Consider the following 57,671-nt stretch of genomic DNA (forward strand, 5'->3'; position numbering starts at 1 on the left):
GTTCGGCAATACGCCGATTGTGCGGTTGCGAAAGCTGCCGGAGCAACATGGAGTCAAGGCGACCATCCTCGCCAAGCTGGAATACTTCAATCCCGCCGCGAGCGTGAAGGATCGGATCGGCGTCGGCATGATCCTGGCGATGGAGCAGGCCGGCGTGATCAAGCCCGACACCGTGCTGATCGAGCCGACCTCGGGCAATACCGGCATCGCGCTGGCCTTCGTCGCGGCGGCGCGTGGCTACAAGCTCAAACTGGTGATGCCGGAATCGATGTCGGTGGAGCGGCGCAAGATGCTCGCCTTTCTCGGTGCTGAGATCGTGCTGACGCCGGCGTCGCAGGGCATGAAAGGCGCCATCGCCACCGCCGAGGAGCTGTTGCAGACGACGCCGAACTCGGTGATGCCCCAGCAGTTCAAGAACCTCGCAAACCCGGACATCCATCGCCGCACCACGGCCGAGGAGATCTGGAACGACACGGCTGGCAATATCGACGTGTTCGTCGCCGGCGTCGGCACCGGCGGCACAATCACCGGCGTGGGCCAGGTGCTGAAGTCGCGCAAGCCCGGCCTCAAGGTCGTCGCGGTCGAGCCGGAGGAGAGCCCGGTGCTGTCGGGTGGGCAGCACTCGCCGCACAAGATCCAGGGCATCGGCGCCGGCTTCGTGCCGGACATTCTCGACCGCTCGGTGATCGACGAGATCGTCAAGATCAATAGCACCACCGCCATCGAGACCTCGCGCGCGCTGGCCCGCACCGAGGGCATTCCCGGCGGGATCTCCTCGGGCGCGGCGATTGCAGCCGCGATCGAGATCGGCAAGCGGCCGGACAGCGCGGGCAAGACGATCCTGGCGATCGTGCCGTCGTTCTCGGAGCGCTATCTGTCCACCGCACTGTTCGAGGGGATATGATCATGGCCGACCAGCCGCGGCGTCCGCGCACGCTCGCTGACGCCCGTACCGAGGCCGAGGCCGCGTTCAAGAAGGTGACCACCAAGCCGGTGGAGGCGCCGCCGAAGAAGGCGGCGGTTCCTGGTGTGCGCGAGCAGGTGACGTTGCGGATCGACCAGGACGTTCTCGAGCACTTTCAGTCTCAAGGGCCGGGCTGGCAGGACCGCATCAACGCGGCGCTGCGCAAGGCGGCAGGGCTCTGAGGGGCGGCTGCATTCTAACGAACAAGCCCGGAGCTCGTGCTCCGGGCTTTTTTACGGGGGAAAGACGAAGTCGCTTACCGGCGCAGCGCGCTGCCGAGCACACCGCCCATCATGCCACCGATGAAGGCGGCGCCGGCGGCGTTGCCCGAATTGTCCTGCGGCGGCGGATTGCGATAGACCGGCGCACCCTGAGGCGGCGGGCCGCCGGCAGCCACGTTGCCGGCCGGCTTGGCACGGCGCGGCCTGGCCTCGTCGCCGACTGCGGCGGTCGCCGGCGCGGGCTGCGGCTCTGCCAGCAGCGCCTTGTGCTGCAGCTTGGTCAGGAATCCAGTCGACGGATAGCCTCGGGCCGCCTGCCAGCGCTTCATGACACCGCGGGTCTGGTCGTCGAACACGCCGGTCATCCTGGTGTCGAAGCCAAGACCGGTCAGCCTCCGCTGCACGTCGCGGCGCTTGGTCTTGTCGAGGCCGATCTGATCCTCGCTGACCTGAGTGCCTTCCTCGGTGTAGGTGGCGGGATCGACGCCCTTGGCGACGTTGCGAGTGGCGGTGTTGATGGCGCCGCTCTCGATCGCGGCGATGCGCGCCATCGCCAGCGACTTGAACTGCCCGTTCGGGTAGGTCGAGAGATAGGCGTTCAGCTCTTCCGGCTTGTTGGAGTCCTTCACCGAGCGCCAGAATTCGAGCTCGGCTTCGCCTGCGGTCACGGTGGCCGTCGCGACGGCCGGCGTCGTCCCGGCCGTGGCGGCCGTTGCAGCAGGGGCCGCCGCCGGGTTGAGGTAGACGGCGCCGATCAGGTTGGTATGCCCCCAGGGCAATTGGCCCTTGCTGGTCTCCTCATTGACCTGGGCGCGCACGGCGGTCATGGCCTGCTGGATCTCGATGCCGGGCTGGGCGATGTGCGAGATCAGCGCGCGGGTGAACGGGCTGTTGGCGCCGGCCTCGCCGTCGAGGGCGGTCTGGCCCGGGCCGGTGGCGAACGCGATCAGCGTACCCTCGCCGGACTTCATCTCGGCCAGGCCGGTCTGCACCGACACGCTGCGGGTCGGCGAGTTCGACTTGATCTTGGCGGCGAACGGATTGTCGCGGCAGGCATCGAGGAAGACGAGCTTGACCTTGGCGTCGCCCATCGTCTGGTCGAGCGTCACGTCGATGTTGATGGCCGAGCCCAGCTTGACGTCCATCTCCGATTTCAGGTCGGCGTCGACCGGCAGCAGGTAGTTGGTGCCGGCGATCGCAATGCCGTGTCCGGCGTAATAGAACACCGCGATATCGGCGCCCTGCGCCTTGCGACCGAAATCGAGCAGCTTCTCGGTCATCTTGTCGCGGGTGAGATTGGTGCCCTCGACGACGTCGAAGCCGACGTTGCGCAGGGTGGCCGCCATGGCCTTGGCATCGACCGGCGGGTTCGGCAGTTGGGCCACGCTCTTATAGGCGCCGTTTCCAACGACAAAGGCGACCCGGCGGTCGGCCTTGGCGGCTTCAGCGGTCAGCACCACGCAGAGCAGGGACAGGGCGACGGTGAGATAGCGCATCAGGAGATCCCCCAACGATCAAGCGAAGCGTTCACTGCAGCATTTGTCGCGGATCGGCGCCAAAAGTCTTGTTCCCGGTCAAAAAATCACGCTTCCGCCATAAACCAGTTCGCGGGTGTTGCGCCAGATCCACGACGATCGCGTGTAGCGCGGCGGTTCCGTGATCCGGGTCACGCCGCTTGAGGGGATGCTCGGCGCCTCAGGTCCCTGCCGAACTGCCCATCGGCACCGGCCGAGGCTGCGGCGGACGCAGGTTCAGCAGGTTTCCGGCGAGAATCAACGCCGCGCCGACCACGGTCAATCCGTCGAGACGCTCCGCATAGACCAGCCAGCCGACGGTGGCGGTCAGCGGAACGCGGAGAAAATCCATGGGCACCACGATGGTGGCGTCGGCGTAGAGCAGCGCCCGCGCCATGCAGAAATGCGAGAAGGTGCCGCAGAGGGCGACGAGCAGGATCCAGCCCCAGGCGGTGGCCGATGGCGGCGTCCAGAATACGAGCGAAGGGATGAGGCCGGCGACGGATTGCACCACCAGCATCCAGAAGATGATCGACACGGTGGGCTCGGTGCGCGTCAGCAGCTTGACCAGAGCGATCGAGATACCGAAGCCGACCGCGGCGGCCAGCGCGATGAGCTGTCCCGGATTGATCGCCCCGGTATCCGGGCGGACGATCACGACGACGCCGACGAGGCCGAGCCCGATCGCCGCCAGCTTGAACAGGGTGATGCGCTCGCCGAGGAAGGCCGCGGCCAGCAGCGCCGTCCAGATCGGCATCGTGAACTCGATCGCCACCACCTGGCCGATCGGGATCAAGGTGAGCGCGAAGAACCAGCCGAGCTGCGCGCCGTAATGGACGAGGTTGCGCGCCGCGTGCTGCTTGAGCCGCGAGGTGCGCAAGGTGGCAAAGCCTCCGCTGAGGGCGATGACCGGCGAGAGCATCACCAGGCCGATCAGGCAGCGCAGCTCCATCAGCTCGAACACGTTGAGCTCGCGCATCGCTTCGCGTCCGGCCACCGCCATCACCAGCATCAGGCTGAGCCAGCCCGTCATCCACAGTGCGGCAATCAGTTTCGAAGCGGGACGATTCATGCGGTGGCGGGGAGAGCGAGGACGGCGGCGAAGGCGGGCTGTATCACCTCGCGCGCAGAGCAATGCAAACGAAATCAACGGTGCAGCGCACCAACGCCGCTGCAGGCTTTGCTCGCGACGGACGCGCGTCATCGAGAAAAACGTGGAGTGTGGCTGTGTTTCGTCCTAAAGCGACCGCCGCGATACAGCCCGCGAACAGCACAACACAGTCTAAGGCAGCCAGAGACAAGACATGACCGAACGCGCCGCTTCAGCCGACTTCGTGACCGCCTTTGCCACTGGCTGGCCGGAGCGGGAGCCTCATCTCATGGTGCTGTCGCTGACCACCCATAAAGGTGTGCAGGACTTCGCCATGACGCGGGAGCAGGCACTGCTGGTCGCCAAGACCATCAAGCGCACCGCCGCGCAGCTTGCTCCGCCGCCGTCCGCAGGTGCGGTCCCCGGCGCCAGGCGCGGCAGTTGATCGGGATCACCGCGACAGTGAAATGTTGGCTGCGCGGAACTGGCTGTCGGCCCGGATCGACACGGACTGCCTCTTGCCGCGGGTGGCGAGCGCGATGTTGGCGTTGAAGCCGGCGGTGGTCGCGAGCAGCTGGAAGTTGCCGCCGCCGCCACGGCCCTGCAGCACGCCATTGATGCCGCGGCTGGTCTCACTCCAGGTTCCCGAGATGGCCGAGCCCTCAGCGATCACCTCGGCCTGCAGCCCGAACTTGTAGGCATCGCTGGCGCAGGTCAGGACGAGCGTCATCCGCGGTCCCGAGACGCCGTAATTGGCCCGGCACCGGATGCGCTCGGTTGAGCCGTCCTCAAGGGCAACCGTGCCGCTGCCGCCCCATGTTCCGGCCATGCCCGTGAAGGGACCAGGGTCGGCATGCCCCGGCGAGGTGGTCACGCCCGCCGTCAAAACAACGGCGGTGGCCGCGACCCGCCGCACCATCTTCAGGAGCGTGTGCGCGCCGTTACAGGCGCGAAGCCTGCCAGCGGCCGCTGCAGGGGATGCCTGCCGAGGCGCCGTTCCACTTGCCCGAGCCAGAATTGCCGTTGAGCTGCCCATTCGCATATGCGCCATTGATGGAGACCTTGACGAGGCCTTCGCGTCCAATCGAACCCGACACATTGGCGCCAGCCGCAGAAATCTTACCGTCTGCGACGATCAAGGTCGAGCTGGCCGTGGGCTCGCAGCTGCCACTGTTGGTGACGATCGTCACCTGCCACTGCCCGTCATAGGGCGACTGGGCGAATGCGGGGGCGGCCGAGCTACCCACCAGGATCGACGCGGCGAAAGCCATTCCAATGCGGTCGAGACGCATGAATCGTTGTCCCTCAAATGTCGTTGATCACGACCTTATTTGGAAGAATTGTGACGAAAATTTGCCGCAGCGCCACAACGGATTTTTATCGAGCAATTTCAGTCCATTAACGATTAATGCGGAACCCGGCTTGGAGGCATTCGGGCGGCATTGTGCGCAAACTGCGCCTTCGCCCACGGCATGAGCGGGCGAACGCCCACATCTTTCCGCTGACCGCCCATGCTGCCGTTCGCAGGGCACCGCGAGGGCGCCAGCGGGGAGGATGTCCACAACTTATCAGGGCGATGCGATCAGATGCTCAGTGCGGGGTGAGGCTGGGCGCCTTGGTCGCGAACTGCTCGTCCTGCGGCTTGGCCGGAATCGCGCCGGTCGCCTTGGCCGATTCGACGACATCGCCGAGCAGCTTGAGCCCGAGCGGTGCGAGAGCGCGCTCCCACAGCTCGCGCGCGGTCTCTCCCTTCTTGACGAAGCACCATTCCTGGGCGGCGATGGCGCCCGCATCCATGCGGTCGGCGAGGTGATAGATGGTGCCGCCGGCGATCGGATCGCCTTCCTTGATGGTCCACTCCACCGCAGCGATGCCCCGGTGACGCGGCAGCAGCGACGGATGGTAGCCGATGCCGCCGAGCCGGGCGGCTGCGACCGCCTCGTGAGTGACGCGGGCGTGGCTATGCGCCGTGACGATCAGGTCCGTGCCGGGGGCGATCTCGCCGGCGGGCACGACCTTCGGATTGGCCTGGACCACGACCTCGATCCCGGCCGCCCGCGCCGCGGCTGCAAGCCGGTCCTCGCCATCATGAACGACGACCCGCGCGATCTCGATTCCTCTCTCGCGCAGCATGTTCAGTGTGGCGACACCGAAATGGCGGGAGCCGACGAGAGTGATGCGCATGGCCAGGGATCTTCCACGGTTGGGGGCTGGATCCGGTCGGAGGCTCTGACCGGGCGAAACGGGTCAAACCAAGCCTTGGCCTCCAGGTCAAGCGCCTGCTGGGCCGTCGTCACAGTCTGGCTTCGTCCGGCCGCCGGAGGCGCTGTGGGACCCAAACGGGAAAGGGGAAGGCCGCTCCGAGCCGGAGTTGGCGGGGCCCCTCACGCCTATTGGCGCGCCGATCGCCATGGTCGCCATCAACCTGGCCGCCATCAAGATGCAGGCCGAGACGACCGTGGCGGATGACACGCCCTCGTCGGTACCGGCGGCGGCCTCAGATGAACCGGGACGTCAGGACAGGTGCCGGAAATTCGCCTATAGGTTGTGTATAGACCGGTGCTGCATCACGGCATATTGCTCGACACAGCTCAACTAAAGGCGCCGAGCTATCAACTGTACTGATGAGGACAACCGAAGATGCCGCTCCTGCCGGCTCAACGGGCGCGATCTGGTCGGTCTTCGAACGCAATTTCCTGGACCCATGGCTGAAGAGGTCAGCGAACTTATGGTTGTGTTATCAGTTGGCGCGTCTGCGTAGTAAAACTGACGCTTCTGCGTATGACGAAGATAATTTCTTAAAGGCCCTGGAGCACAATGCTCGAGCCGCTCCGCCGCGCGGCCGGATAGCCGGGTGCCGCGCCTGTCACCGATCCCTGGGCAACAGCACCCGGTTATTTGCCGGCGGTCATGTGGTTTCCGGCGGCGGAAGGTCGATGCCGAGGGCTTCGCACAGCGGCCCGAGATGCTTCTCGTAGCGGCGCCAGCTTCCGATCGAGCGGCGGTAGATCGGCTCGCGCACCTGCATCAGGCTCGCCGTACGCACCATGCGCTCGGTGCGATGAAAGTCGAGGCAGGCATCCTCCCAGTCGAGCCCGCAATGGGCCAGCACGCGGCGCGACACGCCCTCGAGGTCGTCGACCAGATCCTCGTATCGAACGTCCATCAGGACGCCGGGCGGCAGCACCTTGTGCCAGTGTTCCATCACGCCCTCATAGCCCCGGTAGTAGTGGCCGAGCTCTGTCAGGTCGTAGGCAAAGGGCTGTGAGCCGGTGAACAGGAGCGAATAGCAGGAGACGCAGTTGTCGAGCGGGTCGCGCCGTGTGTTGATGATCCTGGCGCGTGGGAACGCCGCATGGATCATCCCGACGAACAGGAAGTTCAGCGGCATCTTGTCGACGATGCGGTCGGCTTCGGGCGCCAAGGTCCGAACGCGGGCCGTGTATTCCTGACCGATCTTCGTCATTTCCTCAGGTGGCAGCAGCGTGATCAGATCGGGATACGCCGGAACGACCTTCTGGCGGTTGGCGCATTCGCCGACGAGATCCTTGAAGGTCTCGAGCTCGCCCGCGCCGAAGACCTTGGAATGGCTGGCCAGCACCTGCTCCATCAGGGTGGTTCCGGAGCGCGGCATGCCGACGATGAAGATTGGGGCCCAGGAATCGTCGCCGTGCCCTGCAACCATGCGAAAGAACTCGGGCGTGAAGCGCGTCGCGACGTTTTTCATCATGCCGAGCCGCTGCTCGGAGTCGTAGTCGAAGGTCTTGCGCTTGAGGGTGTTGGCCTTCTGCAGATGCGCGAAGGCCAGGTCGTAGTCCTTCAGGTCGGACAACGCCTTGCCAAACGCGAAATGGGCTGCGATCTGCTTCTCCTGGTCGAGCTGGTCGACGCGTTCGATCAGCTGCCGCAGACCAGGAAGCCGGCTGTCGTCCGGCTTGAACTTCGACATGTTCGCGAGATTGAGGTGGATCGGCGCGTCGTCCGGCGCCAGTTCCAAGGCCTTCTGGAACGCCGCCGTTGCCTCCTCGAAACGGCCGAGCGCCTGATAGGCGACGCCGAGATTGTTGTAGGAGCCGAAGCGTTCCGGCTTGATCTTGATGGCCAGCAGGTTCTGCTCGATCGATTCTTCGAGCCGGTTGAGCTCGAGGAAGGCGTTGCCGAGATTGCCATAGGCGTCGGCATAGTCGGGACGGCTCGCGATCGCTCGCTTGTAGTGCTCGATGGCGCGCTCGCGATGACCCTGGCGCAGCAGCACGTTGGCGATGTTGTTGTGGGTCTCGGCATGCTCCGGGCTGAAGTCGAGGACCTTGAGGTAGTGTTTCGCTGCCTCGATGTCTTTTCCTGCGGTGTAGAGCAGGTTGCCGAGTGCGAAATGCGCATCGAGGTGCTGCGGCTTGTTGTCGATCGCCCGCCGGAGCAGGGCCATCGCCTCGTCGATCAGCCCCTGGTTCTGGCGAACCATGGCGAAGGCGTAGAGGATGCCAGGGTGGCTCGGCGCCAGCGCAAGCGCCGTCTCGTAATGCTGTACGGCCGTCTCATAGTGGCCGGCGGAGGCCTCGACGGCTCCGATGCTGCCATGGGCCTCGGCGGACTTGTCGTTCACCGCGACCGCGCGCACGAAGAAATCCTTGGCCTCGTCGAGCCGGTTGGCGGTGGTGCAGATCATGCCGAGCCCGACCAACGCATCGAACTGGTTCGGCCGCCCCGCAAGGATCAGGTTGTAGATCGTCTCGGCATCCTTGTAGTCGCCGCGGCCTTGCAGCCTCTTTGCCACGGCGGCGGCGTCTTCGACCAGAGTCTGCAACGATCCGGCCTGCTGCGAAGCGAAGGAAAGCGATGCTGTCGTCGGCGTAACCACGGGCGGGGCCACGTTCACGGGCTGGGGCGGCTTGGCGCCCGCGATCGCCTCGGCAATGGTCGGCCGCACGGCTTCGCTGCCGAGCGCATCGAGCAGCGGCTTCAGCCGGTCGCCATACATCCGCCAGCGGCCGACCGATCCGGAGAACAGCGGCTTGCGGACCTGGACCAGGCTGGCCGTGTTCACCGGACGCGCGTTCTCGTGGAACGACAGGCAGGCGTCATCCCAGTCGAGCCCGCAATGCGCAACGATCTTGCGCGCATGCGCATCGAAGTCGCGCACCACGTCCTCATACGCCACCTCCAGCATGACGCCGTCCGGCAGCACCTTGCGCCAATGACCCATCAGGGCATCGTAGGCGCGGTAGTAGCGGCCGAGCTCGGCGAGGTCGTAGGCGAAGGGCTGCGGCTCGGCGAACAGCTGCGTGTAGCAAGACAGGCAGGTGTCGATCGGATTGCGCCGGACGTGAATGATGCGCGCATTCGGTAGCGCGAGATGGATCAGCCCGGCGAACAGGAAGTTCGACGGCATCTTGTCGACGATGCGCTTGGTGTCCGCCGGCAGGTCGGTGAACCGCTCGAGATAGGCGCGCGCGAGGGCCTCAATGTCGGCGTCGGACAGCTTGGCGAGCATCTCCGGATAGTCGCCGCGGGCACGGTCGGTGAACAGTCCCGCGGCGGCCGCGAAATAGTTGACCTCGCCGGCGCCGTGCACGGCGGAATGGCTGGCGAGGAGCTGCTCGACCAGGCTGGTGCCGGACCGGGGCATGCCGATGACGAACACCGGCGCCGGCGATGGATCGCCATGGCCGGCGCGCGCCTGCAGCATGTCCTTGGAGAACACCGCGCGGATGCGCTCGATCTGGCGCAGCGTCTGGTTCTCGTCATAGTTGATGCGGCGGCGCTCGAGAGCATTGCCGGCGTTGAGGTGGACCAGCGACCGCTCGCCGTCCTTGATGTCGGCATAAGCCCGCCCGAGGGTGAAGTGCAGGGCGATGCGCGCATCCTCGGTGAGCGTCTCCGAGTTCGCGGCCAGATCCTGCAGGGGCGCCCAGCGCGCGTCGTCGACCGCGAACGGCTTGACCACGCCGTAGTTGAGGTGCGTGCCGATACTGCGCGGGTTGACAGCCAGGGCGGATTCATACGCGAGCGCCGCCTCGTCGAGCCGTCCCAGGATCATCAGCACGCCGGCGAGATGGTTCATCGTCGTCGCGTCGCGGGGATCGTGGGCGAGGGCCGTTCGATAGCTTGCGACGGCGTCCTCGTAGCGCTTGACGTCGCGCAGCGCATCGCCGCGGTTGCGGTGGGCGACGGCATAGTCGGGGCGCCGGCGCACCGCCTCGTCGTAATGCGCGAGCGCCAGGTCGTGCTTGCCGCGCGATTGCAGGGCATTGGCGAGATTGTTATGGGCCTCCGGGAAGTCCGGCCGTTCGGCGATGGCGCGCTCATAATGGAAGATGGCGGCAGGGACGCTCTTCATCTCCAGGTGCAGATTGCCGAGATTGTAGTGCGCCTCGGCGAGATGCGGGCTCAGGGCAAGGGCCTGCTGATAGGTGCGGATCGCGGCATCGAGCTCGCCGGCGGCCTGCTGGCAGCCGCCGATGTTGAGCAGCACGACCGGCGCATTGGGCTGGATCGCGAGCGCGCGCGTGTAGTGGGCAATGGCTTCCGAATGCCGCCCGAGCATGCGGCAGGCGTCGCCGAGGCTGGCGGCGGCTGCGGCGAAATCGGGCCGCGCGTCGAGCGCGGCCTCGTGGTGCGCGAGCGCGCGCTCGTACTGGTCGAGGCGCTGCAAGGCAAAGCCGAGCGCCTGGTGTGCATCGGCGCTGCCTGCGTCCGCGGCCAGCACCAGCTCCAGATGCCGAACCGCCCCGGCGGGATCGCCAAGGCTGGTGAGCACGCTGCCGAGCAGCAGCCGGGCCTCGGCCGAGCGTTCGTCGAGCGCGACGGCACGCTGCAGATGCGTGCTCGCTCTGGCGAGGTCGCCGAGACCTGCGAAGGTCTTGCCGAGCGACAGCTGCAGATCCGCGGCGTCGCCGGCTTCCTCTGCGGCCTGGTCGAGCAGGGCGCGTGCCTCATGCGTGTCGCCCAGCTGCAGGCGGACCATGGCGAGGCTGCACAAAGTGCGGAAATGACGGGGCTGAAGCGAAAGAACTTTCCGGTAGGCCTGCTCGGCGATGCGCAAGGCTTGATCGCTGAGCGCGGCCGCCGACGGCTGTCCGCCGTCGGACGCTGCGGGGACGAGGCGGGGGCGGAAGGCGACGGCGAGCTCGTTCATGATGACAACTTGCTGAATGTTCGACGAATGCCGTTGTCGAGGCGGATTGAAGCGAAACGGAGGCTTAGACGAGGCCGATCGCAAGCGGTCGGCTAGAACCCTTCGAGCAGTGCATGGAATTTGTCCGGCCACGTGCAGCGTCGATGGCCGGTGCTGCCACAACGCAACGAGCCGGCGTAGACCCAAGGGTCTGCGCCGGCCAATGTTGGTCAGGTTGCCGAGGGCGTCAGCCCCACATGTGATGCATCGCGTGGTGGTGGGACATGTCCGGACCGCTCGATGCGGCTGCAGCGGTTGCGGCTGGCGCCGCCGCGGCCGCCGCCGTGTGGTGGCTGCTGTGATGGCTGTGGTGGCCGCCGCAGTGATGGGTCGTGGTGGTGTTGTTGTTGCCGCCGGTGGTTCCTCCGCCGGCCGTTCCACCGCCCGTCGTGCCGCCTCCGGTCGTCCCGCCACCCGTGGTGCCTCCGCCGGCAGTGCCGCCTCCGGTGGTGCCGCCACCTGTCGTGCCACCTCCGCCCATGCCGCCGCCGGGCGTGGTCGTGCTCGCAGGCGTTCCGCCCGTGCCGTTGGCGATGTTCGGCGTGGCGCCCGCCGGCATACCGGTGCCCTGGGCAATGCCATTGACCGCCGTCGCCGTCACGAAGCTCGTCGCGGACGTGACGTAGGCCGATCCGCCGATCGCGATGTTGTTGCCCGCGATGTCTCCGGCATTGCCGATGTAGTTCGCGGCGGCAGCCTTCAACATCGCCTGATCGGTCGCCAGGGCCGCACCCGTGTCGCCGTTCATGATGCCCATCAGCGCCTTCGTGGCCATGATGGTGTCGGACTGCAGAGCACCGGCGGCGAGCTCGTCGTCGAAGCGTCCCTTGAACACCGCGCCCTGCGCCGCATCGAATGCCGCACCGAAGTTCTGGTAGTTGGTGATCTGGTCGATCAGGGCCTGCGACGCCGTCCCCGTTCCATTGGCCACCGCAACCAGCTTCGCACCCAGCGTGTTGCCCTCGGCGAGGAAATTGGCCCAGAAATTGGTCTGCGCCTGATTGTCCTGGAACTTCGTGACCGTGCCGGTCAGGCCGCCGGGCATCTCCGAGAAGCCGCCGCCGTGTCCCGGCATGCCGGTGCCGCCCGCCGCCGCGTTGAGGGCCGCGTCGTTCTGAAACACGTCGATCATGTCGACGATGTTGTCGGCGGAGCCGCGCAGCGCCGTCGGATTGGCCATCGTCTCGGCGACGTTGTAGTTGTTGATCTGAAGGTTTGCTTGGCTGAGCAGCGTCATCAGATGCAGCGTCGTCGTTTGGGCATCGACAGCGGTTTGACCTGCTTCAATCGCAGCGAGCTTCGCTGGATCGTTCAGGATCGCTTGGAGACCCTGCGCCACGGCCGTGAAGTCGGCTTGGACCTGGTTGATATTGTTGGCGCTCATGCCGCCCAGCGAAAGGTCAGCGACGGCATTGAACACCGTTCCGATGGCGGTCAGGTCGCCCGCGGCCGCTGCAGCGAGATTGGTGGCGCTGTCGTTGCCGGCGGGAAGGCTCTGGAATGCCACATCCATGGCACCCGTGTTGGCCAGGAAGGGAACGTTGTTGAGCGCGGCCGAGAGATGCGCGTCACCCTGGATCTGCGCCAGGATCTGCATCTGCACGTTGTGGATGGTCTGGTCGGCTTCGGCGAGGGTCGCCGGATTGGTCGTGTTCGGCGCCGCGTTAATCAGCGTCGTGATCTCGTTCGAGACCTGGGTGAGCACCGCGGTGTCGGTCGCGTTGAGCGTAAAGGCCTTGCCGCCGATCGTGACGTCTCCGGGATTGGCCAGCATCGCGTTGATGTCGTTCTGCACGGCATGCAGGTCGGTGGTGTAGCTGCCGAGGAACGGGTTCGAGTTGCCGCTGTTCTGCGGCGTCGACCACAGGCCGGTCGAGATGCGAACGGCGTCGTTGAAAACGACGCCGGCCTGCACGAGGTCGGTCGACAGGTTGAGCGCCGAGGCGCGAACCAGCAGATTGGACGTGCCATTCGCCAGCGCCGTCGGGTTGAAGGTATTGGCTGCCATTGATCATCTCCCCAAGTTTCAACCCGGCGTCTGCTGCTTGGCGGTTCGGCAGCACGCGGGCGTTGATCGGGCTGAGACATCTCGTTCACCTCCTCGCGGAGCGGGCGAAATGTCGCAGCCTCAGAGCACCTGGGAATTATTTGCTCCAATGGGGCCAAAAGAAGCGCCGCGGAGTCCTCAAATATGATGTTGTTCGGGCAAACGACGATTGTCGCAGCCGGGTCACGGCCGCGCTCGGAAGCGTACTAACTCCTTGAATTCCGTCGTTGCATCCTTGCAACATCACCGCTCAGCGAAGCTTCGATGCACGGTCCAGACAAGAAGTTGCCCCGATCTTGCGGCTGGTCGCCGATCTCTCCTTAGAAAAGTTCCAGCGTAACGAGGCTTCACAGTGCGGAACGGAACATGCATCTTTGCTGATCTTCAGAGGCTTCCTTTCTTCAACGCGTGTCGTCTCGCCCGGCTCATCGTCCTTCTCATTTCCCCCGGGAGCACTGCGTGAGTTGACCTCATCTGCGCTCCCGGGTATCCGATCCGCAGCAGCTGCTGCGGCTGCCTCATCAACCCCACATGTGATGCATCGCGTGGAGATGCGACATGTCGGGACCGGCAGCCGCGGCCTGGTTCGTATGCGCGCCCTGGCTGTGATCGTGATGATGATGATCGCTGTGATGCGCGGCGTTGCTGCCGTTGTTGGCCGTCGTACCCGTCGATGTGCCGCCAGCCGCCGCTCCGCCGGTCGACGTGCCTCCGTTCGCCGCGGTGCCACCGGCTGCCGCGCCACCGCCGGCGGTGGTTCCTGCCGCAGCTGTGCCGCCAGTGCCGTTGGCCAGGTTCGGTGTCGCGGTGACCGGAATGGTGCCGTGCGCGGTGCCCTTGATGGAGGTTGCCGTCGAGACCGTCGTGGCCGTTCCGACATAGGTGCCGCCATTGACGGGAACGTTGTTGCCAGAGACGTCCATGGCGTCCGCCGCGAAGCCTTGGCCTGCCGCGGCGATCATCGCCTTGTCTGCCGCAAGTGCTGCGCCGGTGTCGCCGTTGAGGATGCCCTGCAGGCCCTTGACGGCATGGGCCGTGTCAGCTTCGAGCGTGCCGCTGAGCAGCTCGTTGTCGAACCGACCCTGGAACACGGCCCCCTGCGCGGCGTCGAAATTGGCGCCGAACTGCTGGTAGTTCTGGATCTGCGTGATCAGGGCCGCGCTCGCCTGCGCACCGCCGGTCGAGATCTTCTGCAAGGTGGCGTTGATGGTGTTGGCCTCGGCCAGGAATGCAGCCCAGAAATTCGTCTGTGCCTGGTTGTCCTGGAATTTGGTGACCGTGCCCGTCAGTCCACCCGGATCTTCGGCGAAGCCGCCGGAATGGCCGGCATTGCCGTTGCCGCCCGCAGCCATGTTGAGGTTGGTGTCACCCTGGACGATGTCGATGATGTCGAGCAGATTGTCGGCCGTGCCGCGCAGCGCCGCCTGATTTCCCGTGGTCGCCGCCGCGTCGTATTTGTTGAGCTGCAGGTTGATCTGACCGAGCGCGGTCTGCAGGTGGATCGTGGTCAGCGCCGCCGCGTTGGCGGTCTCGCCGGCCTCGATCTGCGCTAGCTGAGTCTTGTTGTTGAGGATGGCCGTCAGGCCCTGCGAGACCGCAGTCAGATCGGTGTTGATCTCCTGCAGGTGCGCCGCGTCGATGCCGCCGGAGGCGAGCTCGACCACCTTGTTGAAGACGAGGCCGACGTCCTTGAGGCTGGCGCCAGCGGTCGCCGCAGCAAGGCTCGCCGGATCGTCCGCGCCGGCGGGCGAGGTCTGGAAGGCGATGTCCTGGCCGCCGGTATTGGCGAGGAAGGGCACGTTGTTCAGCGCGTTCGCCAGATGGGCGTCGTTGTGGATCTCGCCCAGGATCTCCTGCTGGAGCGCATGAATGGTCTGGCTGGCGGCAGCCTGGGTGGTGGCGTTCGCAAACTGCCCCGCCGCCTGCAGCAGCGTCCCCAACTGACCCTCGACGTTGGTGAGGACTGCCGTGTCAGTGGCGTTCAGTGCGAAGGTGTGTCCGCCGAGCGTGACCTGACCTGGATTGGCCAGCATGGCGGCGATATCGGTCTGCACCGCCGTGATGTCGGCCTGATAGCTGCTCAGGAACGTCGGCGAGTTGCCGCTGTTGGCGAGGCTGAACAGGCCGAGCGAAGCGCGGACCGCATCGTTGAAGACGACGCCGGCCTGCACCAGATCGGTCGAATGCTGAATAGCAGTGGCGCGAGTCAGCAGGTTCGACGTGCCGTTGGCGAGCGCGGTCGGACTGAAGTTGACCGGCGTGGCACCACCGCCGCTGCTCGGCGGCGTCGAAGTGGTGCCGCCGGTGCCGTTGGCGATGTTCGGGGTCGCCGTCACCGGGATCGTGCCGTGGGCGAGGCCGTGCACCGAGGTCGCCGTCGAGACCGTGGTGGCCGTGCCGACATAGGTCGCGCCGCCAATCGCGATGTTGTTGCCGGAGACGTCCATGGCGTCAGCGGCGAAGCCCTGTCCGGCGGCGTTGATCGCCGCCTTGTCCGCCGCGAGAGCCGCGCCGGTGTCGCCGTTCAGGATGCCCTGCAAGCCTTTCACGGCGGCCGCCGAGTCGGCTTCCAGCGTGCCGCTGAGCAGCTCGTTGTCGAAGCGGCCACGGAAGACATTGCCCTGGGCGGCGTCGAAATTGGCGCCGAACTGCTGGTAGTTCTGGATCTGCGTGATCAATGCCGCGCTGGCTTGCGCGCCGCCCGTCGAGATCTTCTGCAGGGTTGCGTTGATGGTGTTCGCTTCGGCCAGGAACGCGGCCCAGAAATTGGTCTGCGCCTGATTGTCCTGGAACTTGGTGACCGTGCCGGTCAATCCGCCGGGATCCTCCGCGAAGCCTCCGGCATGGCCCGGCATGCCGTTGCCGCCGGCTGCCATGTTCAGGTTGGCGTCGCCCTGGATGATGTCGATGCTGTCGAGCAGGTTGTCGGCCGTGCCGCGCAACGCAGCCTGATTGCCGGTCGTTTCCGCCTTGGCATACTGGTTGAGCTCGAGGTTGACCTGTCCGAGCACCGTCTGCAGATGGATGGTCGTGAGCGCGGCCGCGTTCGCCGTTTCGCCGTTCTCGATCTGTGCGAGCTGGGTCTTGTTGTTGAGAATGTTGGTCAGACCTTGCGAGATCGCGGTGAGGTCGGTCGTGACCTCCTGAAGATTGCCGGTGTGGATGCCGCCGGAGGCGAGGTCGACGACCTTGTTGAAGACGAGGCCGACATCCTTCAGCGTGTTGCCTGCGGTCGCTGCGGCCAGGGTCGCCGCATCATCGGCACCGGCCGGCGTGTTCTGGAAGCCGACGTCCTGGCCGCCGGTGTTGGCGAGGAAGTTGACCTTGTTGAGCGCGCCGGACAGATGCGCGTCGCCGTTGATCTCCTGCAGGATCTCCTGCTGAACCGCGTGCAGCGTCTGATCCGCGGCTGTGATCGTCGCAGCATTCGTGGTCTGCGGTGCGGCCGTAAGCAGCGTCGAGATCTGCGCCTGCACGTTGGTGAGAACGGCGGTGTCGGTCGCGTTCAGCGTGAAGGCCTGGCCGCCCAGGGTCACCTGGCCGGGATTTGCGAGCATCGCCGCGATGTCGTTCTGCACGGCGTGGAGATCGGTCGTGTAGCTGCCGAGGAACGGGTTCGAGTTGCCGCTGCCGGCCTGCGAGAACAGGCCGAGCGAGGCGCGCACCGCATCGTTGAACACCACGCCGGCTTGGACGAGGTCGGTCGACATGTTGAGCGCTGAGGCGCGCACCAGCAGGTTCGACGTTCCGTTGGCCAGCGCCGTCGGGTTGAAGGTGTTATTCGCCATAGATCATCTCTCCCCAAGTTCATCCGACGCCCGGCAGGGCCCCGTACCGAAACTGGCCGGACGATGCGGAAGCGCATCGGCCCTGCGTCGGACGTGATGCGCCGCGCCTCACGCCCGTGCGCCGCTGTGTCGCGCGTTCTTCTGACGCGCGCTACTTTGTCGCACCTCGCTATATGCTCGGAGCAATCGGGCCAAAAAAGGCGTGGGGGAGTCCGCAAATATGTTGTTCTCGGGACATCGCGGATCTGTGACAGATGCGCCGCGATCGCGTGCCAAGTGATTGATTTCTGGCGGCAAGCAGCAACTGCGCGGTGCGGCGACCGGGCGCGAATTGCATCTTGTCGTCAAGATGCTGCCTGCATCTCGCCGGTGAGTGGCCGGTCTCCAGCGATCAGACGCAGGGTTGGTCTGATGCTGTCAAGGCTGCCCGGCGACGCGGGCGCGCGGCATTGTCTCAGCGCCATCGCTGGAAAAACGCCACGATGGATTGTGTGTCGGGGAAGTTAGAGGCAAAGGCGTCTGGGCGTGTCGGCGACCTCGCCGCGCGCCGTTCAGGACGGCGGCGCGGCCTGGCGCTGCGCCAGGAGCGCAGTCCTGATCTTCTGCAGCAGTGTGGTGTAGAGCTGATTCCAGGCCGGGTCATTCTGCCCGTTCGCGTCGAGCCCTTGCTTGGTCAGGCCCAGGCTGATCCGATAGACGGCGAGGGCGCCGTCGATGTTGCCGAGCGGAAGGAAGGCATCGCCCAGACTCTGATAGGAATTTGCAAGCGCCTGCTGCAGCGACGGGTCGTTGGCGATCGTGTTGGCGAGATGGGTGATCAGCGCGGTGTTGGCGCGACGCTGCTCGAAGGCTTCGGCATGGCGGCCCTGGGCGGTGAGCACATCCGCCAGCAGAGCGTGGCACCAGGCGAGGTCGCGCTGAAAGCTGAGATTGCCGCGGTGGGCCGCGGTCAGCTTCCGGATGATGGCGAGGCTGGCGGAATAGGCGGCATGCGCAGCCTCGAGGTTTCGCTGAACGAACAACACGGCGCCGATGCGGTTCAAGGCGACCGAGAGGTTGCGTTGAAACCCGGCGTCGTCCGGATTGGCTGCGGTCAGGTACCTGACGATGGCGATGCTCTGCTTGTAGTTCTGCAACGCGCCCATGAGATCGCTGGCGGTGGCTGCGCGATCGCCTTCCGCGATCCCGGCGGCGGCCTGATCCAGCAGCCTGCCGGCGGCGACCGTGACGCCGACCGCAAGGCCCCCGCGGGCGACATCGCCGCGCGGGCGTTCCAGCAGCGCGGCGAGCGCGACTGGCTCGTCGCTCTCCACGGATTCCGGCGCAGACTCTGCTCTCGAGGCTCGATCCCGATCAAAGGGCGCAGGCGGCGCCTGCTGCTGAGAGGCGCGCGGTTGCGGACGCAATCCCCGTCCGAAGCCGGGAATTCGGCGCAACATGCCCTCGACCTGCGCGGCCGTGATCAGGCGCGTGCATTCGAACTGCCGGGACGTGCCCTGCCATCGCGGGCACCACAGAAAGTCCTCATGGTCGAAGCGATGACGGGCATCATTCCAGCAACTGTTGCAGGCGTGATGGTTGATGACCCGATAGGGGGTCGCAAACTCGTTGGTCGGGTGGGTGAAGCCGCTGATCAGCACGACCGGAGTGCCGACCGCCCAGGCCAGCCATGACAGCCCCGAGGAAAGGCCGATGAAGAACGCGGCGTGCTTGAGCCAGCGGGCGCGCTCGGGCAGCGGCCGGTCGCCGGTCTGATCCTCGGCTTCGGCAGGAATCTGCGTTCGGAAAGCGCCGTGGCTGCGCTCCGCGGTCTGATCGACGCAGATCACGCGATAGCCGGTCGCGCGCAGGAAGGCCACGACGCTCTGCCAGCCCTCCGGATTGTTCCAGTGCTTGCATGCGGTCGTCGCCTGCACGGCGATGCAGACATAGGGGTCCTCGATGGGACGGCTCTCTTCGCTCAACGCGACGCGTGGCGGCTGCTCGGCCGGATCGACGCCGAGAATATGAGCTGCTGTCCGATGCAGACCGACCTGCCGGAAATCCCAGGGATGATGCACGAACTCGGCATCGTCGAAGAACAGCGCGACCGAGTAGGTCGCGTAGTATCGCTCCGCCTGGACCGTGTCGTGGCTGAGGAACGTGATGTCTGGGTAGGCGGCGCGGAACAGCGGGATCAGCGGCTCGCCCATCGCACAGCTCAGGCGGCATCGATGCAGGTCCCTGAACTTCACCACATAGCTCATCCATCCGATGATGTCGCCGATCGTGCCGACCGGGAATTGGATCAGGACGTCGCGGTCGGTGGCGTCATAGTCGTGGCACAGCAGCAGCTCGGGCCCTGACCACACTTCCAGCCTGAACGGGACGAAGTAGCGCTTGCTGCTGTTGACGTGCCCAGAGCGCAGGTCGATGTCGAACAGGACGTTGGCAGTCTCGAGATCGCTCAACCGGACGCGCCAGGCGTGTCCGGTGTCGGGCAGCATGACACGACAGCCGTCGTTGAAATCGAAGCGCAGCCCTTGGGGACCCTCCTGGGTCGGCATGGCCGCTGGCGGTGGCAGTCGCGGCTTGCGTGCCTGATCAGACGCCTCGGTGCGGGCGCCGGGCTGGGCGGACGGTAACGCACTCGTCGGCACCATCGCCGGGTCCGAGGTGCGGGGAAAATTTGCAACGTTCATGTTGAGGTGCCGACGCGGTCTGCGTTCATTCGTGAGCGATGGCGCCGACCGCGGCTGTTCGGTCTTGTTACTCCACGAAGGCGCGGCGCCACTGATCGAGAACCGGCTTCATCAGATAGCTGAGCATCGTCCGGCTGCCGGTTTGAACGTAGACTTCGGCCTGCATGCCGGGCATCAGGTTGACGTTGCCGAGCCGCTTGCGCTCCTCGTCGGACAGCGTGATCCTGACCGTGTAGAAGGTAGAGCCGGTTCTTGGGTCATTGGTGATGTCAGGCGACACGAACGAGACTTGGCCGCTCAATTTCGGCGTGGTGCGCTGGTTGAAGGCGTTGAAGTGGACCATCGCATCCTGCCCGGTGTGGACGTGATCGATGTCCTTGGGCTGGACGTGCCCTTCGACCTGCAGTTCGTCCGAATCGGGGACCAGCTCCATGACGGTCTCACCCGGCTTGATGACGCCGCCGATGGTGTGGATCGCGAGCTGGTGGATGGTGCCGGAGTTCGGCGCGCGCATCTCGATGCGATCGAGCTGGTCGCGCGCGGCGACGCCCTTCTCGACCAGATCGCCTTCCTTGGCCTGTGACTCGCTGAGATCCTTGACCACCTCGCTGCGGAAATCCTGATCGATCTTGACGGTCTGGAGCTCGGCTTCGCTGATCTTGGACCTCGTCTCCGCCACGCTGGACACCAATTGGCCGCGTTCACCGTCGATTCGAGCGGCTTCCCGCTGCAGCGTGGTCAGTCGCGTCAGTGGAACGAGCCGCTTGTCATAGAGCTCCTGCACGCCGGCCAGCTCGCCCTTGATCAACTCGATCTGCTTGTTCTTGGATTCGAGCTGGGACTCCATGCCGCTGATCTCGTTGTTCAGCTGGACGATGCGGCCCTGCAGCAGCTCCTTCTGGCTCTTGCGGGTCGTGGCACGGGCCTTGAACAGCGCGTTCTCCGACGCGATCACGGTGCGGACATTCGGATCGTCCTGACGTGAGGTCAGAGTGGACGGATAGTCCGGCTGATCGAGACCGTCACGCTCGGCCGAGAGCCGTGCAATCTTCGCGCGCTGCTCGTTCAATTGCTTGGTGATCGCCTGGAGCTGGGCTTGGCTCTGCGTGGCGTCGAGCCGCACGAGCAGATCACCCGCCGCAACGCGCTTGCCGTTGTCGACCTTGATTTCCGCGACAATGCCGCCTGTCGGATGCTGAATGGCCTTCACGTTGGATTGCACCACGAGATTGCCGGGGACCACGATCGCGCCGGCGAGCGGCACGAGGGTCAGCCAGCCGCCGCCGAGAACGCCGGCGACGAGCAGCACCCGCAAGCCGAGACGCAGCTCGTTCTCGAACATGCGGCTGACGCGCGGCACCAGCGATTCGTCCGAGCCGTCGTCGAGATCAGCCGCCGTTCCTTGCGTCGCAATGAAGGTCATGCCGGTGGTCAAGGCCGTGCCGGCGGTGCCGACCAGGCGGCCGACCCGGGTTTGCGGAACGACGGGCGCATGCGCCAGGCGGGCAGGGAGGTTCTGCTGTCCCATCGGTCGCGGCGCACCGACGCCGAAATTGCCGTCGCGCCGCGCATCCTGCAGGTCGAGCACGGGCGCCGAATTGCCGCCCGCCACGCGTGCAGGCGGATGGCGCGGCGGCGGCGATAGCTCCGGCTCGTAGCCACGCATCGGTGCGGGCTGCTGCCAGTCCATCTCGCGGATGCCTTCACCGCGGCGTGCCCGGGGCGCCTGGGCACCGAGACCGAACAGCGACAGCGACGCACCGAGGGCGCGGCCCATGGTGCTGCCCTTTTTCTTGCGCGGCTTCGGCCTGCCCTGCGACGGCGGCGGACGCCGGCGCTTCTTGCCGCCGTCACGTGCACCGCGGCGTTGTCGCGGGTCCTCGTCGGAGCCGTCGTCGAATGCGCCCTGCAGCCGCTGCAGCTCGAGGATCAATGCGTCGCCCTGCGGACCGACCGCGCGAGTCTTCGGTCGTACATAGTCGTCGTCGTCGAACGGCCTGAAGTCGTTGATGTGTTTCATTGATCAAGCGCTTTCTGCTGGGGCGGCGCGACGAAGCGAGCGGGCGTTCGGATTTGGCGCCGCTGCGGGAGCAGCAACCCTGGGCGGAGCGGGGGCATGCGCGACGGCAGGTCCCGCGGCCTTGTTGGCCCCGGCGACTCGGGCAAAGATCTCCTGGCAGGGACCGAATGCGATCGCCTTGCCCTCGTACAGCACCAGCGCCATGTTGAGCGCATTCAGCGCGCTGGGACGGTGCGAAATCACGATCACGATGCTCTGGTTCTGCTGCCGCATGATCTGAATGGCGCGGCTGAGCGCGTTCTCCCCGTCGGTGTCCAGATTGGCATTCGGCTCGTCGAGGACGATGAGAAACGGATCGCCATACACCGCGCGGGCCAGACCGACGCGCTGCCGCTGACCGGCCGACAGCGACATGCCGCCTTGGCCGATTCGCGTCGAATAGCCCTCCGGCAGCCGCAGGATGATGTCGTGCACGCCGGCGATCTGCGCCGCCTTCAGGATCGCATCCGAGCTCGCATTCTCGTCGAAGCGGCAGATGTTGTCGGCGATGCTGCCATCGAACAGGGCAACGTCCTGCGGCAGGTAGCCGATATGGCGGCCGAGATCCTCGTTGCTCCATTGGTCGAGCGCTGCGCCGTCGAGGCGGACGGATCCATGCTGTGCAGGCCAGATGCCGACCAGCGCCTTCGAGAGCGAGGTCTTCCCGGAGGCACTCGCGCCGAGCAGCGCCAGACCCGTGCCTGCCTTGATCGAGAACGACACGTTTTGAACGATCGGCCGATCGGTGCCCGGCGCGGTGACCGTCAGCTCCTGTACGGTCAGCTCGCGGAATGGGCGGGGCAACGCGACCGGCGGCGCTTCCGGCCTGGCCGTGGCCTTGCAGATATCACGCAGACGCGCGATGCCCTGGCGCGCGGCGACCAGCTGTTTCCAGCTGCCAAGTGCGATCTCGATCGGGGCGAGCGCGCGGCCCATCAGGATTGACGAGGCCATCATCACGCCGCCGGACGCCTGTTCGGAGACGACGAGCGCCGCGCCGATACCGAGCATGCCCGACTGCAGGATGAAGCGCAGCACTTTCGCGGCGGCCCCGAGATTGGCGTAGACATCGCTGGCGCGAATATTGTCCTTCAGATAGCGCTCGTTGACGGCGTTCCAGCGTGCCGAGAAGCGATCCAGCATTCCGAGCGCGCGAATCACCTCGGCATTGCGCTGGGTGGCATCGGCGAGAACCTGCCGCGCGGCGCTCGTATCGCTGGCGGATTTGCTCGCCTGACGCGACAACCGGTCGGTCACCAGCGTCATCGAGATGATTCCGGCCGTGCCGATGACGGCCGTGATGCCGATCAGCGGATGAAACAGAAACATGCCGATCAGGAAGATCGGTATCCATGGCATGTCGAGAAAGGCGGTTGGTCCCATGCTCGACATGAAGGCGCGCAGCTGGTCGAGATCGCGCAGCGGCTGCTGCATCAGCATCGGCTTGGTACCGCGCAGGGGCAGGGTGGCCAGAGCGTGATGAATCGCGTCCTGCAAGCTCGCGTCGAACACGGTCGCCACCCGGCACAGCATGCGGGTGCGCAACGCGTCGAAATAACCCTGAATCAGATAGACGGCCAGAATCATCACCGACAGGCCGACGAGCGTGGCGAGATTTTTGCTCGGAACGACGCGATCATTGACCTGCATCATATAAACCGAGCCCGAGAGCATCAGGATGTTGATGACGCCGCTGAACACGCCGATGCCGGCCATGCGCTTCACAGCCTGGCGCAACCCGCGCGTCACCGGATCGTCGCTTCCCGAGAGAAGGTCGTTGAGGGCAGCCGCGGCTTTCGTTCTCGGGCGCTCTTGAGCCAGACTCATCCAGGCGCGTCTCCCAAAACACAGTGCTTCACTCCGCGCTATTGACAGTCGATACCGACGATTTTCCGGCAACAATTGGACATGTGGGCAATTCCGTCGCAGCGTCGCGGGCACACGACCGGCGCGAGACGCAATGCGCCGGGTCGGCTCTGAAAAGTTGTGGCGTCGTTCGGAGCGATCGGGTCTGTGCGAAATCTGTCCGCGATCGTCGATGGTTGCAGCGTGATAACAGCCATCGGCACGCGACGCGCGTCACACATTCGTCCGTCTATCACCTTGGTTCCGTACTCATTGGTCGCGGTCCGGGCCGAATGACGCCACGAAGCCGAATAAATCTTCCTGCGGTGCAACGCACAGGCGTTGTCATCTCGATCATGCGGTATTCGATGATGGTGCGGAGAACGATCATGATGGCGGCGGCAACACGAGGACATGCGGCCCCGCGCACCAATCCAGGACGTGCAATCAGCTCGGCCAGGCATGGCGGCCGACGATGTGTTCTATCATCGAACGTGCGGCCGCTGTGGAACCAGTGACCCGTCAAGCATCGGGCGCACGAGATCAACATCAGCTCCAGGGAGGACCAAGCAGATCAGTCCGCGTGCAATCCGAGCAACTCGTCACCGGCTCGGGCCACGGCAGTTGATCAACCATAGGCGTGATCCAACCGGTCACGCTCAAGCGTAGCGGGGCAACGATTGGGTGCAGAACGGCGCCGTAACGCCGAAGTCGGACGAAGTTGCTCACTTAGTAAAGCGTATCCGGGGGACGACAAAGTTGCTGAACGACATCACCATCGAGACGCGTGATGCGGGAATGGATTCGGGTCGAGGGGCGGCCCGCAGGAGTGAATACTTCATCATCCTGCGCCGGATCGGTCCGCTGAGACGAAATACGGTCGCCAGGTCGGCGGTAAATCGCGCCGATCGCGTGCGCGCAGCTCTGGAGGCGCACGCATGAAGATCCGCAAGACCGACTATGGAACGATCATCCTGCACTGGACCCTGGTTGGGGCCACTGTGATCGCGTTCTTGACGGGGCTTCGCATGGCGACCGAAGCGCCTGGACACGCGTGGATCGCCAACAATCTCGACTGGCTGCTGCCCCGGCACCGGACCTGGACCTGGCACATGCCGGCTGGGGTCGTGCTTGCGAGCGTCGCCGTCGCCTACATGATTTATATCTCGAAGTCGGGGCTCGGTCGCCGCGTCACCATCGACAAGATGCGCTTCAAGGGCCTGCTCGGCCGCCGGCCGGCGCGGCTGGGCTCGATCAGTGTGATGCTGCACTGGGTGCTTTTCATCTCCATGGCGATCCTGATCGTCACCGGAGGCATGCTCTTCTTCGGCGTGGCCTCCGGCTACGTCACCATGATGATCCACTGGTACGCGACCTGGGTGATCCCGGCCTTCGTGGTGCTGCACGTCCTGGTTCATTTCAGCATCGGCGGAAAGATGCAGCTCTATCGCGTGTTCCGGCCGGCGCCCTTGCCGCCGCCGCCGCCGAAGCTCGATCCCGTCGAACTGCTCACGATGCTGGTCGAGCAGTCGGAAAAGCTGGAGGAGGCGGAGGCGCCTCCGAAGCGGCCTGCGCCGGCCGCGCGGCCTGCAGCGCGTGAGCCGATGCCGGCGCCGCGGCGCATGGAGGAGCCGCTGCGGGCACGTTCGGAGCCGCGGGTGCCGCCAGGCCGCATGCGTCCGCCGCCGGCACCTGCCAAGGGCAACTCCCGTCGCCGCAATCCGAGCTTCCAGTCCAACCCGTTCATGGTCGCGATCGCCGCGGCCATCGTGATCGGTTCGGCGATGTTCGCCGCCGACTACTACGCCGAGGACACCGTCACGGTGTACCGAATCGCGACATCGGATGCGCCGACGCTTGACGGCGATTCGTCGGATCGTGTCTGGCGCAACATCCAGCCGCACATGGTGACGACCAACCAGGGCGACAATTTCGACGGTACCGGCGAATCGCGCGTCTGGATCAAGGCCGCGCATGACGGCACGTGGGTGTATTTCCTCGTCATCTGGGAGGACCCGACGCGGTCGCTGAAGCAGTTGCCGCTGATCAAGAAGGCCGACGGCTGGCATCTCCTGCAGAACGGTTTCGACAAGGGCGACGAGAACGACTTCAACGAGGACAAGTTCTCGCTGTTGTTCACGACGCTGCCGATCACCCTGGCCGCGGACCGAACCTTTCACATGAGCTCGCAGCCGATGCCGGACAAGCCGCCGACGCTGTCGGGTCGCGGCATCCACTACACGCCGGCGCCGAATCTCTATGCCGACGCCTGGCTGTGGAAGGCGACGAGCGGCGGCCCGACCGGATGGATGGATGATGATCATTTCGGTCCGCCTGCAGAACCCACGCCGGATCAGGTCAAGGGACTCACGCCCTACAAGGGCGGGTTCGCACCGGATCCGGGGACCGCGAACTATTCCGACAATTTCGTGATCGACAGGGAGGCCGCAAGACTGGGGAATCGGGGCGTGAGACCGAAGCGCCTTCCGAAGGACGTCGCCGCGATGACCGCGGCGATGGGCGAGATCAATCTCGATCCGAACATCGGCGAGAGCGAAGGCGCACGCTGGTTCATGACCGAGGCCGAATCGGTGCCGTATTCGGCCGAGGCGGATGCCCAGACGCCGATCGGGACCGTCGTGCCCGGTGTGCTCGTCAGCGGCGAGTTCACTGGCGATCGCGCGGACATCCGTTGCGCAGCGCGTTGGGCCGCGGGCCACTGGACGCTCGAAATTGCCCGCAAAATGGACACGAAAAGCAAGTACGACGTCCCGATCAAGAACGGTGTCTTCATGCGAGTCGCTGCGTTCGACCACACCCAGATCCGACATACGAGGCAGATCCGGCCGATGCGACTTGAGGTGCAGTAATGGGTAAGATTTGCAAAATCCAGTACAACAGGGAAACGTTCTACGCGAATGTGGGCGATATCCTGCTCGACGGCGCCATCAACAGTGGCGTGGATCTGCCCCATGACTGCCGCAGCGGAATCTGCGGCTCCTGCAAGGTAACGGTCGTCGACGGCAAGCTGTTCGGCGGGATGGAAGGCGACATGGCGCATGCGTGCCAGGCGCGTGTCGTGTCCGACCTCAAGATCATCACCGAGCCCGTGCCGGATACGGTGACGATGAATTGCGAGGTGGGCGATCTCGTGCGGCTCGCGCCCGACGTCGTCGGCGTCACCCTCGAGATGCCGAAGCCGCTGCGATTCTTCCCCGGGCAATACGCCAAGGTGCAGTACCGCGGTTTTCCGACGCGCTGCTACAGCCCGACCTACCCGATGGTTGGCGCGCCCGACAGCCATCTGCTGTATCTGCACATCCGCATCCTGAAGGATGGCCTGGTGTCGTCGGCGCTCGGCCGCGACATCCAGGTCGGCCATCGCGTCAAGCTGACGGCGCCGCTGGGCACCGCGTTCTTCCGGCAGAAGCATCGCGGCCGGATTATCCTGGTTGCGAGCGGCACCGGCTTCGCGCCGATGTGGGCGATCGCTGTCGCCGCCATCACCGAGAATCCGAAGCGCGAGATCGTCTTCATCGTCGTGTCGCGCACCTTGCAGTCGTTCTACATGCATCAGGCGTTGTGCCGCCTGGCGCGCTTCCCGAACGTGAAGATCATTCCGATCGTGTCGGAGCCGCAGAACGTCTCGCCCGCGATTCGCAGCGGCCGGCCGACCGAACACATGCCGGAGCTCACGCCCAACGACGTCGTCTATACCTGCGGCGCGCCGGCCATGACTGAGGCGGTCGCGAAGATGTCGCGCGCGGCCGGCGCGAAGTGTCATTGCGATCCGTTCGTGTCGTCGGCGCAACCGTCGGAGACCCGCGGCGGACTGATGGATCGTCTCGCCGGATGGCTCGACAGCCAGCGCGGCCGGCCGGCGATGTTCCAGCCGGCCGAATGACATCGGGGCAGCCACGGCCCGTGGCTGCCGCGCGAAAGTCTAGCCGGCCACGAAGCTGAGCAGGGTGCCCGTCGCTGACGCCGGCGGAACAACGAGGCTCGCGCCGCTGCGCACCGCCGCCGCGCCAAGCGCCTTTTCCGTCGTTGCGAGATCAAGTGAAGCCAGCACCAGGCCGGCGCCGCCGCGCTCCGGCAGGCCGGCGAGCGACACGCCGGGATAACGCGCTGCGAGCTGCTCCCGGGTCAAGAACACGAAATCGGCGCGATCGCCGCCCGAGGTCACGGTCACGGCGCCGTCGGCCTCGGCTCGCCCGTCGCGATCGATCAGGCGCGACAGATGGGCTGCGTCCTTGGTCGGATCCGGCGTCACGATCAGGGCCTGCTTCAGCTGCTTGGCGGCGTTGGCATGGCGCATCAATTCAGGAATCCAGACTGTTTCGCGCGTCTTGTGCTGGCATGCGAAGATGCGCAGGCCGCCCGGAGCCTCCGCGACCGGCCATTGAAACACCCGGAATTTCGCTGCCGAGATGGAGCCGTCGGGCAGGGGCACCGGCCGTTCGAAATCGATCGGGCCAATCGGCTCAAAACCCTTGGCGCGGATTTCTTCGGCGCCGGCCGCCGAGTCGATCGCGGTGAAGGCGATGCGCTCGATGCCTTCGCCGCGCTGGGCGAGGAAATTGCGGGTCGGAACGTTGTGGTCGGTCTCGGCGAGGATGCCGAGCAGCTCGATGTAATCAGGATCGAGCATGATGGTGTAATTGCCGGACCCCATCTTGGCGCTGTGCGTGCCGCGCGGAGACAGCGTGAAGCCCAGCCGCCTCCAGGTCTCCGCCGCGGCGTCGAGATCCTTCACCACGACGACCGCGTGATCGATACCGATGACATTCTTGAGGGCCACGCGTTTGTCTCCTTGCAGCGAAGTTGGCATATTGGCGGCCGAACTATGCCCAATCGACCTATGCGCCGCAACCGGCGCGGATGGGCGCTCGGCGCAAGGCAAGACCGTCTTCCTGGAGGGCGGTTGATCAGCAGGGATGAGCTGTTCACGATGAGCATGACGATGGAAAACGTTCAATGGCCGCCGTCCTTGTGGGCTGCGCAGACCCCGTCTGGACCTGACCTGTCCGAGCTTCAGGGCAGTGTGCAGGCCGATGTCGTGATCATCGGCGGCGGCTTCACCGGATTGTCGACGGCGCTGCATCTGCGCGAGGCCGGTGTCGATGTCGCGATCGTCGAAGCCATGGAGCCGGGCTGGGGCGCCTCGGGTCGGAACAACGGCCAGGTGATCCCGACACTGTCGCGCCCGGATCCCGAGGATCTCATCGCCCGTCACGGCGCCGCCGGCGAGCGCTTCGTTGCGATGCTGCGCGACAGTGCCTCAGCGCTGTTCGAGACCGTCAGGCGCTACGGCATCGACGCCGAGCATGAGCAGGCCGGCTGGGTCCAGCCGGTGCATACGCCCGGCCGCATCAAGATCGCCGAGCGCAGGTTCAAGCAGTGGTCGAAGTTCGGCGCGGAAGTCGAGCTGCTGTCACGCGACCAGACGCGCGACATGCTCGGCTCGGATGCATGGTATGGGGGCTTCTGGAACAGGACCGGCGGTCACATCAATCCGCTGGCGCTCGCGCGCGGGCTGGCGCGAACCGTGCTGAGCCTGGGGGGCCGCATCTATGCGCGCTCGCCGGCGATCGATTTCGAGCGGCGCGGGAATCGTTGGATCGTCCGCACCGCGCAAGGCGAGGTGTCGGCGCGCGCGCTGGTGCTGGCGAGCAATGCCTATAGCGGCGAGTTCTCCAAGGCTCTCGCACCCGAGATCGCGCATGAGGTGATGCCGGTGCTGTCCTGGCAGATGGCGACGCAGCCGCTGTCGGACAATGTGCGGAAGACCATCATCCCGGCGCGGCAGGCGATGTCCGATACTCATGGTGAGCTCTATTTCGCCCGCTACGATGCGCGCAACCGCCTGGTAACGGGCGGCGCCGTGATCGGTCCCGGCAACAAGTCCGAGCGGCTGAAGGCGAGGGTCGCCGAGCGCCTGCAGCGCCTGTGGCCGCAGATCGGCGAGGTCCGGTTCGACTATGTCTGGAATGGCTATGTCGGCATGACCACGGACTACATGCCGCGAATTCACCGCCTCGGTCCCGATGCCTATGGCTGGACCGGTTGCAACGGCCGGGCAGTCGCACTGACGATCCCCCTCGGTGCGGAGCTTGCGAAGGCGGTGCGCGGCGTGCCCGCGAACGAGCTGGCCTTGCCGTTCACGGAGCCGGTCACCATTCCGGCGCACGCCCTGCTGCGTCCATTCGCGCCACTGATGCTGCTCCTGTACCGGTACCGCGACGCGCGCGAGATCGGCTAAGACGTGGGATGTTGGGTCCGGGCGAAGTCGCCGCCCGGAATGGCCTCCAGCAGCGCCTGCGTATAGGCATGCTGCGGGTTGCCGAACACGTCGTGCGTGGGCCCATGCTCGACGACGACGCCGTCCTTCATGACCGCGACCAGATCGCAGATCTGGGCTGCGACCCGCAGGTCGTGCGTGATGAAGATGATCGACAGGTCGAGCCGTTCGCGCAGGCTGGTCAGCAGCTTCAACACCTGCGCCTGAACGGAGACGTCGAGCGCGGACACCGGCTCGTCCGCGACCAGCACCTTGGGCTTCAGCGCCAGCGCGCGCGCCAGCCCGATGCGCTGACGCTGACCTCCGGAGAACTCATGCGGGAAGCGATCGGCGGCCGACGGGTCGAGCCCCACCAGGCTGAACAGCTCGCGGGCCTCGGTCAGCGCCTGGTCTCGCGCAGTGCCATGCACGATCGGTCCCTGCGCCACCAGCTCGACCGCCTTGCGCCGCGGATTCAACGAGGCGAACGGGTCCTGAAACACCATCTGCATCTGCTGGGTTCGGTTTCTGACCTCGCTGCGCGAGAGGTTTGCCCAGTCCTCGCCGTCGAGCAGGATCGTTCCTCTGTCGGGATCGATCAGGCGAATGATGCAGCGGGCGAGGGTGGATTTCCCGGAGCCGGACTCGCCGACGATGCCGAGCGTTGCTCCCTTCGGTAGTGAAAGCGAGACGTCCCTGACAGCATGGGTAATGCGCTCGCCGCGCCCGAGGAAGCCGCCGGTGCGATAGGTCTTCGAGACACCGGAGATGGCGAGAATCAACTGGTCCGACAGCTTGCGTGACGGGGGCGCCGCTACCGGCGGCACCGCGGCGATCAATTGCTTCGTGTAGTCATGCTGCGGCCGTTGCAGGACATCCGCCGCCGCGCCCTGTTCGACCACGCGGCCATGCTGCATCACGACGACACGGTCGGCGATCTCGGCGACGACCCCGAAGTCATGCGTGATGAACAGCACCGCAGTCCTGCGGCGCTGCTGCATCTCACGGATAAGCTTGAGGATCTGGGCCTGCGTCGTGACGTCGAGCGCCGTCGTCGGCTCGTCGGCGATCAGCAGCTTCGGATCAAGCGCCAAGGCCATCGCGATCATGGCGCGCTGGCGTTGGCCGCCGGACAGCTCGTGCGGATAGGCCTTCGCCGCGCGCGGCGGATCGGGAATGTTGACGTCGGACAGCAGGGATAGCACGCGCGACCTGATCTCGGCCTTGGAGAGATCGGTATGGATGTCCAGGACCTCGCCGATCTGGTCGCCGATCGTGCGCAACGGATTGAGCGCGGTCATCGGCTCCTGGAACACCATTGCGATCTCGGCGCCGCGAATGCTGCGCATCTCGGCCGCCGCGGCGGTGCAGAGATCGCGCCCGGCAAACAGGATGCGCCCGCCGTCGGTGCCCACACCGTCGGGCAGCAGCCGCATGACGGCATTGGCCATCATCGACTTGCCGGAGCCGGATTCTCCGACGATGCAGACGATCTCGTTTTCGGCGACCGAAAGCGAGACCTCGGAGATCGCATGCGTGCGGTCGGCGCCCCTCGGCAGACGCACGCTGAGGCGATCGACAGTCAGAACGGGCTGTGCGGGACTCATCGCTGCTTCAACCGCGGGTTCAGTGCATCGTTGAGGCCCTGGCCGACCAGCGACACCGCGAGCACGGTGATGAGGATGGCAACGCCGGGGATTGCCGACACGTACCACTGCACGCGCAGCACGTCGCGCCCGAGCCCGATCAGGTTGCCCCAGGAGGCCACGTTGGCGTCGGACAGCCGCAGGAAGGCCAGCGCGCTCTCGAGCAGGATCGCGACCGCCATCACGACGCCGGCATAGACGATCACCGGCGGCAGCGCGTTCGGCAGGATCTCGCGCAGGATGAGCTGGTTGTCGCGCATGCCGAGCGTGCGGCCGGCCTGGACGAATTCGCGGCTGCGCAGCGACAGGAACTCGGCCCGAGTCAGCCGCGCCGGCGCCGGCCAGGAGACGATGCCGACGGCGATCGTGACCGTCGTCAACGTCGAGCCGAACACCGCGACCAGCACCAGCAGCAGCACGAAGTTCGGCAGCGTCTGGAACGCCTCGGTGATGCGCATCAGGATGTTGTCGACCCAGCCGCCGTAGTAGCCCGCGAGCGCGCCGACCAGCACGCCGATCGCCACGGCAATGAGTGTGGCGACGCCGCCGATCAGGAGCGAGATGCGGGCGCCGTAGAAGATCTGGGCGGCGATGTCGCGGCCGGAATTGTCGGTGCCGAGCAGGAAGCGCGGGTTGGCGAACGGCCAGATCAGGGGCCGGCCGGCGAGCGCAAGCGGATCGCGTGGATAGAAATAGCCGGCGCTGAGCGCCATGCCGATGACGATCAGCAGCAGCACGAGTCCCAGGACGGCGGCGGGACTGCGGAAATAACGTTTAACCGCGTCCATGCGCTAGCTCTCCGCCGTGATGCGTGGATCGAGCCGCGCGTAAAGCAGATCGGTCACGAAGTTGACGGCGATCACGAGCAACGCCGAGACGAAGACGATGCCGAGCAAGGTGTTGAGGTCGCGCTGGACGACGGACTCATAGGCGAGCCGTCCGAGGCCGGGCAGCGAAAACACCGTCTCGACCACCACGGAGCCGCCGAGCATCGTGCCGGCCTGTAGCCCGATCAGCGTCACCATCGGCAGCAGCGCGTTGCGCAACACGTGGCGGGTGATGATGCGGGTCTCGTCAAGGCCCTTGGCACGCGCGGTACGGACGAAATCGAGGTTCAGGACCTCGAGCATCGAGGCTCGCATGATGCGCAGATAGATCGCCAGGAAGATCAGGCCGAGCGTCAGTGACGGCAGCACCAGATGGCTCGCGATGTCCAGCACGCGCCATATGCCGGTGCTGACGGCGCCGATGTCCTCGAAGCCGCCCGCAGGCAGCCATTGCAGGTAGATCGAGAACACCACGATGGCCATCAGGCCGAACCAGAACGAGGGCGTGGCGTAGAAGATCAGGCCGACCGTCGAGATCAGCGTATCCGGCCAGCGATTGACGCCGCGCGCCGCGATCACGCCGAACACGAGGCCGAAGAAGAATGCAAAGGAGAGCGCGGAGGTCATCAGCAACAGGGTCGGCGGCAGACGTTCCAGGATCACGGCGGCGACCGGCTTGCCGTAGATCGCGGAGAAGCCGAGGTCGAGCCGCACCAGCCGCCACAGATAGTTGGCGAGCTGCACCGGGACCGACAGATCCAACCCGTAGAAGCGGCGCAGCTCGCGGGCGGTCGCCGCATCGCCGCCGCCCATCTGCGCCATCATCGCGTCGACCGTATCGCCCGGTGCGAGCTGCAGCAGGAGAAAGACGCCGATCAGGATCAGGAACAAAGTGGGGATCGAGGCGGCGAGACGTCGCCCCGCAAGGCTCAAGATGCGCATGGCCTATCCTGACGGATTCCGGCTCAGGCGGAAAGCCACAGATCGTGCCAGCTCGACGATCCCCAGCGCGGCGTGTTCGAGTGGTTGCGCGCCTTTGCGGTGATCACGGTGACGAAGATCTGCTCGATCGGCATCCACACCGGCAGCTCGGTATTGGCCTCGCGCACGAAATCGGCGTAGAGCGCCTTGCGCTTGGCCGGATCGACCTCGGTCGCCGCGTCATCGATGATCTTGTCGATCTTGGGATCGTCCCAACCCCACTGATTGGTCCAGGGCGCGCCCTTGGGCTGGCCGGAGCGATACCAGACCGTGGTCGAAACCGCGGGGTCGTTGCGGTACTGGTGCCAGCCGGTCGCGAGATCGAAGGCGTGCTCGTCATAGACCTGCTTGAGAAAGCCGCCGCCATCGTTGCGCACGATCTCGATTGCGATGCCGACCTCGCCCAGCGATTGCTGGAGGAAGGTTGACCACAGCGAGATGTCCTCACCCCACGGCGCGGGCAGCAGCCGCAGCGAGAAGCGGGTTCCGCCGGCGCCGGGCTTGTAGCCGGCTTCGTCCAGGAGCGCCGCCGCCTTGGCCTTGTCGTAGGGATATTGCGGCGTATTGGCGCCGGGGTAGAAGTCGGTCGAGGTCGACGGGATCGGACCGGTGCCCAGCTTGGCGAAATCGCCGAGGAAGTTTTCGATGAAGAAGGGAACGTTGATCGCGTGCGCGATGGCACGGCGGACCTTCACGTCCGCCAGCTCCTTGCGGCGGACGTTGAACTCGAGCGTGTTGGTGCGCGCGTTGCCCTCATTGCCTTTGGTCGAGACGATGAAACGCTTGTCCTTGCCGAGCCGCGCCATGTCGGAGATCGTCAGGCCCGAGAACGGGCTGTAGTGCAGCTCGCCAGCCTCCATCTGCGCCGCCGCCGCGGCACGGTCGGTAATCACCTTCCACACGATGCGGTCGAGATAGGGTGCGTTCGGCCGCCAGTAGTCGGCATTGCGCTCGGCGATGATATACTGGCCGCGCTCGTACTTCACGAATTTGAACGGACCAGTGCCGATGGGGGCGAGGTTGGCGGGGTTCTGCCTGATGTCGCCGCTCTCGTAGATGTGCTTGGCCGAGACGTAGCCGAGATCGGGCAGGGCGCGCAGCAGCAGGTTGAGCGGCATCGGCCGCTCGTAGCGGAAGATCGCGGTTTGCGGATCTGGCGTGTCGACCGCAGTCAGGAACAACTGCAGGGTCGATCCGTAGTTGAGGATCTTCTTCCACATGTTCATCGCGGTGAAGGCAACGTCCTCCGACGTGAACGGCTTGCCGTCATGCCAGGTGATGCCCTTGCGCAGCTTGAAAGTGACGGTCTTGCCGTCCGGCGTCGCCTCCCAGCTCTCGGCCAGCACGCCGACCGGCTGGCCATTGGCGTCGAGGTCGACGAGGTTCTCCTGGATCTTGCCGCCGATGATGTAGACACCGGTCGAAGCCTGGAGGCTCGGATTGAGCTGGCGCTGCTCGGCGCCGTAGTGAACGTTGAACACGCCACCCTTGCGCGGCGTCTCCTGGGCGAAGGCGCGGAATGGATTGACCACGTTCGCTGCGATGGCAGCGGAGGTCAGGAGGGCGGTCCGGCGGCTGATCTCGAAACGGCTCGAATTCATCAAGGTCTCCCGAAGGCCAAGCGGGACGCTGGCCGATGGTGCAATCGGGGCGAAGATTACGCGGATCGCGGGTCCAAGTCATTTGCGAATTGCCATGCAGTTCTGCGGCATTCTCGTGCGGCCCATGCAGCCGGCGGCACCGTGGCATACATTGCTCGTATACGAACGAATGGGAGAAGACCTTCGTCGACAAGGCCCTGAATGTGGTGGGGATTGCCGGCGGCGATTGAGCGACCGGAAGCAACTTTGACGTGGCGCCGCAGAGAGCACGCTATCTTAAGTCGGCGTCCCGCGTCTGCATTCGATCGGTAGCCTCAGCACGAATGCGACACCGGTCTCGCCCGGCTGCAGCGAGATCTCGCCGCCATGGTTTGCCATGATGGCGCGCACGATCGCCAGCCCCATGCCGGTACCGCCGCTGTCGCGCCGGGTCGTGAAGAAGGCGTCGAAGATGCGGTCGCGGTTGTCAGGCGAGATCGGATCGCCGTCATTGCTGGCGATGACGATCAGCATCTCCTTGCTCTCCTCGGCCTCGAGGCGGATGCGCAGGGCGCCATGCCGGACGGCGTTGTCGACGAGATGCGTGAGCACGATGAGCACGGTTTCGTTCGGCAATGTCGTGCTACGTTCGACCGGCCCTGATGTCTCGATGACAACCGACGGGAAACGCGATCGCAGCGTGCCGACGGCCTCGGCGATGCTACCGGCCTCGACCGCCGACACCGTCTCCGCCCGTGCCAGCTCGCGCAAGCGCTGGGCCAGTGCCGCGAGGCGGTCGGCGTCGCCAAGGATGTTGGTGAGGAACGTCTCCTGCTCGGCGCGCGTCAAGGTCTCAGAAGGGCTGGCCAGAGAGTCGAGCAGCAGCTCGGCTGCGCCCTTGATCGAGGTGAGCGGTGATTTGAGTTCGTGGGTCAGATGCGCGGAAAAGCTCCTGATGTAGTTGGAGCGTTGCGCCAGTTGCTCCGCCATGGCGAAGAAGTGCTCGGCGAGCTCCGCGAAGTCGCGGGTGCCGTAATGGGCGAGCGGACGGAAGCCTGCGGGATCGTTGCGTCCGATCCGGCCGGCGCGATCGACCAGCTCGCGCATCGGGCGCGTGATCGTGCGCGCCACGATGAGGCCGACCAGCAGCGTCGTGAGGACAATGGTGGAGCCGGCCGCGATGAACTTGCCGCGCTCCTGATAGAGATGCTCGAAGATGTTGCGCGGCGTGCGCGAGGTATAGATGACCCCGGCGACGTGATCGTCGACGATCACGGGCATCGCCGAGAACACATGGACGCCGACGCCGCGGCTGATCGAATAGATCGGTGGCGGGGCCTTGTCGGGAATGCGGATGCGGAGCGCGGCGCTGTAGCGTCCCTTCAGGGCGGCGGCCACCTCGTCGATATGGGCGAGGGATTTGCCCATCTCGTCGCGGCCGGCGATCACGACGCCCTGGGGATCGAGTACGCGATACCCGGCCAAGGTGACCTTCTGCGTCTCCCTGACGATCGGCAGCAGGCGCGCGCCGATCGCGACGTAGGCCGGATCCGCTGGATGGACCGCATCGCGTGCGTCGGGCCGGCGGACGAACAGATCGTTGGCCAGGAGATCGAGCAGGGGGCGAATCGGCGTCACCTCGTCGGAGGCATCCGGACGTGACTCGGGCGGGATCTCGGCGCCGAGCGGCACGCCGGCGGCAAGGCGCGCGGAAACCTCCTCGGCAAAGACCGCCGCCAGCACGCGGCTCTGCGCGATCAGCTCCGCCTGGGTCTGGCGGATCAGCTGGTTGTCATAGATGCGAAAGAAGAACAGCCCGACCAGCGGCAAGGTGCCGACCAGCGCCAGAACGCCGAAGACGATCTGTCCCAGCGACGGCCGCCATTTTGCCTTGGGCTTGGGCGCGATCATGGGGCGCCGCAGCGGCCGAGCCGGAAGCCGACGCCATGCACCGTCTCGATGGCGTCCTCGCAATGCGCGGCTGCCAGCTTGGCCCTGATGTTGCGGATGTGGCTGTCGATGGTGCGGTCGGAAACCTGGATGTTGAGCTGATAGGCGGCGCTCATGATCTGCTCGCGGCTGAACACGACGGCAGGGCGCGTCATCAGCGTGCGCAGGATGCTGAATTCCAGGGCGGTAAGTGTCAGCGGCGCGTCGCCGAAGCGCGCCAGATGCTGCTGCGGGTCGAGACGAAGCCTGCCATGCGCCAGCTCCTCCGGTTCGGGCGCACGATCCGCCCCACCGGATGAGACCCTGCGGAGAATGACGTTGACGCGGGCGACGAGCTCGCGCGGACTGAACGGCTTGGTCACGTAGTCGTCGCCGCCGATCTCGAGCCCGAGAATACGGTCGATCTCCTCGTCGCGCGCCGACAGGAACAGGATCGGCACCTGCGAGGTCCGGCGAATCCGCCGGCAGACCTCGAGGCCGTCGTACTCCGGCATGCCGACGTCGAGCACGATCAGGTCCGGACGGTCTTCGGCGAACCTGGCCAGCGCGGCGCGGCCGTCGGCGGCTTCCTTCACCGCCATGCCGGCCTTGCTCAAGGCCACGCGCAGGACCTCGCGGATATGCGGGTCGTCGTCGACGATGAGGATTCGGGGAGACACGTGCTTTCCTCCGCGGCGAGGCATCAGCTTGGTTTCTGCGACACGGGATGTGTATCGAGATAGCGCTGCAGGCGCCAGCCGCGAAAACTCCAGGATCGCCAGGACGCCATGCTGCTTTGCTGTTGCGCGAGGAGCCGATCGCGGTCGCTCGCCAGTCCCCGGTCCGTCGGTCGCAACAGCATCGCCCGCTCGATGGCCGGCAGCGCCTCTGGCCCGAGCCAGACGAGATAGGAGCCGTCGATGAGAGGGCCGCTCTGCCCCGCCTCACGACTATGGGAGACATTGAAGTCTGCGATCGGCCGGTCGAAATTGATCAGTGCACAGCCGTAAATGGTCGCCGAGAGCACCAGGATGTTCATGCGGACGAGCCACGCGTTGGACTTGGCGAGAGCGATCCTGAGCACGATGAGGATCAGGCCGATCGCAACCAGGATCATCCATATCAAGGCCGCGATCCGCCAATAGGTCAGAGCATAAGTCTCGATATACATGTGAAGCCGTTGGATCGAGGATACGACCAGCATCACGTTCTGTGCCACCCAGAGATAGACCAGCGGCCGGACCAATCGCGACTCGTTTGCCGTGGTCTCGGAGCGGACGGCGACGATGACGAAGGCCGCCGCGAGCAGCGCTGTGACGATCAAGGGATAGGCGCCCCGGTGCGCATAGGCCGCATAGGTCATGCCGTCCGGAAGCGCGGCATGTCCCCACAGATAGGCGCCGTCGAGCGCCGTCTGGAGAGCAAACAGGATGTTGAACAGGATCAGCGCCCGAAGCACCGTTTCAGGGCCGAGCACGGTCGCCAGGAGTGACGGCTGATCGGGTTCGCTTTCGATCGGCGGGCTCGGAGTCTTGGTCCGCTCGCGCCAGCGAAGATTGATGAACGGCCAGACCATGGACAACGTGACGAGCCAGAAGATCGCGCGCCCCATCGTGAGTTGGGAAGCGACGTGCTCGGGACTGAGAACGGCGAACCAGCGCTCAATGACCGGATTGGCTGCCGCGAACAGAGCCAGGAACACGCAACCGAGTGCCAGCGGGATGCTCCAGACAAGGAGAGTTCGCATGACCATGTTCGTGCGGAGCGTCACGATCGCATCCGGTATCAGCCGAAACGGTCCGATGAGCAGCAATTGCCGTGCGGCGGTCAGCGGAAGCCGGAAGCCGCGCGCGGATCGGTTGGTCGCCAGCGCGACGGCCGACAGCGTCGTGAGCAGCAGGACAGGAAAAGAAAGCAGGTTCAGGTCCTCGATGGCGGGAGCCAGGCCGGCACCGAAGAGAACTGCGGCTCCGACCAGACGGCCTCGAGTGGTCTTGGCGAGGTTGGCAAGAACGCTGGCGGAGGCGAGCGCGGCGAAAAACAGCGGGAATGCCAGGCCAATCGGCCGGCCATCGTACAGCAGCGGATCGGCGAGGCCGACGAGGCCTGCAGCGAGGGCGAATTTGAGCCACATGGAATCGGGCGCGACGGGTGCAGCCGTCGGCTCGGCAAGGGTGGTCATGGAGGAATCCTTGGTTTGGGTCATCGCTCGGGCCGGAAGGCACAAGCCGATGAGCCCAGCATGACGCCTGCCTATGCAGCGGCTCACGAGGGGATCTGCAGCATTTCAGGATTTGTTTGCAGATTTGGTGCAGACGCGATTCTGCTGCTGGCGCGGGCGAAACGTGATTGTTACGCAATGGCCGTCTTTCCCCTGGGATGATCGGCTGCACACATGCTTGGACGTATCAGGACCGCGGTTCTCTGGATCCTTGCTCTGCTCTTCATTTTCGTCACGCTGAACAGCAACGAGCCCTATCTGGTTCGGCTGCGGGGCAGCGGCCATGTGGCCCTGCTCCTCATCGGGCTTGCTGTCCCGCTGCTGCTGATGCTCGGCGGCCGGTGGCGGCAGGGGGCCGCCGGACGCGCGCTCGTGCTGGCATGGTGCGTTCCGCTGATCATGCTGACGTCGACGCAGTTCATGTTTGCCTGGCGCAAGTACGAGACGTTCCGCACGCCCCCGGACGTGGCGCGTCTGCTCGGCCGGCATTTCATCGTCGGCTACACGGCCGTGGGCGACGCAGCCGCGTTGGCGCGGCAGGGGTTGATCGCGGGAGTCTATGTCACTCACCACAACGTCCGTGGCCGGACCGAGCCGCAACTCCGTGCCGAGATCGCGCGGTTGCAGGACGCGCGCCGGAGTGCCGGGCTGCCGTCCCTGCTGGTCGCGGCGGATCAGGAGGGAGGCTCCGTCGCGCACCTGTCTCCGACACTGCCGAACATGCCCGGCCTCGCCACGCTGGCCGATCTGCCGGCCTCGCGGCGCGCGCAGGATGCGTTCGCGATGGGGCGCGCCCAAGGTGAGGCGCTCGCGGCTGCCGGCATCACCTTCAACCTGGCGCCTGTCGTCGACCTTCGCCCGAGCTGGACACGCAATCGACTGGACTTTCACACCTTGATCGGCCGCCGCGCGATCTCCAACGATCCCGCGGTGGTTGGCGACATTGCGCTCGGCTATGTCCGTGGCCTGGAAGCTAGCGGTGTCCGCGCGGCCATCAAGCATTTCCCTGGTCTGGGTCGCGTCGCAGCCGATACGCATCATTTCTCGGCACAGCTCGGCACACCGGCAGATGTCCTGGAACGGTCGGATTGGCGGCCATTTCGACAGGTGCTGCAGGGCTCGCACGCGGCGATGATGGTCGGTCACGTGACGGTCGATGCGGTCGATCCGGAGCGGCCTGCCTCACATTCCAAAGCCGTGCTCGAGGGACTCATTCGCGGCCACTGGAACTATCAGGGTGTGATTGTGACGGATGATCTCGTGATGGGGGCGATCTACGGCCGCGATCTCTGCAAAGCTGTCGTGGAGGCTCTGAACGGCGGTGCCGATCTGTTGCTGGTGGCCTATGACGGCACCCAGTTTCATCGCGTGCTGGCCTGCGCCAAGGAGGCTCTGGCGCAAGGACGCATCGACCTCGATGCCCTCAGCCGAAGCGATGAGCGGCTGAAGCGCTGGGCGCCGGCGGTTGACAGATCAGAGCCGTCGAATGTGTCCACGGTTCTGCAAGAGACTGGAGCCGAGCATCAGAAAATCGTCGACTGAAGGGCAGGACAGCGCGAGTCCTCAGCGCGGGCCGTTGCCGGTCCAGTTGCGCCAGGCGACGTTCGAGAGGCTTCTCAGGTCGGTCGCCAGCGGGCGTCGTACTTGTTTGTCGTGCTGGGCAATGAGGTGCTCGGACTCGCGTATCTTGAGCTGGAGTTCCGCGACCTGCCGCTTGGTGTGTTCGAGCGCCTTCGCATCGGCGCTCTCACCCACCGTGAACCGCGCCGTCTCAATCTGCTTCAAGGCAGCACGATTCTTTTTGAGCTGGGCGCGATGCCAGGCAACCTTGCTGTCACTGTCCGCAACCATGGTGGACTCCCGCGAAATGCCGCGAAGACTAAACGACCGATTTCTGATTCGCGACAGCCTAGGCCCGGCATCGGCAACATCGGAATACCGATCTGCCGAATCATCGTCTCGATGACTTGAACTTGGCCAGCTCAATCCAACCTCGCGGCGCGTCTCATCTCATCGATCAGTTCGGACGCTTCAGCCTTCGTCATCTCCGCTTGCGTGGGGGCAGGGCGACCGGCCTGCTCGCTGAGCGTCTTCAAGCAGGACGCGTGGGCATCGGTCATCGGATCGGCTCCGGAACCCCAGTCCTCGGGTTCTTTCTGCAGCCGTTCAGCCATGGGGCTCTGCCGTTCTTGGCGGGCTCAATGCGCCAGCTTGCAGAATGTTCCCATTTTGTTCTATGGTGTAATGATCATCGTCTGAGGGGGGCTCCATGCGCGATCTCGATCTGGTTCGAGCCGAAATCGACCGTCTGCGCCTTCAGGTCGGGCGGCAGCGTCGCGAAATCGTGCAACTGCGGCGGGCCGGCGTGCCGGCGGCGGCGGCCGAAGCGCTGTTGCAGCGGATGTTGGGAACGCTCGAGGGACTGCGGCAACAACGCGAGCAGCTCAAGCTGGAAGAGGCGAGCAGGCTGCCTCCCAGGCAGAGAGGAGCCCGGCACGCATGACATTCCGGCGACAAGGTCGAGCGATCCGCTGCTCGTCGGTATTCAGCTCGCCGAGACGGCCATGGCGGGTCCGCGCCCGGTTATGACGAGGTCCGCGTCCTTGGCTTGGGCAGCGAGGGCAAAGGTGGGTCGGCGGTCCCGTGCCGCTCGCCAACATGGGGCGTGTGAGCTTCGGGCAATACGATGTCCGGCGGTACGGCCGTCAGCTCTTCCGGAGTGGCCTCGCATGATTTGATCTCGAAATTGTTGTCCAGAATTTTCTCGCCATGCGTGCCGAACGTGATGAGATCGGCCTGTTCCGCGGCCTCCCAGACCTCGCGCTCGGTGCGAAACGGGCGGGTCATCTGTTCGTCATTCTCAAACAATGCGTAGGGCACGAGCGCCTCCAGATTGCGATCCGCCGACGCAGCGATGCCGTGCCGCCCGACGCCGCCCATCCATTTCAAGGCAGGGACGTCCAACAAACTGCGGCACGTGCGGGCTGGTTCCACCCCCCGGGAGAGCGTCAAGCGATTGACCAGTTGTGACGGTCCTCGCGCTTTCCAGGTGGAACATGCCCGCCAGCGGGAGGTTGCCCGCGGTGCGAATGGCCAGGAGAGTTCAATGGATATCAAGGGAAAGAAGATCGCGATCCTCGCAACCAACGGGTTCGAGCAATCCGAGCTCGAAGTGCCCCGCGATCGCCTCAAGCAGGCGGGCGCGACCGTCGAGATCGTCTCGCTCGCGCTGGGCGAGATCAAGGGATGGAATGAGAAGGATTGGGGACGGCCCGTCAAGGTCGACAAGACGTTGGACCAGGCTTCTGCTGCGGACTACGACGCCGTCGTGCTGCCGGGCGGCCAGATCAATCCGGATCTGTTGCGGCTCGAGCCGAAGGCGCTGCGGTTCATCAAGGAGATCTTCGAAGCCAAGAAGATCGTCGCGGCGGTCTGTCATGCGCCGTGGCTCCTGATCGAGACCGGCATCGCCAAGGGGCGCAAAATGACGTCGTACAAATCGATCAAGACGGACGTTGCCAATGCCGGCGCGCAGTGGCAGGACGCGGAGGTCGTCGTCGATCAAGGCGTGATCACCTCGCGCAATCCCGGCGATCTGGAAGCCTTCAGCGCCAAGATCATCGAGGAGGTCAGGGAAGGCCGCCATCTCAAGCGCAGCGCGGCTTGAAGCTGAGATCGGAAGCCGGGAGAAATCCCGGCTACCTCAGGAGGGACAGGCCCAGCGCCCGAGGGGTCGAACGCTGGGCCGCAGTCCACACGGAGTGCCTCCAGCGAGATGGGGGAACGCCGCCAGAGGCACGGACATGACTCGCGGCGGGCTGGGTCGTTCCTAATTCCTATGTTCGGCCCTTCGCCCGCGTGACTTCGATGATAGCCTCGCAAGGTTCAGTGAGGAATCGGAACTTCGCTGCTCATCCCGGGTTTGCCGCTTTTGACCAGGCCGCGGAGATGCGTCGTGAGCGAGAAGGCAAAAATCCAGGACTACAAATCTCCGGCTGGCGGTTGGGGGTCGGTGCACGCGGTCGCGAGCATCCTGACGCAGGAGGAGGTGACGCTGCTTGGCAGCGAGATCCTGCTGAAACAGAACAAGCCGGGCGGCTTCATGTGCGTCAGCTGCTCCTGGGCCAAGCCGGCAAAGCCGCACCCGTTCGAATTTTGCGAGAATGGCGCCAAGGCGACCGCGTGGGAAATCACCGGCAAGACCGTCGGACCGGAGTTCTTTGCTCGGCACAGTCTGACAGAGTTGCGAGGCTGGTCGGATCATCAGCTCGAAGAGCAGGGGCGTCTCGCTCATCCCATGCGCTACGACGCTGCGGCGGATCGCTATGTTGCCGTGAGCTGGGACGAGGCCTTCCGCGACATCGGGGCGGAGTTGAACAGGCTCGATCCACGGTCGGTCGTGATGTACACGTCGGGCCGGGCCTCGCTCGAGACGAGCTACATGTATCAGCTGTTCGGCCGGATGTACGGCACCAACAATTTTCCCGACAGCTCCAACATGTGCCACGAGTCGACGTCGGTAGCGCTGCCTGAGGTGATCGGCGTGCCCGTCGGCACGGTGCTGCTGGAGGATTTCGATAGAGCGGATTGCATATTTTTCTTCGGCCAGAACACGACGACGAACTCGCCGCGCATGCTGCATCCGTTGCAGCGGGCGGCGCAACGCGGCGTACCCATCATCACCTTCAACCCGCTGCGTGAGCGGGGGCTGGAGCGCTTCACTGATCCGCAGAACCCGATTCAGATGGTGCTGACCGGCGGGACGCGGATCAGCACACAATATCATCAATTGCGCGTCGGCGGAGATGGGGCGGCGCTGCTCGGATTGTGCAAGGCGGTCATCGAGGCGGATGACGCGGCGATCGCCACGAAGAGCCCACGTGTGCTGGATGTCGCCTTCATCGAGCAGCACACGTCCGGCTTCGAGGCCTTTGCGACCTTCTGCCGGCAGGCGTCGTGGAGCGACATCGAGCGGTCCTCCGGCCTCGAGCGCGCCGCCATCCTGGAGGCTGCCAAGGTCTACGCGAACTCGCACGCCGTGATCGCCAATTACGGCATGGGAATTACCCAGCATCGGCATGGCGTCGAGACGGCCAAGATGATCGTGAATCTCCTGCTGTTGCGCGGCAATATCGGCAAGCCCGGGGCTGGCATCTCGCCTGTCCGCGGCCATTCCAACGTGCAGGGTCAGCGCACCGTGGGAATCTCCGAGAAGACCAAGCTGGTGCCACTCGACAAACTGGCCGATCTCTATTCCTTCGAGCCGCCGCGATGGGACGGTCTCAGCACGGTGGATGCCTGCCAGGGCATCATCAAGGGCGACGTGAAGGGCTTCATCAGTCTCGGCGGCAACTTCCTGCGCGCCGTCCCGGAACGTTCGCTGATGGAGCCGGCGTGGTCGAAGCTGCGGCTGTCTGTGCAGATCGCAACCAAGCTCAATCGCAGCCACATCGTCGCAGGCGAGGTGACCTATCTGCTGCCGTGCCTCGGCCGCATCGAAATCGACCGGCAGGCCAGCGGAGATCAGGCGGTCTCGATGGAGGACTCCACCACCTGCATTCACGGCTCGCGCGGGCAGCGCCAACCCGTCGCCGAGACCCTGTTGTCCGAACCAGCCATTGTCGCCGGTCTCGCCAAGGCCACCCTGAAGCCAAATCCGCACGTCGACTGGGATGCCTGGGTGGGCGACTATGCGCGCGTCAGAGACGCGATCGAGCGGACCTATCCCGAGCAGTTCAAAGACTTCAACAAGCGCCTGTTTGAGCCCGGCGGCTTTCCGCGGCCGCTTGGCGCCCGCGAACGCAAATGGAAGACGCCGACCGGCAAGGCGAACTTCACCGTGCCCAAGGCGGCGCTCAATCCTCCGGAGGAAGGCAATGGCGTGTATCAGCTGATGACCTTGCGCGCCGACGGCCAGTTCAACACCACCATTTACAACGAGGACGACCGGTTTCGCGGCGTCACCGGAGGCCGTCAGATCGTCTTCATGAACGCGAGCGACATGGCTGATCTGGGCATCAAGCAGGGCGAGCCGGTTCGGCTCTCGACCGAGGCCGATGACGGCGTGGAGCGCTCGCTGGGCGGGCTCCAGGCAGTGGCGTTCGACATTCCGCGCTACAGCGTTGCGGCCTACTACCCCGAATGCAACGGATTGATTCCGCTATGGCACTATGCGGAGGGCAGCAAGGTGCCCGCCGCCAAGTCGATCCCGGTCCGGATCTCGCGCGACATGGCCTGAGCTATCCGGGGCGGTCAGCCCGCAGCCCGTTGTCGTGCGTCGCCCGGCGCCGCCGTTGCGCAAGGGCTCGTGATCTCCGGCGGGGTCGCGCCGGGGCGGAGCGGGACGACCAGCCGGCACACCAATCCCTCTGGACGCCAGTCGAAGGAGGCGCGCCCACCGAGCTGGCTTTCCACACTGGCCATCAGGCTGCGCGTGCCGAAGCCGCGCGAGGTCGGTGCGCGCACCAAGGGACCGCCGGTTTCAATCCAGATCAGATCCAGGCGCTCATCCTCGATGGTCCATTTGACCGAGAGATGTCCGGAGCGGACCGACAGCGCGCCGTATTTGGCCGAGTTTGTCACCAGCTCGTGCAGCGCCAACGCCAGCGTCTGTGCGGTCGCAGGCTCGAGTTGCAGCTCGGCACCGTCAAAGGCGACCTGGCCGCCCGGTGCATAGGGTGCAAGTTCTTCGGCCACCAACCTGCTTATCTTCGCACCTTCCCAGCTTGATAGCGAGAGGATGGTGTGAACGCGGGCCAGTGCGCTGATGCGCCCCTCTACCGCGTTGACATAGGTCTTCACGCTGTCCGCCTTGGTGAGCCGCACGATCGACTGGGCCAAGGTCAGCGCATTCTTGGCACGATGATCGACCTCGCGAGTCAGCAGGTTCTGTCGTTCCTCGGCGCGCTTGCGCTCGGTGATGTCGATCGTGACCCCGCTGACGCGGATCACGCGGCCAGTCCTGTCGGTGGTCGCCGCGGCCGTTCCAACGCACCACCGCTCTTCGCCATCGGGCCGGTTGATCCGGAACTCAGCCTCATACGAAGCCGTGCCACGGCTGAATTCCGCGACCACCTGGCGGGCGCGCTCGGCATCCTCCCGGTGCAGCAGCGCCATGATGTTCACGGTGTTCAGCTCGAAGTTCTGCGGCGTGACGCCGAAGATGCGGTACTGGCCCTCGTCCCACATCCAGTCGCCATTGACACCGTCCCAGTCCCATGAGCCCATCCGGCCGGCCGCGATCGCCATGCTCCGACGCTGCTCGCTCTCGACGAGCTTTGCTGTTGATCGCTCAAGCTCGGCCGTGCGAGCCCGTACCCGGTCCTCCAGCTCAAGGTTCAGATGTTCGAGCTCGCGTGTCTTGCGATAGAGCTCGGCAAAGACCTTGATTTTGGCGCGCAGCACCTCCGGCACGACGGGAACCGGCACGTAGTCGACGGCGCCCATCTCATAGCCACGCAGGCGATCGAAGTCGCTTACCTGGATGGCGGAGATGAAGATGATCGCAATCTTCTGGAACCTCGGATGCTCACGGATCATTTGCGCCAGCTCGAAACCGTCGAGCTCAGGCATGCAGACGTCGACGAGGATCACGGCGATCTCGTTCTTCAACAGAATTTCGAGCGCCTCGCGACCAGAGGTGGCGACTACGAGGTTTTCGCCGAGTTCCTTCAGGATGACCTCGTAGGCCAGCAGCTTCGCGGGCTGATCGTCGACCAGGAGGATGTTGACCTTCGCATGTTCCATCATGATGAGCCGTTCAGCGGTGCAGCCACATGCGAATCGCAAGAAGCAGCTGCTCGGTGTTGACGGGTTTTGCCAGATAATCGGAGGCGCCAGCCTCGAGACACTTTTCGCGGTCTCCCTTCATGGCTTTCGCGGTCAACGCGATGATGGGGAGCCGGACGAAGGCGGGGTTTTGCCTGATGACGCCGATTGTCTGATAACCATCCATCTGCGGCATCATGATGTCCATGAGGACGATCGCGATTGCAGGATTGCTCTGCACCAGGTCGATCGCTTCGCTGCCGGTGGTCGCCGTCAGCACTTTCATGCCGCGGCGTTCCAGCACGCTGGAGAGAGCAAAGATGTTGCGGGCGTCGTCGTCGACCAGCAGCACCGTCTTGCCGATCAGATCCTCGTCGGAACTGTTCAGCTTCTCGAGCATGCGCTGCTTCTCGAGCGGCAGTTCCGTAATCACGCGGTGCAGGAACAACGACGTCTCGTCGAGCAGCCGCTCCGGCGATTCGACGCCCTTGACGACGATGCTCCGCGCCATCGTATGCAGTTCCGCATCCTCCTCGGCCGACAATTCCCGCCCGGTGAAGACGACCACCGGAACGCTCGACAAGAATTCGTCGGAGCGCAATTGATCGAGGACGTCGAACCCGCTCATGTCGGGCAGCCGCAGATCGAGAACCACGCAATCGCACGGGGCGCTACGCAGCGTATCGAGCGCCGCAGCTCCCGTATCCGCCGCGATGATCTCGATGTCGTCGTGATCCAACAGCTGGCGGATGCTGAGCTGCTCGGCCGCGTTGTCCTCGACGATCAGCAGCCGCTTGCGTCGCGGCTTGGCGTATTCCTTGATCTGCGACAGGGCCGCGCTGACGCCTTCTGTTGTCGTGGGCTTGCTGACAAAGGAGAAGGCGCCACGCGCCAAAGCGTGCTGGCGATCTTCGTCGAGCGTGATGATCTGCACCGGGATGTGCCGCGTCAGCGGATTATGCTTGAGCTGGCTCAGAACGGTCCAGCCGAGCATATCCGGCAGGAAGACGTCCAGAGAGATCGCGGCTGGTTGATACTGCTTGGCGAGATCCAGCGCTTCGGCGCCGCGGCCGGCGATCAGGACCTTGAAGCCCTTATCGCGCGCGAGGTCGATCAGGACGCGCGCGTAGTGTGGATCGTCCTCGACCACGAGCAGGATCGTATCGCCGGGTTCGAGATCGAGACGATCGTCCGGCGGCGGCTCGATCCCGCGCTCCGGCGCGGCCGCTTGCTGCAGGGCTGGAGGTTGAACGTAGGGAACGGGCGATGCGGGACTGACGCGCGGCGTCGTTGCGGGACCTGAATATTTGAGCGGCAGATAGAGCGTGAAGGTGCTGCCTTTGCCGGGGGCGCTCTTGAGATGGATCTCGCCGCCCAGGAGGTTGGCGAGCTCGCGGCTGATCGCGAGCCCGAGACCGGTGCCGCCATATTTGCGGCTCGTGCCGGCATCCGCCTGCTGGAACGCCTCGAAGATCAGCTTCTGCTTGTCTTGCGGAATGCCGATGCCGGTGTCCGAGACCTCGAACGCGATCACGGCCGGCGCAGTGTTGAGCACCGGATGTTCTGCGCTCCATCCGCCGAGCGCCGCAGACACCTTCAAGCGCACCCCTCCTTCGGCGGTGAACTTGAAGGCGTTCGAAAGCAGGTTCTTCAGCACCTGCTGCAAGCGCTTGGAATCCGTGACGATGCTGCGGGCCAGGTTCGGGTCGACGTCGATGTTGAAGGCGAGCAGGCGGTTTTCTGCCTCGTGGCGGAACGGACGTCCCACGGTATCCAGGAGGTTGGTGGTGAGGATCTCCTCGGCATCGACCGTCACGGTGCCGGACTCGATCTTGGAGAGATCGAGGATGTCGCTGATCAGATTGAGCAGATCGGTGCCGGCGCCATGGATGGTGCGGGCGAACTCGACCTGCTTGAGAGTGAGATTGCCGTCCGGATTCTCGGTCAGCTGCTGGCCGAGGATCAGGATGCTGTTGAGCGGCGTGCGCAGCTCGTGCGACATGTTGGCGAGGAACTCGGACTTGTACTTGGATGTCAGCGCGAGTTCGGTCGCCTTTTCCTCGAGCGCGCGGCGGGCCTGCTCGATCTCCTGGTTCTTGCGCTCGACCTCGACGTTGCGCTCGGCGAGCTGTTGCGCCTTCTGCTCGAGCTGTTCGTTGGTCTGCTGCAGCTCGCGCTGCTGGGTCTGAAGCTCCGCGGCGAGCTGCTGCGACTGCTTCAACAGTCCCTCGGTCTGCATCGTGGCTTCGATCGAATTGAGCACGATGCCGATGGAGTCGGTGAGCTGCTCGAGGAACGTCATCTGCGACGTCGTGAATGGGCTGAGCGACGCCAGCTCGATCACCGCCTTGACCTGGTTCTCGAACAACACCGGCAGCACCACGAGGTTCTTCGGGACGGCGCGGAGCAGGGCGGAGCCCACGGGGATGACGTCGGCTGGGATCTCCGAGACCAGCCGCTGGCGTTTGTCGATCGCGCATTGCCCGATGAGGCCCTCGCCGAACTGGACATGCGTCCGGTGAGGATAGATGCCGTCATCGGCGTATGAGGCGAGCAGGCGCAGCTGTGGCGCGGACTCAGTCTCGACCTGATAGATCACACCGCGATGGGCGTTCACCAGCGGCGTCAGCTCGGTCAGCAGCAGGCGGCCGACGGTGGTCAGGTCGCGCTGGCCCTGCAGCATGTTGGTGAACTTGGCGAGGTTCGTCTTGAGCCAATCCTGCTCGGTGTTGAGGTCGGTGGTGAGCCTCAGATTGGTGATCATCGTATTGATGTTGTCTTTGAGCTCGGCCACCTCGCCGCGGGCATCGACCTGGATGGAGCGGGTGAGATCGCCCTTGGTCACGGCCGTCGCGACCTCGGCGATAGCGCGCACCTGGGACGTCAGATTGGCCGCGAGCAGGTTGACGTTGCCGGTCAGGTCCTTCCACGTGCCGGCCGCGCCGGGCACGTTGGCCTGACCGCCGAGCCTGCCCTCGACGCCGACCTCGCGGGCCACGCTCGTCACCTGGTCGGCGAAGGTCGCCAGCGTCTCCGTCATGTTGTTGATGGTGTCGGCGAGCGCTGCGACCTCGCCCTTCGATTTGACCGTGAGATTCTGCTTGAGATCGCCGTTGGCGACGGCGGTCACGACCTTGACGATGCCGCGGACCTGCTCGGTCAGGTTCGCGGCCATGAAGTTCACGGTATCGGTGAGGTCTTTCCAGGTGCCGGCAACGCCCGGCACCTGCGCCTGTCCGCCGAGCTTGCCTTCGGTGCCGACCTCGCGCGCCACGCGCGTCACCTCGCCGGCGAAGGCGTTGAGCTGATCGACCATGGTGTTGATGGTGTTCTTCAGCTCCAGGATTTCGCCCTTCACGTCGACGGTGATCTTGCGCGACAGGTCGCCACGGGCCACCGCGGTGGTGACCTCTGCGATGTTGCGGACCTGCGTGGTCAGATTGGCCGCGAGCAGGTTGACGTTGTCGGTCAGATCCTTCCAGGTGCCGCCGACGCCGGGCACGACGGCCTGGCCGCCGAGCCGGCCCTCGGTGCCGACCTCGCGCGCGACGCGCGTCACTTCGGCCGCGAACGAGCGCAACTGCTCCACCATCGTGTTCAGGGTGTCCTTGAGCAGCAGGATTTCGCCGCGCACGTCGACCGTGATCTTCTTCGATAGGTCGCCGCCGGCGATGGCGGTCGCGACCTCGGCGATGTTGCGGACCTGCGCGGTCAGGTTCGAGGCCATGAAGTTGACGCTGTCGGTGAGGTCCTTCCAGGTACCAGCGACTTCGGGCACCTCGGCCTGGCCGCCGAGCTTGCCTTCGGTGCCGACCTCACGGGCGACGCGCGTCACTTCGGACGCGAAGGCGTTGAGCTGGTCCACCATCGTGTTGATGGTGTTTTTCAGCTCGAGGATTTCGCCCTTCACGTCCACGGTGATCTTGCGGGAGAGGTCACCGCGCGCCACGGCCGTGGTCACCTCGGCGATGTTGCGGACCTGGGCCGTCAGATTGCCGGCCATCGAGTTGACGCTGTCGGTGAGATCCTTCCAGGTGCCGGCGACGCCGGGGACGTTGGCCTGGCCGCCGAGCCGGCCCTCGGTGCCGACCTCGCGCGCCACGCGCGTCACCTCGCCCGCGAAGCGGTTGAGCTGATCCACCATCGTGTTCAGCGTCTCCTTGAGGCTCAGGATCTCGCCGCGGACGTCCACCGTGATCTTGCGCGACAGGTCGCCGCCGGCGATGGCGGTTGCGACCTCGGCGATGTTGCGCACTTGGGCGGTCAGATTGCCGGCCATCGAGTTGACGCTGTCGGTGAGGTCCTTCCAGGTGCCGGCGACGCCGGGCACCTCGGCCTGGCCGCCGAGCTTGCCGTCGGTGCCGACCTCGCGCGCCACGCGGGTGACTTCGCCAGCAAAGGCGTTGAGCTGGTCGACCATCGTGTTCAGCGTCTCCTTCAGTTGAAGGATCTCGCCGGAGACGTTGACCGTGATCTTCTTCGACAGGTCGCCCTTGGCGACGGCGGTGGCAACCTCCGCGATGTTGCGGACCTGGCCGGTCAGGTTCGAGGCCATCGAGTTGACGCTGTCGGTGAGGTCTTTCCAGGTGCCGGCGACTCCACGCACCATGGCCTGGCCGCCGAGCTTGCCCTCGGTGCCGACCTCGCGCGCCACGCGCGTCACCTCGCCGGCGAAGGCGTTGAGCTGGTCGACCATCGTGTTGATGGTGTCCTTCAGCTCCAGGATCTCGCCGCGCACATCGACGGTGATCTTCTTGGACAGGTCGCCATTGGCGACGGCGGTCGTCACCTCCGCGATGTTGCGGACCTGCGCCGTCAGGTTCGACGCCATCGAGTTGACGCTCTCGGTGAGATCCTTCCAGGTGCCGGCAACGCCGAGCACGTTGGCCTGGCCGCCGAGCCGACCGTCGGTGCCGACCTCGCGGGCGACGCGCGTGACCTCGCCGGCGAACGCGTTGAGCTGGTCGACCATCGTGTTCAGCGTTTCCTTCAGCTGAAGGATCTCGCCGGAGACGTTGACCGTGATCTTCTTTGATAGATCGCCGCTGGCGATGGCGGTCGCGACGTCGGCGATGTTGCGGACCTGGGCCGTCAGGTTCGACGCCATGAAGTTCACGTTGTCGGTGAGATCCTTCCAGGTGCCGGCAACGCCCGGCACCTGCGCCTGGCCGCCGAGCTTGCCCTCGGTGCCGACCTCGCGCGCCACGCGCGTCACCTCGGAGGCGAAGGCGTTGAGCTGGTCGACCATCGTGTTGATGGTGTCCTTCAGCTCCAAGATCTCGCCACGCACGTCGACCGTGATCTTGCGTGACAGGTCGCCGCGGGCGACCGCAGTGGTGACGTTGGCAATGTTGCGGACCTGAGCGGTGAGGTTGCCGCACATCGCGTTGACGGAGTCGGTGAGGTCCTTCCAGGTGCCGGCAACGCCGGGAACGATCGCCTGGCCGCCGAGCTTGCCGTCGGTGCCGACCTCGCGCGCCACGCGCGTCACCTCAGAGGCGAACGAGCGCAACTGATCGACCATCGTGTTGATGGCTTCCTTCAGCTGCAGGATCTCGCCGCGCACGTCGACGGTGATCTTCTTCGACAGGTCGCCATTGGCCACCGCGATCGTCACCTCCGCGATGTTGCGGACCTGGCCGGTGAGGTTGTTGGCCATCGAGTTGACGCTCTCGGTCAGGTCCTTCCAGACGCCCGTGACCTCGGGAACCTGGGCCTGGCCGCCGAGCTTGCCCTCGGTGCCGACCTCGCGCGCCACGCGCGTCACCTCGGAGGTGAAGACGCTGAGCTGCTTGATCATCGTGTTGACGATGGTCGCCGACTGCAGGAACTCGCCGCCCAGAGGCCGCCCATCGACGTCCAGCTTCACGGTCTGCAGGAGGTCGCCTTGGGCCACGGCGGCGACCGCGCGCGTCACCTCGCGGGTGGGCCATAGAAGATCGTCGATCAACGTGTTGATCGAGCTCTCCATGTCCGCCCAGGAGCCGCTGGCAATGCCGAATCGCACGCGCTGGCGCGTCTTTCCCTCCCGTCCCACGACCTGGCCGACGCGTTCGAGCTGCTGCGCCATCCGCTCGTTGGCTGCAATGATCTCGTTGAACGTGTCGGCGATCTTGCCGTCAATGCCGAGATAGTCGCCGCTCATGCGCACGGAGAAATCTCCGGAACGCATCGCCTGGAGGACACGGAGCAGATCCTGGCTGGCATCGGCCGCCTCGGCTCCGTTGCCTTGGCGACCAAACCCTTGGCGCAGGGGCATCGGACCGGCAGCAGAATCGACATCGCTCATCAAGTTCCCCCGTGGCAGACCGCCTGCCAGCAAGAATCCGAAATTCGTATAGCCGGCGGTATACAAGCCGCCGCAACTATCCAAATCAAGCCGGGACGCCGATTTCTCAGGCTTATGGAACCGGCTTCTGCTGGCACAAGCACCTCAACTCCCCTCCAGCAAAAGGGTTCCAAAGGATTTAACTGCCAACGAGGACGGCCATTTCCATGGAACAACGAAGAGAAGAGACGCCGTCGGAGAACCGCGGGTCGAGATCGGTAGCTCAGTCGCCGCGATGGCCTCCGAAGGCACGACGGGGAATGGTGCGGGAGACAGGAGGAGGTCGGATGGCGCTGCAATGCGCGCCATGTTCCATCGAGCGCAGGGCGAATATTAATATCATGTAACAGAGTTGCACCGCTCCGCCGCGTCTACCAACTCATTGGGATGAAACAATCAGATCTTTTCAGAGAGAACGCAGACAACTGTCTTCAGCTCGCGGAGCGCGCCGACGGAGAGCCGGCGTTCCGGCGCTATCAACGGATGGCCCAGGGCTGGAACGCCCTCGCCCTCCAGCAGGATTGGCTCGATGGCGAGATTGCGCCGCTCGGAGAGCCCCGGACTGCGCTGCCCAAGTAACAAATCCGAATGGAGGAGCGTCACATGACAGCCCGCACCGTTCTCATTGCACTGCTGACGGCCTTCGGCCTGGCATCGGCCGTCGCCGCGTTCACGACGATCCGCCAGGTGCATACGGAAGCGTATTCGCTGCCGCAGCCCATCACCCGCATCTGAACCAGCGGCAGCATCAAAGCTGCCGATCCGCCCGAGGATCCATAGACCTGTCCATCGGCGTAGCTCGCATTTGCAGCCGCCAATTGTACATGGATCGATCCGAGCTCCGCCGGTACGGCCCAGCGGGGTCTGGCCGCCGCGCGTCCAGCGTCTCCATTTCAGCTCCGCCGGAGACCTGAAGCGGGGTCCAGGTCGGCCGGGAGCGACGGCGTTACGAGTACCCTTCGGCCCGGCTGCTTGGCCAACGACTTTACGTAGTTCATTGGCTGATCCCGGCTTGAGGTGAGGGCAGGCGGCCTTGATGATCCAGAACGGGGCATGAATGTCGGCCTTCATGGTTGCATCGAAATCTTCGGACGAGACGTCCCGGATCGACGGACGCGTCTGCTGCCGCTCGACGTTGTCGGCGGACGATGTCGAGTCCGCCGAGCGCTTCGATGGCCTGTTGCACCAGCCGCCGGCAGAACTCCTCGTCGCGCAGGTCGCCAGTGATGGCGACGGCCTTCCGCCCCCCCCCCCGCCCGGATCAGGGCGATGACCTCCTGCGCATCCGGCTCTTCGGTTGGGTCGTCGCTCGTGGCGACGTCGGCGCGTTTCGGCGACGGCGGCAGTGCGTCCCATGCAGCAGTCGCTCCCCGGTGATCAGCGCCTTGCGCCGGCGAGGGCCTCCGAACTGCGCTGAGCCGGGTGACGCGGTCGATTCTGCGACGTGTTGGCTCAAGGAGGGAACGAACAGGCGTAGCCGGCGTCGTTACGGCGCGAACCGCGGCCGCGTCGGCGCTACCCAGCTCGGCGCGCTTGGATCACCGACAGAAGGAGCTATCCGATGACGCAGCCAAGCCAAGGCATTGTCAGGACTGAACGCGGCGAGGACCAGCCCGCCGACAAGGAGCGTGCGCAGCGGGTGCATCAGACTACATCGCCGGATGCGCCCTCGCGCGAGGCGACGCGGCATCCTTCTCAGGATCGCAAGCAACACAGCGGAGACTTGGATTCGGACTGAGCGTCCGGCGGGACTTGAGAACAGCCGGTGACGGTCGAACGTTGCCGATCCATTGGCATGGGAGGATCACATGACATCGATGCTCGATGAACGCGAATATGGCAACCTGATTGGAAGCGACAAGGTCGAAGGCTCGGCCGTCTATGGCGCCGACGACACCAAGATCGGCACCATCGAACGCGTGATGATCGACAAGCTGAGCGGGCGGGTCTCGTATGCCGTCCTGGGCTTCGGCGGTTTCCTCGGGCTTGGCAATGACCACTACCCGTTGCCCTGGCAATCCCTGAAGTACGACACGCGACTCGGCGGCTACGTTACCGGCGTGACCGAGAATCAGCTGCGAGGTGCGCCGAAATATTCCGACGAGCGTGAGTGGGACTGGGGCGATGCCGGAGCGGGGCGCAAGGTCGACGACTATTACGGCGTCCAACTCGCTTAGGACCGCCGAACCCGTTCATTGCGCTGTCCAGGCCGTTGACGAACCTCGCACGTCGCGGCCATGTCAGCGCTCCCCGATGAAATCTCAGGCGGCCGGCGGCTGAGCGCTGTTTTCGGCCGCCGATCCAGCCATCATGCTGCGGCGGCTCGACAGCCAGATCGGAATCTCGCGGTAGCAGGTGCCTTTTTCATTCATCTCTGCGACCGTCCACCGGCTCGGATGCCGTTCCTTGCCGACGAAGACCCAGTCGTCGGCGGCAGGTGGCGGCTCATTCGGCCTCGTCCTCAGCCATGCCGAACGGGCTCCTTTCGGCAAGCGATCCTGCTTCATCTGATAGAGATCATATACTGGTGAACGCATGACGCTACTCGTCCTCAAGCAACCGCAATTCTCAACACCCTCAGCGTGTCGCGTGGTCGCGGCGGAATTGTGGGAGCGACGCGGCCAGGCTGTGCAAAAGCACGATCAAGCCTGTGATGGACGGTCTCTTCCATATTCTTCGCATGACACGCGTATCGCTGCGAAAAAGGCGACGCGCGGGGCCGTTCAATAACCCCGCGAGCCGGGACCGGCGCCGATTGCGTCCGGCAATGAAGAGTACCAGCCCGCGACCGGCGGACTGATCAAATCAGAAGAAAGCGTAGCTGAGATCGAGACCGTAGGTGGCGTGGAGAATGAAGCCAAACGCCGTGGCGCCGCAGAGCATCAGGATCGTGCGCAGCTTCTCGGAGTCGATACGAGTCTCTTCGAGATGGGTCGGGAGAGCCTTGATGAGTGTTGTCATTGTGGGACCTCTGTACGCGAAACGAAGACGGAGAGTGAGTTATGAAAAGTATATCTGAGGTTGTTAGATCCCGTTCTGGGGAGGTGGTTTTTGTAGAGTCCCAGAAGAGTTCTAATTGTGAAAGAGGAACCCAGCATCGTGCAGTTTTTGGGGCAAAGTTGCGGAAAGTAAATGATCAGTAAATTAAATCTGAGGTTGATATTAGTTGCGTACAGTATTGTTGCACGTCTTGGCTGCTGAAAGAAGTTGCCAAGTTGCGGCGACGCGGCGCCGCACGTTTTTAAGCTTAATTCCATCGGGGAAGCGGTTTGAGTGTTCTCAGCCTGTGCGGCCCGCTGCCGATGAGCAGTGTCCGAGCCACGACGCCAATGCGGTTGCAAAAGCAACTCGAAGTATAGAGGCGGCTCACCTCGACCTCGGCCAATTTGTGACGCGGCGTTAACGGCTATGGCAATGTCGCCACTCGCTCGCCGGCTTCTTTAGCATGACTGGTATCATGTGAGTGGTGACGACGGAAGCCGTTCGCTGAAATCTCGCAGGTGGGTGTGCTCATCAAACAACAGCCGCATAATCATCGAGCAGGGATCGCACGGGCGTCTCGTGTCGAGCCCAGTTGAGGCGCCAGCGTGATGGGCAGTTCGTGGATGATGATGGAGGAAGCGCGCGTGGCATGCCCGCCCTCCGGTGACGGCCTGGACGGATGCTGCGCGTTCCGATCACCGGTCCCATCTCAGTACCGGGATGTCCCGACCGGCCGCCAATCCTCCTGATGCGGATCGGATGACGCCGCAGGCGAATGGGCGCCGGGCCGCGCCCGCGATCCTCCAGCATCCCGCGTGATGGGCCCCTGAGGTGGGTGCGGCAATTCGGATACACCAACCATCAACGGTATTTTCGTGTGTTTCTGCACGTTGCAATTCATTTGGCGGTATGTCAGCAGGTAACTTGTTAGGGCGAACGGCCCGCCCGGGCTGCCAGCATGACGCGTGCAAAGGTTTTAGAGTACCGTTCGGACATCGATTGGCTGCGCGCCGTCGCCGTGATTTCGGTCATTGGATTTCATTACGAGTTGCCAGGCTTTGGCGGGGGGGTTGTCGGGGTCGATATCTTCTTCGTCATCTCCGGCTATGTGATCTCCCGTCTCATCTGGACCGGCATTCAATCCAATTCCTTTTCGTTCATCGCCTTCTACGAACGAAGGGCGCGGCGCCTGCTTCCGGCGCTCTATCTGATGATCGTCGTCACCGGGCTGGTCGCGTGGTTCTTGGCGCCTCCTGGCGACTACCGGATGTTCTTCGGAAGCGCGATCTCCACGGTTCTGTTTTCGTCAAACGTCTTCTTCTGGTCGCAGACCGGCTATTTCGATCTGCCAACGATCGGGAAGATTCTGATCCACACCTGGTCATTGTCGGTGGAGGAGCAGTTCTATTTCCTGTTTCCGGTCGTGACATGGCTCTGGAGCCGGCTGTTTCCCGACCCAACGTCGAAGCCGTCACTCGGGCTGGTCATCCTCGGAACGGTCGCGCTGTGTGTGCTCGACGAGCTTTGGATCAAGCAATCGCCCTCGACCGCCTTCTACATCGCCCCGCTGCGGGCCTGGGAGTTCTTGATCGGAAGCATTGCGTTTTTCCTGCATCGATGGTCACCGGTCAGAGGCGAGACGCGCCTGGCCTTCGCGGCCTTGGGCTTGGTCTCCATGCTGCTCGCCGTGGTCACCTTCCGCGCAGAGACCCGCTTCCCGGGATTGCACGCGCTGATCCCCTGTGTC

Annotated in this window: 41 protein-coding genes and 1 pseudogene (2 of these 42 cut by a window edge); 15 read left to right on the forward strand and 27 right to left on the reverse strand. The window is 64.9% G+C overall.

Features of this window, described 5'->3' with window-relative positions:
* A protein-coding gene (cysK, locus tag QX010_RS07475) for a cysteine synthase A (protein ID WP_316178616.1) crosses the window boundary here: on the forward strand, positions 1–904 show its 3' portion. Its footprint begins 59 nt before the window's first position; 904 of the gene's 963 nt are visible here — the last part of the coding sequence; the start codon falls outside the window, past its left edge; it ends in the stop codon at positions 902–904.
* Between the two features lie 2 nt (positions 905–906).
* Complete coding sequence (locus tag QX010_RS07480) at positions 907–1,146, forward strand: BrnA antitoxin family protein (protein WP_315799865.1); 240 nt, start codon at positions 907–909, stop codon at positions 1,144–1,146.
* 74 nt (positions 1,147–1,220) lie between these two features.
* Here the strand turns inward: QX010_RS07480 and QX010_RS07485 are convergent, their stop codons facing one another.
* Positions 1,221–2,681 (reverse strand): caspase family protein, encoded by a 1,461-nt coding sequence (locus QX010_RS07485; RefSeq protein ID WP_315799866.1) that lies wholly within the window; start codon positions 2,679–2,681, stop codon positions 1,221–1,223.
* A gap of 199 nt (positions 2,682–2,880) precedes the next feature.
* Positions 2,881–3,771, reverse strand: coding sequence for a DMT family transporter (locus QX010_RS07490; RefSeq protein ID WP_316178619.1), 891 nt, complete (start codon positions 3,769–3,771; stop codon positions 2,881–2,883).
* A gap of 232 nt (positions 3,772–4,003) precedes the next feature.
* Here QX010_RS07490 and QX010_RS07495 point away from each other — a divergent pair, with 232 nt between their 5' ends.
* Positions 4,004–4,234, forward strand: a complete 231-nt coding sequence (locus tag QX010_RS07495; RefSeq protein WP_315799868.1) for a hypothetical protein — start codon at positions 4,004–4,006, stop codon at positions 4,232–4,234.
* 6 nt (positions 4,235–4,240) lie between these two features.
* Here QX010_RS07495 and QX010_RS07500 read toward each other — a convergent pair whose 3' ends face one another.
* The 9 genes from QX010_RS07500 to QX010_RS07540 form a co-directional block, all read right to left on the reverse strand.
* Positions 4,241–4,708 (reverse strand): hypothetical protein, encoded by a 468-nt coding sequence (locus tag QX010_RS07500; protein WP_316178620.1) that lies wholly within the window; start codon positions 4,706–4,708, stop codon positions 4,241–4,243.
* 22 nt (positions 4,709–4,730) lie between these two features.
* Positions 4,731–5,081 (reverse strand): hypothetical protein, encoded by a 351-nt coding sequence (locus QX010_RS07505; RefSeq protein ID WP_315751045.1) that lies wholly within the window; start codon positions 5,079–5,081, stop codon positions 4,731–4,733.
* 298 nt (positions 5,082–5,379) lie between these two features.
* Positions 5,380–5,973: a formyltransferase family protein gene (locus QX010_RS07510; protein ID WP_315799870.1), complete on the reverse strand. Its 594-nt coding sequence runs from the start codon at positions 5,971–5,973 to the stop codon at positions 5,380–5,382.
* A 724-nt stretch (positions 5,974–6,697) separates the two neighbouring features.
* A complete protein-coding gene (locus tag QX010_RS07515) occupies positions 6,698–10,924 on the reverse strand; it encodes a sulfotransferase (protein WP_316178622.1) in 4,227 nt (1,408 codons plus the stop codon).
* 226 nt (positions 10,925–11,150) lie between these two features.
* Positions 11,151–12,971, reverse strand: coding sequence for a hypothetical protein (locus QX010_RS07520; protein WP_315799872.1), 1,821 nt, complete (start codon positions 12,969–12,971; stop codon positions 11,151–11,153).
* A 560-nt stretch (positions 12,972–13,531) separates the two neighbouring features.
* Positions 13,532–16,798 (reverse strand): hypothetical protein, encoded by a 3,267-nt coding sequence (locus QX010_RS07525; RefSeq protein ID WP_316178624.1) that lies wholly within the window; start codon positions 16,796–16,798, stop codon positions 13,532–13,534.
* 551 nt (positions 16,799–17,349) lie between these two features.
* Positions 17,350–19,479, reverse strand: a complete 2,130-nt coding sequence (locus QX010_RS07530; protein ID WP_410051929.1) for an autotransporter strand-loop-strand O-heptosyltransferase — start codon at positions 19,477–19,479, stop codon at positions 17,350–17,352.
* Between the two features lie 67 nt (positions 19,480–19,546).
* Positions 19,547–21,499: an HlyD family type I secretion periplasmic adaptor subunit gene (locus QX010_RS07535; protein WP_316178627.1), complete on the reverse strand. Its 1,953-nt coding sequence runs from the start codon at positions 21,497–21,499 to the stop codon at positions 19,547–19,549.
* 3 nt (positions 21,500–21,502) lie between these two features.
* Positions 21,503–23,365: a type I secretion system permease/ATPase gene (locus QX010_RS07540; RefSeq protein ID WP_316178628.1), complete on the reverse strand. Its 1,863-nt coding sequence runs from the start codon at positions 23,363–23,365 to the stop codon at positions 21,503–21,505.
* Positions 23,366–24,142: 777 nt separating this feature from the next.
* On the opposite strand from QX010_RS07540, the gene QX010_RS07545 reads away from it, so the two are divergent.
* From QX010_RS07545 to QX010_RS07555, 3 genes are read left to right on the forward strand one after another with little or no spacing between them, the layout of a single operon-like run.
* Positions 24,143–24,325 carry a hypothetical protein gene (locus QX010_RS07545; protein WP_315799877.1) on the forward strand — a complete coding sequence of 61 codons (183 nt, stop codon included), beginning with the start codon at positions 24,143–24,145 and terminating at the stop codon, positions 24,323–24,325.
* A complete protein-coding gene (locus QX010_RS07550) occupies positions 24,322–26,253 on the forward strand; it encodes an ethylbenzene dehydrogenase-related protein (protein ID WP_315799878.1) in 1,932 nt (643 codons plus the stop codon). The genes QX010_RS07545 and QX010_RS07550 overlap by 4 nt, the downstream gene beginning before the upstream one ends.
* Positions 26,253–27,287 carry a 2Fe-2S iron-sulfur cluster-binding protein gene (locus tag QX010_RS07555; RefSeq protein ID WP_315799879.1) on the forward strand — a complete coding sequence of 345 codons (1,035 nt, stop codon included), beginning with the start codon at positions 26,253–26,255 and terminating at the stop codon, positions 27,285–27,287. Before QX010_RS07550 ends, QX010_RS07555 begins: the two co-directional genes overlap by 1 nt.
* Before the next feature lie 39 nt (positions 27,288–27,326).
* Here the strand turns inward: QX010_RS07555 and QX010_RS07560 are convergent, their stop codons facing one another.
* A complete protein-coding gene (locus QX010_RS07560) occupies positions 27,327–28,184 on the reverse strand; it encodes a VOC family protein (RefSeq protein ID WP_316178631.1) in 858 nt (285 codons plus the stop codon).
* 150 nt (positions 28,185–28,334) lie between these two features.
* Here QX010_RS07560 and QX010_RS07565 point away from each other — a divergent pair, with 150 nt between their 5' ends.
* Positions 28,335–29,645: an FAD-dependent oxidoreductase gene (locus tag QX010_RS07565; protein ID WP_316178633.1), complete on the forward strand. Its 1,311-nt coding sequence runs from the start codon at positions 28,335–28,337 to the stop codon at positions 29,643–29,645.
* On the opposite strand, the gene QX010_RS07570 is transcribed toward QX010_RS07565, so the two are convergent.
* From QX010_RS07570 to QX010_RS07600, 7 genes are all read right to left on the reverse strand, one after another.
* Entirely contained in the window at positions 29,642–31,270 is a 1,629-nt protein-coding gene (locus QX010_RS07570) for an ABC transporter ATP-binding protein (RefSeq protein ID WP_316178635.1), read from the reverse strand. The genes QX010_RS07565 and QX010_RS07570 overlap by 4 nt on opposite strands.
* Positions 31,267–32,097, reverse strand: coding sequence for an ABC transporter permease (locus QX010_RS07575; RefSeq protein WP_316178637.1), 831 nt, complete (start codon positions 32,095–32,097; stop codon positions 31,267–31,269). Before QX010_RS07575 ends, QX010_RS07570 begins: the two co-directional genes overlap by 4 nt.
* Positions 32,098–32,100: 3 nt before the next feature.
* Positions 32,101–33,078: an ABC transporter permease gene (locus QX010_RS07580; RefSeq protein WP_316178638.1), complete on the reverse strand. Its 978-nt coding sequence runs from the start codon at positions 33,076–33,078 to the stop codon at positions 32,101–32,103.
* A 23-nt stretch (positions 33,079–33,101) separates the two neighbouring features.
* Positions 33,102–34,718 (reverse strand): ABC transporter substrate-binding protein, encoded by a 1,617-nt coding sequence (locus QX010_RS07585; protein WP_316178640.1) that lies wholly within the window; start codon positions 34,716–34,718, stop codon positions 33,102–33,104.
* Positions 34,719–34,994: 276 nt separating this feature from the next.
* Positions 34,995–36,608, reverse strand: a complete 1,614-nt coding sequence (locus tag QX010_RS07590) for an ATP-binding protein (protein ID WP_316178642.1) — start codon at positions 36,606–36,608, stop codon at positions 34,995–34,997.
* Positions 36,605–37,306 (reverse strand): response regulator transcription factor, encoded by a 702-nt coding sequence (locus QX010_RS07595; RefSeq protein ID WP_315799887.1) that lies wholly within the window; start codon positions 37,304–37,306, stop codon positions 36,605–36,607. The genes QX010_RS07590 and QX010_RS07595 overlap by 4 nt, the downstream gene beginning before the upstream one ends.
* A gap of 23 nt (positions 37,307–37,329) precedes the next feature.
* Complete coding sequence (locus QX010_RS07600) at positions 37,330–38,808, reverse strand: DUF4173 domain-containing protein (RefSeq protein ID WP_316178645.1); 1,479 nt, start codon at positions 38,806–38,808, stop codon at positions 37,330–37,332.
* Positions 38,809–39,021: 213 nt separating this feature from the next.
* Between QX010_RS07600 and QX010_RS07605 the strand changes: the two genes are divergently transcribed.
* Entirely contained in the window at positions 39,022–40,389 is a 1,368-nt protein-coding gene (locus QX010_RS07605; protein WP_316178647.1) for a glycoside hydrolase family 3 N-terminal domain-containing protein, read from the forward strand.
* Positions 40,390–40,410: 21 nt separating this feature from the next.
* On the opposite strand, the gene QX010_RS07610 is transcribed toward QX010_RS07605, so the two are convergent.
* Both QX010_RS07610 and QX010_RS07615 read right to left on the reverse strand, forming a co-directional pair.
* Positions 40,411–40,698, reverse strand: a complete 288-nt coding sequence (locus QX010_RS07610; protein ID WP_315799890.1) for a hypothetical protein — start codon at positions 40,696–40,698, stop codon at positions 40,411–40,413.
* A gap of 131 nt (positions 40,699–40,829) precedes the next feature.
* Positions 40,830–41,021 carry a DUF3072 domain-containing protein gene (locus QX010_RS07615; protein ID WP_315799891.1) on the reverse strand — a complete coding sequence of 64 codons (192 nt, stop codon included), beginning with the start codon at positions 41,019–41,021 and terminating at the stop codon, positions 40,830–40,832.
* 95 nt (positions 41,022–41,116) lie between these two features.
* Here QX010_RS07615 and QX010_RS07620 point away from each other — a divergent pair, with 95 nt between their 5' ends.
* The gene (locus QX010_RS07620; protein ID WP_315799892.1) at positions 41,117–41,350 is read left to right on the forward strand and encodes a hypothetical protein; all 234 of its coding nucleotides are present in this window, start codon (positions 41,117–41,119) and stop codon (positions 41,348–41,350) included.
* 80 nt (positions 41,351–41,430) lie between these two features.
* On the opposite strand, the gene QX010_RS07625 is transcribed toward QX010_RS07620, so the two are convergent.
* Positions 41,431–41,787 (reverse strand): hypothetical protein, encoded by a 357-nt coding sequence (locus QX010_RS07625; protein WP_316178948.1) that lies wholly within the window; start codon positions 41,785–41,787, stop codon positions 41,431–41,433.
* Positions 41,788–41,953: 166 nt separating this feature from the next.
* Between QX010_RS07625 and QX010_RS07630 the strand changes: the two genes are divergently transcribed.
* Together QX010_RS07630 and QX010_RS07635 are read left to right on the forward strand one after the other, a co-directional pair.
* Positions 41,954–42,514 (forward strand): type 1 glutamine amidotransferase domain-containing protein, encoded by a 561-nt coding sequence (locus tag QX010_RS07630; RefSeq protein ID WP_315799894.1) that lies wholly within the window; start codon positions 41,954–41,956, stop codon positions 42,512–42,514.
* A gap of 288 nt (positions 42,515–42,802) precedes the next feature.
* Positions 42,803–45,085, forward strand: a complete 2,283-nt coding sequence (locus QX010_RS07635) for an FdhF/YdeP family oxidoreductase (protein WP_316178650.1) — start codon at positions 42,803–42,805, stop codon at positions 45,083–45,085.
* A 14-nt stretch (positions 45,086–45,099) separates the two neighbouring features.
* Here QX010_RS07635 and QX010_RS07640 read toward each other — a convergent pair whose 3' ends face one another.
* Complete coding sequence (locus QX010_RS07640; protein WP_316178950.1) at positions 45,100–46,593, reverse strand: HWE histidine kinase domain-containing protein; 1,494 nt, start codon at positions 46,591–46,593, stop codon at positions 45,100–45,102.
* 13 nt (positions 46,594–46,606) lie between these two features.
* Complete coding sequence (locus QX010_RS07645; RefSeq protein ID WP_315800421.1) at positions 46,607–52,786, reverse strand: HAMP domain-containing protein; 6,180 nt, start codon at positions 52,784–52,786, stop codon at positions 46,607–46,609.
* Positions 52,787–53,329: 543 nt separating this feature from the next.
* Here QX010_RS07645 and QX010_RS07650 point away from each other — a divergent pair.
* Both QX010_RS07650 and QX010_RS07655 read left to right on the forward strand, forming a co-directional pair.
* Positions 53,330–53,521: a hypothetical protein gene (locus QX010_RS07650; protein ID WP_315799896.1), complete on the forward strand. Its 192-nt coding sequence runs from the start codon at positions 53,330–53,332 to the stop codon at positions 53,519–53,521.
* 24 nt (positions 53,522–53,545) lie between these two features.
* On the forward strand, positions 53,546–53,677 hold the full coding sequence (locus QX010_RS07655) for a hypothetical protein (protein ID WP_316178652.1): 132 nt from the start codon (positions 53,546–53,548) through the stop codon (positions 53,675–53,677).
* Positions 53,678–53,691: 14 nt separating this feature from the next.
* Here QX010_RS07655 and QX010_RS33040 read toward each other — a convergent pair.
* A pseudogene (locus tag QX010_RS33040) lies at positions 53,692–54,374 on the reverse strand (SDR family oxidoreductase); the annotation flags it as partial.
* Positions 54,375–54,750: 376 nt separating this feature from the next.
* On the opposite strand from QX010_RS33040, the gene QX010_RS07660 reads away from it, so the two are divergent.
* Complete coding sequence (locus tag QX010_RS07660; protein ID WP_316178654.1) at positions 54,751–55,119, forward strand: PRC-barrel domain-containing protein; 369 nt, start codon at positions 54,751–54,753, stop codon at positions 55,117–55,119.
* An 84-nt stretch (positions 55,120–55,203) separates the two neighbouring features.
* Here the strand turns inward: QX010_RS07660 and QX010_RS07665 are convergent, their stop codons facing one another.
* Both QX010_RS07665 and QX010_RS07670 read right to left on the reverse strand, forming a co-directional pair.
* Entirely contained in the window at positions 55,204–55,479 is a 276-nt protein-coding gene (locus QX010_RS07665; RefSeq protein ID WP_315799898.1) for a hypothetical protein, read from the reverse strand.
* 268 nt (positions 55,480–55,747) lie between these two features.
* Positions 55,748–55,903 carry a hypothetical protein gene (locus tag QX010_RS07670; RefSeq protein ID WP_315738062.1) on the reverse strand — a complete coding sequence of 52 codons (156 nt, stop codon included), beginning with the start codon at positions 55,901–55,903 and terminating at the stop codon, positions 55,748–55,750.
* Positions 55,904–56,882: 979 nt separating this feature from the next.
* Between QX010_RS07670 and QX010_RS07675 the strand changes: the two genes are divergently transcribed.
* On the forward strand, positions 56,883–57,671 hold the start of the coding sequence (locus QX010_RS07675; RefSeq protein WP_316178655.1) for an acyltransferase family protein. 1,248 nt of this gene lie beyond the right edge of the window; 789 of the gene's 2,037 nt are visible here — the first part of the coding sequence; the start codon lies at positions 56,883–56,885; its stop codon lies beyond the right edge, outside the window.

Origin of the sequence: Bradyrhizobium sp. SZCCHNRI1009, from assembly GCF_032487575.1 — a bacterium.
In the GTDB taxonomy this organism is placed as follows: domain Bacteria; phylum Pseudomonadota; class Alphaproteobacteria; order Rhizobiales; family Xanthobacteraceae; genus Bradyrhizobium.

Excerpts from the sequence above, each read along its gene's own strand:
- QX010_RS07590 (WP_316178642.1), bottom strand. The coding sequence starts at position 36,608 with ATGATCGCGCCCAAGCCCAAGGCAAAATGGCGGCCGTCGCTGGGACAG.
- QX010_RS07575 (WP_316178637.1), bottom strand. The coding sequence starts at position 32,097 with ATGGACGCGGTTAAACGTTATTTCCGCAGTCCCGCCGCCGTCCTGGGA.
- QX010_RS07525 (WP_316178624.1), bottom strand. The coding sequence starts at position 16,798 with ATGGCGAATAACACCTTCAACCCGACGGCGCTGGCCAACGGAACGTCG.
- QX010_RS07670 (WP_315738062.1), bottom strand. The coding sequence starts at position 55,903 with ATGACAACACTCATCAAGGCTCTCCCGACCCATCTCGAAGAGACTCGT.
- QX010_RS07540 (WP_316178628.1), bottom strand. The coding sequence starts at position 23,365 with ATGAGTCTGGCTCAAGAGCGCCCGAGAACGAAAGCCGCGGCTGCCCTC.
- QX010_RS07600 (WP_316178645.1), bottom strand. The coding sequence starts at position 38,808 with ATGACCACCCTTGCCGAGCCGACGGCTGCACCCGTCGCGCCCGATTCC.
- QX010_RS07505 (WP_315751045.1), bottom strand. The coding sequence starts at position 5,081 with ATGCGTCTCGACCGCATTGGAATGGCTTTCGCCGCGTCGATCCTGGTG.
- QX010_RS07550 (WP_315799878.1), top strand. The coding sequence starts at position 24,322 with ATGAAGATCCGCAAGACCGACTATGGAACGATCATCCTGCACTGGACC.
- QX010_RS07580 (WP_316178638.1), bottom strand. The coding sequence starts at position 33,078 with ATGCGCATCTTGAGCCTTGCGGGGCGACGTCTCGCCGCCTCGATCCCC.
- QX010_RS07510 (WP_315799870.1), bottom strand. The coding sequence starts at position 5,973 with ATGCGCATCACTCTCGTCGGCTCCCGCCATTTCGGTGTCGCCACACTG.
- QX010_RS07615 (WP_315799891.1), bottom strand. The coding sequence starts at position 41,021 with ATGGCTGAACGGCTGCAGAAAGAACCCGAGGACTGGGGTTCCGGAGCC.
- QX010_RS07485 (WP_315799866.1), bottom strand. The coding sequence starts at position 2,681 with ATGCGCTATCTCACCGTCGCCCTGTCCCTGCTCTGCGTGGTGCTGACC.
- QX010_RS07480 (WP_315799865.1), top strand. The coding sequence starts at position 907 with ATGGCCGACCAGCCGCGGCGTCCGCGCACGCTCGCTGACGCCCGTACC.
- QX010_RS07630 (WP_315799894.1), top strand. The coding sequence starts at position 41,954 with ATGGATATCAAGGGAAAGAAGATCGCGATCCTCGCAACCAACGGGTTC.
- QX010_RS07495 (WP_315799868.1), top strand. The coding sequence starts at position 4,004 with ATGACCGAACGCGCCGCTTCAGCCGACTTCGTGACCGCCTTTGCCACT.
- QX010_RS07645 (WP_315800421.1), bottom strand. The coding sequence starts at position 52,786 with ATGCGTTCCGGAGATTTCTCCGTGCGCATGAGCGGCGACTATCTCGGC.
- QX010_RS07585 (WP_316178640.1), bottom strand. The coding sequence starts at position 34,718 with ATGAATTCGAGCCGTTTCGAGATCAGCCGCCGGACCGCCCTCCTGACC.
- QX010_RS07610 (WP_315799890.1), bottom strand. The coding sequence starts at position 40,698 with ATGGTTGCGGACAGTGACAGCAAGGTTGCCTGGCATCGCGCCCAGCTC.
- QX010_RS07650 (WP_315799896.1), top strand. The coding sequence starts at position 53,330 with ATGAAACAATCAGATCTTTTCAGAGAGAACGCAGACAACTGTCTTCAG.
- QX010_RS07500 (WP_316178620.1), bottom strand. The coding sequence starts at position 4,708 with ATGGTGCGGCGGGTCGCGGCCACCGCCGTTGTTTTGACGGCGGGCGTG.
- QX010_RS07620 (WP_315799892.1), top strand. The coding sequence starts at position 41,117 with ATGCGCGATCTCGATCTGGTTCGAGCCGAAATCGACCGTCTGCGCCTT.
- QX010_RS07640 (WP_316178950.1), bottom strand. The coding sequence starts at position 46,593 with ATGGAACATGCGAAGGTCAACATCCTCCTGGTCGACGATCAGCCCGCG.
- QX010_RS07530 (WP_410051929.1), bottom strand. The coding sequence starts at position 19,479 with ATGAACGTTGCAAATTTTCCCCGCACCTCGGACCCGGCGATGGTGCCG.
- QX010_RS07665 (WP_315799898.1), bottom strand. The coding sequence starts at position 55,479 with ATGCGTTCACCAGTATATGATCTCTATCAGATGAAGCAGGATCGCTTG.
- QX010_RS07625 (WP_316178948.1), bottom strand. The coding sequence starts at position 41,787 with ATGGGCGGCGTCGGGCGGCACGGCATCGCTGCGTCGGCGGATCGCAAT.
- QX010_RS07490 (WP_316178619.1), bottom strand. The coding sequence starts at position 3,771 with ATGAATCGTCCCGCTTCGAAACTGATTGCCGCACTGTGGATGACGGGC.
- QX010_RS07520 (WP_315799872.1), bottom strand. The coding sequence starts at position 12,971 with ATGGCAGCCAATACCTTCAACCCGACGGCGCTGGCGAATGGCACGTCC.
- QX010_RS07605 (WP_316178647.1), top strand. The coding sequence starts at position 39,022 with ATGCTTGGACGTATCAGGACCGCGGTTCTCTGGATCCTTGCTCTGCTC.
- QX010_RS07660 (WP_316178654.1), top strand. The coding sequence starts at position 54,751 with ATGACATCGATGCTCGATGAACGCGAATATGGCAACCTGATTGGAAGC.
- QX010_RS07655 (WP_316178652.1), top strand. The coding sequence starts at position 53,546 with ATGACAGCCCGCACCGTTCTCATTGCACTGCTGACGGCCTTCGGCCTG.
- QX010_RS07515 (WP_316178622.1), bottom strand. The coding sequence starts at position 10,924 with ATGAACGAGCTCGCCGTCGCCTTCCGCCCCCGCCTCGTCCCCGCAGCG.
- QX010_RS07570 (WP_316178635.1), bottom strand. The coding sequence starts at position 31,270 with ATGAGTCCCGCACAGCCCGTTCTGACTGTCGATCGCCTCAGCGTGCGT.
- QX010_RS07535 (WP_316178627.1), bottom strand. The coding sequence starts at position 21,499 with ATGAAACACATCAACGACTTCAGGCCGTTCGACGACGACGACTATGTA.
- QX010_RS07555 (WP_315799879.1), top strand. The coding sequence starts at position 26,253 with ATGGGTAAGATTTGCAAAATCCAGTACAACAGGGAAACGTTCTACGCG.
- QX010_RS07565 (WP_316178633.1), top strand. The coding sequence starts at position 28,335 with ATGAGCATGACGATGGAAAACGTTCAATGGCCGCCGTCCTTGTGGGCT.